Here is a 57,671-nt window from a genome sequence, read left to right on the forward strand (position 1 = left end):
GTACGCTGGCATCGTGGCGCCGCATCGCCAGAAGGGCGCCGTCAATGCCAAGCGCATGCTGCTCACCAACCTGCTTGTCGCCGTGCTGTGTCTGGGCGGCGTGACCGCGCACGTCACGCTTATCGACTACTACAACACCCTCGGCATCACCGTCTACACCTGGCGCCCGCTCGAGAGCTACTGGCGCGAGGGCTACATGCCCGCTTTCATTAGCGCAGCGCAGTCCATCAAGCCGCCCAAGCCCGCCGATTACTCCGTCGACGATGCCAAGGCCACGCTCAAAAAGTACGCCAAGGCCTACGACAAGTCCGACGCGGCCAAGAGCGACGAGCGCGCCGCCGCAAAGGACCAATTCGACAGCGAGAAGCCCACGGTCATCGCCATCATGAACGAGACGTTCTCGGATCTGTCGATCTACCAGAACATGCGCGCCGGCTACGAGGGCCCGCAGTATTTTAAGAGCCTGTCCAACTGCCTCAGCCGCGGCAAGCTCTACGTGAGCGCCTACGGCGGCGGCACCGCCAATACCGAGTTTGAGTTTATGACCGGCAACTCCATGGCAAGCCTGGGCTCGGGCGTGTACCCCTACACCATCTACAACATGGAAACGACCGGGAATCTGGCAGAGCAGTTCAAGTCGCTCGGATATTCCACCACGGCCATGCACCCCAACCACGCAACCAACTGGAACCGCGATAACGTCTACAAGGACTTTGGCTTTGACCAGTTCCTGTCCATCAACGACTTCCAGGGAGCCGACACCCTGCGCGGCATGGTGACCGACCAGGCTACCTACGACAAGATTCTTGAGCTGCTCGACCAGAACACCGATCCGCAGTTTATCTTCGACGTGACCATGCAGAACCACTCGGGCTACGATACGGGTCTGCTGCCGGTCGACAAGCAGATGCACCTGAACATCGACACGACCGACCTGGACGCCAAGACCATCGAGGACGGCACGCTCTCCGATGTCGACGAGTACGTCTCGTGCATTGAGCAGTCCGACCAGGCGCTGCGTTACTTCCTCAACGCCCTGAGCAAGCTCGACCGCAAGGTGGTCGTGGTGTTCTGGGGCGATCACCAGCCGTTCTTCCCGTCCAAGTTCAACGATAAGTGGTTTACCAGCGAGGACGACGCTACGCATCAGGAGCGCCTGTGGCAGACCGACTACATCATTTGGGCTAACTACGACGTTGCCGGCTGCGACCAGACGAGTGAGGTCGACGACCTGTCCACCAACTACCTGTCCACCCAGCTGATGCAGCTGATCGGCGCACCCCTCTCCGACTACCAGAAAGCGCACATGACGCTGCGCGAGTCGCTGCCCGCCATCAACTCCGTGGGCTACGAGGACGCTAGCCTGCGTTGGGCGCTCTCCTCCAACGTCACCGGCGACGACGCCGAGGCCGCGGCTGCCACCAAGGCGCGCGAGGATTACGCCAAGATGCAGTACTACGAGATGTTCCGCGACGGCAAGAACGTCTACACCGAGCACTTCCAGACCGAGGCCAACGAGACCGACCCCAACCTGGCACCGGGTACGACCAAGATCAAATAGCGACTAGCTGCGAGTTCATAACTGAAACGTCTGTCCGGGCGGAGGCATATAAGGTTCCCTGCTCGGACAGTCCTGCGCAAGACGGAGGCCACATTGAGTGGCCTCCTTTGCGTGCGGAACTCGCGATGAACCTTATATGCCTCCGCCCGGACAGACGCCCTGATGTTGGGGCGTGGCTTGTCTTGGGTGTATCGCCGAACATATATAAGTTGAAGGCCACGTTATGTGGCCTTCTTTGTTTGCGGAAAGTGTGTCCCGGAATTCTTGTCTGGAATGGGATGCAGTTTCCGCTTGGGACCCGATTGGGAAAGTGTGTCCCACTATTCAGCTGGATTCCAGGATGTATTTTCCGGTTGAGGCTCGTTGGGAAAGTGCGTCCCGGTCTGGGCGCTCAAACTGGGATGGATTTTCCGGATGAGGGCTTGACGGAAAATGTGTCCCGTTCCGGGCGCTAATTGTGGGATGCAGTTTCCGCTTGCGGAGTCTCCACTCAACAGAAAACCCGGGTGGCCTGTTTTTTGGCTACCCGGGTTTTTGGGTTGTCGATATGTTCGACTGGCTACTAGTGGGTCTTGCGGCGCTTGATCAGCATGATGAGGGCTATCACTACGAGCGTTGCTCCCGCTGCTGCTGCGGTGGCGACTAGGGCGAATGTTTGGTCGCCGGTGTTTGCGAGGTTCTTCGCTGTGGTCGTAGTCTTGACCTTGGTGTCGGTCTTAGCTCCGTTTTCGGACTTGGGCTTGTCCGGGTTCGTCGGGGTCTCAGGAGTCTCGGGATCCTTTGAGCCTTCGGAGTCGGTGGGGCCGGCAGTGTTTACCAGCGTATGGTCCAGGAACTTCTTGGCGCCCGCGCTTGCCTGCGAGAACAGGCGGCGTGTGCGGATCGGGGTGGCGTTCACCGTTGTGGGCGCCGTCTCCTTGGGCGCGATGTTCACCAGCGTGATGCCAGTGTCGAGGCCCACGTCGTTGTATCCCACGTGGCAGTAATACTGCGCACCGTCATCGTCTGCGGTCAGGTCAATCTCGAGCTTTGAGGCCGTTCCAGCCGCGAGGTTGCCATCGGCACCCACGAGCTTAAACTCTGTCTCGCCGCGGCCCTTGCGGTACCACATATAGGTCGGTGCCAGCCCTGTTTCGCTATCGTCGGCACCGAGTTGCTTCACATGGACAATCGCCGAGAGCGTCAGGTGACTTCCCGCCGTGCGCTCAACCGAAGAGTCGTATCCAAGATCCGACCCCTCCGCAGCAACCGCCGCAGGTCCGCTCACGGTCATCGTCATGCCATCGGGCATGGTCTTGACCGTGATGATTGCCGAGCGAATACCTGTTTCGGTCGTGGATCCATTCTTAACGGCGGCGATGGCGAATCGATACTCCGTATTGGGCTGCAGCCCATCCCACTTGAGCGAGGTCTGCGTGTTGTCGGCAATCTTCCAGCTATTGACGACCGCATCCGCCGCATTGCTCTGCAGCATGCCCACGCCGTAGCTAAAGCCACTCTTGTTTGCGAGCACATCGTCCCAGCTAAACGTAACGCTGATCGAATCGACGGCGTTTGCCGTAAAGCCCGTCACGGCCGGCGCGTCGGGCATCTCGACGTCCTTAACGTCATAGCCCACGATCCAGAACTGGTCGGTGTCCTTGGTGCCGAGCTTGTCGCCCGAGTCTGCCTCGAACTTGTCGACATCCACCGCGTTGACGCCCAGACGCCACACAAAACCGTACTTGCCCTGCGCGGCCTCGGGCAGGTTGTCGACGGTGCCGCCGTATTCGGTCGATTCACTCGAGGAGTTACCCGTAGTAAAGCCGGCGTTGGCACCAAAGCACAGGCCGCCAAACAACTCGTGCTTTGCGAGCTTCGCGCCCATGACAACGCTGCCGTTCAGCGTCAAGCCGAGCTCGAGCTCCTGCTCCTTGCCCTCCTCGACTTCGATGGTCTGCTCAATGCTCGCCCCCGACTGCGCGGCGGCGCCGTTAAACCCATCGTGCGTGTAGGCGCGCGTTACGCCAGGCTTGCCCAGGCCAAAGGAATCCCCAACGGGAGTCTCGCCGTTGAGCGTCGTTTGATAGGTTCCGGGTTCTCCCGACCGGTTGGTCAAAAAGTAGCTGAGCGGCGTCATATTGTGCTGTTTGGCAATGCGGTCATAGGCCTCGACATTAACGACCGAGGTCTGCGCGCCGAGCGACACGGGCGCCGCCATCACGCCCTTGCCACCAGTTTCCTCATTTTCGATCTCATACTCGTAATAGACCATCGGAATCGTGTAGAGCACGGCCTTGTCACCCTCGCCGGCATGCGACTCATAGCTTACGCTTGCGCTGACCGTGCGCTCGCTCCGGTAGTCATAGCATCCCTCGGCGGCAAAATCGACTGAAGCATTCATCGCGACCAGGGGCGGACCGGTCTGCACCTCGACGGCAACGCCCAACTCGGCGCCAATGGTATAGCCCTGGGATGTCCCCGTGCCCTTTTCCTCTCCGTATGACGTGCCGCCCAACACCAGATAGCCGTATGCCTGCTCCAGATCCTCAACATAGGGCGCATCCTGCAGCACGGCAAGCACGCGCGGGTTGGTATAGACCTTGTAGCGGTCCTTGTACGTGATCTTGACGCTGTCGTTGTCGACATCGGGCAGCGCGAGCGAGATAAATGTGCCGTAGGTAGTGCCGCGACGGTTGCTCTCGCTAATCACCTGCTCCTCGCCGCGGCGCACCTTTCCGTTCTCGTCGAGCGAAAAATGCGAGGCGGTCATCCAATAGTAGTCATCGTTCTTGCGCAGGTCCTCGTCGCGGTGCTTGCCCACCACGGCGATAAAGCTCTCGTTATAGCGGTCCGAACCCGAGACGCTGCCCGCCTTGACGTCGCTGATCCACACCTGTTCTATACCCTTGTGGTCATGCTTGTTGCTGCTGTTGTATTGCTGACCGCTCATGCTCATGGTTCCGACCATGGACCCCAAGCCCTGAGCCCCGCTCTGCGCCGTGTTGCAGGCAAAGTCGCGGAACACATCGCCGCCCACGAGCACCTCGTCAACCGCCAGCTGCTCGGACAGGCCGTCAAGGTTGGCAGTGGCAAGGGCAATAGGCGCCAAGGTGCACGGATAGCGCTTATCCTGAGCGCTATCCTTCCATGCGCTGTTGGGCACATGCATCAGCCCATAGGAGGCGAGGAGCCCGTCTCTGTATTCCTTACAATCGGAAAGCTTGAACTCGCCAGACTCCGAGTCAAAATACGCGTAGCGGTACAGCGCGCCGTACAGCCCCTTGCTGCCGTCAGAAGCGCCGTAATCAAAAGCGCTGCGTTGCCAGTCATAGCCCGCAAGAATAAGGCCCGTGACGGTTTCACCCGTCTTCTTTCCTTCTTCATCGTAGGCGGCAAACGTGCCGAACGTCGCATTCGCAGCGACCATGGTCTTGCCGTTCGCGGAGAGGGAGATTGCGCCCGCGTCGCCCAGAGCATCGACATGGACGAGCGCACCCTTGGATGCATCCCACGAAAACAGCTCGCAATGCGTCGACTTATCAATATTCTTCTTGCCGTAGGGTGCCGAGACCACGATGGCGAGGTCATCGCAAAAATCGCGATCGAGGTCGCCGGCCGCTAGCGAAACGACAGGAGCTGACTGAAGCTGCGTCCAGGAGTCGTTCCCGCCCTTGTTGTGCGTGGTGTAGTCCGCGGCGTTACCGGCATCGATCTTGACGACGCTTTGCTTCCAGTTGCCGCCCTCCAAGTCATACATGTCGACTACAGCCTTGCGCACGCCGTTCTCGTCGACATAGCAGCCCGCGTAGACAAAAAGCTCGTCGACGCCGTCGCCATCGACATCGCCCGCCTCGACATCAAAGACGGCGTCGTGCTCTTGCAGGTAACCGGCATCCAGGTACTTAAAACGGCCTTCGTGCATCATATTAGTGTTGACCGTCACCGGCAGGTGTGTGTCGAGAGTGCGCGTACGCCCGTTGCTAAACGAGTAGAGGACCAGCTCAACCTTTCCGGCGTATGACTTGCCGTCAATCGTCGTGGAGGAACTGTCGCCGTAGGCACGGAGCTCGGCAACGCGGCTCTTTTTGCCCGTGCTGGCGTCGCTGCAGAACTCAACACTCGTGGCGTGAATGCCCGAGAAACCGTTGTTGTCGTTGGCGAGTACTGTTGAGGACTCATTGTTGCTTAGGTACGACCAGGTGCCGCCACCGTAGTCGCTATGCTTGTAGAGATCGCTGTTCGTATCGAAGTTGTTGACGTTTTGCCAGAACTTTGCGGCGCCCCACACACTTCCATAGCCATCGGTGAGTTTGCTGCTGCCGCCAATGTCACCGCGCTCGACGTTCTCGAGCTTGTCGCGCAGAGTGTAGCGATTGCCATGGCTACCGTTAGCTGCCATATAGACCTCGCTGCGCGTGGCAAACGTCGTGGGGGTATCAGTGGAATAGGGGCCAACGGTATCGGCCGGAATGTCCTCGCTCGTGCCCAGACCCAGGGCTTGATAATCCTGCTCGGTCATATCGGTGATTGCGGGCGCGTCTGCCGCCTGGGCAACCTGGGGCGTGGCCGTGAAGCAGGCGACGCTCGTGGCGATCAACGCAGCAAGCGCCGCCGTCCCAACAAGCGGGATTTTCGACAGCCTACGGATACGGGGGTGTGGAACGTACATGAGGGACCTCGCTTTATTCGAGTGGAGTGGACTCATTTTTGCAAATGATACATCCGATGCCCGATATCACGTGTCTCATTTTCGCCAACGGCGTGTCTCATTTTTGAGAATCCGAGATGCCGCGGAAATCTTATCCCAGCTCAAAGGCCATTTCTGGGATGTATTTTCCGTCGAGTGCCTCAACGGGAAACTACGTCCCATTCCAAAGGCAAATTCCGGGACGCATTTTTCGAAAGCCTGCCCATCCGGAAAGCCCGTCCCACTTTGGACGCATCCGGGCACGGAACCATCGACCTATCAGGCCTCCCATCAATAAAGAGGCGTCCTCCCGGGCGTCGGGGCACGAAGTTCATCGCGAGTTCCGCACGCAAAGAAGGCCACTTAATGTGGCCTTCGTCTTGCGCAGGACTGTAGAGCAGGGAACTTCGTGCCCGCCGCCCGGGGGGGGCGTTGCGTTTAGAAGATGGATCCAATGTGCTCTCCATGCGAGCAGGACTGTAGAGCAGGAAGCCTAATATTCCGCCGCCGGGCGGGCGAAACATTTTAAAGATGAACCTAGCGTTTATTCCTTCGGGACAAGATCAGCGCAGCCATGAAAACGATAATCGCTAGCGTTAGCAGCGTCAAAAGCAGAGCGAGCGAGCTGTCGCCCGTCGCGGCCAAGCCAAACAGACTGGACTTTTTGGAGCCAGCGGGCTGCGCGGGAATTGTTTCGCCATCGTCCTCGGCGGTGATCTCCCAGCGAATGCTCTTGCTCGCGTCGGCAAGCTCGTTGCCCACCGACGTCGGGACACTTAGTTGCAGATTGAGCACCGTGCTGCCATCGCTCGTGAACGTGGCGACCTGCGTGGGATAGGCGAACACGCTGCCCGGCGTTCCCGTCTGGAGCCAACCGTCAGACGCATCGCCAGCCGACGCCGTTAAGGTAATGGGCGACAGCAGGTGTGCCGTCTCGTGATCGACAACGGCCCGCACAAACACGCGTACCTGGGACTTTACGCCCGTGGCACGAACCTCGATCTGCTGCTCGCGTGCATCGCCGGGCATTAGATCTTTAAAGGCGGGAAACAGATCGGGCTCCCCCGAGGAGCCCGTCGCCCCCGTTACCGTCAGCTGGCGCGCATTTCCGTCATAGGCAATCGCGGGAGTATCGGCAAACGCGCGGGCGGGAACGGCGAGCGCGACCACGCAGAGAATGGCCGCGACCATGCAACGCAAGGAGCGCGTAACGCCTTTGCGAATCGGGAACGCCATACTCACGCACCTCCATGCGGCGGCACCAGCACGCCATCATTGACCGTACAGTTCCATGCCTCGGTGACCGCATCGTCGGGCGTGGACTGAATCGCCTGAGTCGAAATGTCGACGACTAGGTTTTTACCATCTGCCTTCTTCTCGGACACGCTCTTGATGAGCACGCCCGTCTTGCCGAGCGGCGCAACAGGAGACGTCCAGTAGTAGAACCCGTCGCTCGCAAGAACCCAAGACGAAGGGCTGTTAGTGGCGGCGGCATCGCCTTTATCGCCCCACTCAATGGTGTAGTCGGTGCCGGCAACCGGCTCATCCCACAGGCGCGCGCCATCCTTATCCTGCCAGTAGATATCCACCGCAACACGCAGGTATGCCGGAGCCGAGCCCGTGTTTTTTACCGAGACATCCCTTTTCACGTTGTCCTTGAACGTCTCGTCCACCGAAGGCGCCACCGAGCCAAAGCCAAACTCGTTGACCAGCACGCCCGTAACCGAAAGCCACGCAAAGGTGCCGACGACGCCGGCCAAAAGGAGGACGCCGACAAGGAGGGCAACGATCCGCTTGCGCTTAGTCATCCTTGTCCTCCCTCCTCAGCGTGCCGTTTTCCCAAACATTCTTGGCACGCGAGCCGCCATCGACCCATTTGTCCTTCGCGCGCGTGTTGACGCACGTCACCACCGCATCGCCCGCGCTCGAAGCAGACGAAATCGTCAGCTCGGCAGATTTACCGGGCGCCTTGCCCGGCGTGCTCAGCTCGCCCTCGTAGCGCCATGCCCAAGCCGTATCTTCCTCGACGGTATAGAAACCCGACGGCGCGGCAAATTGCACGCTGCCGACATACCAGGTCTCACCGTTTTCCTGCTGCCGCTTATCGACCTTCACCTCGGCCACGCGCGTCTCGGGAGAGGCTCCCTCCGCCGTCTTCGTCACCTTAAAGCGGAACGTCTGTCCCATGGCACTAGCATCGGTGGTCTTTTTGACGATCGTCAGCGCATGAGTCTGGTCAAAGTTGAACACAGCATTGCCGTCGCCTTGCTCCCCTTCGCCCGTCGTCTTGGAATCCAGGCGGTTGGCCAAGTCGAACGAACCATTACCCGAGCCCAGGCTGTAGAGCGAGACAAGCTTGCCGTTTACGGGTTTCTCCGTCACGGATGCATTGGGGCCATAGCTCGCCTGCTTAACCGTGACAGTCAACTGCGTTCCCATAAACGGCTCGGCAAAGCAGACCTTAAAGGGTGCTTTGTCGGCGCTGTTGTCGACTGTGTTGGCGGCGTTGGGATCGAGCAGCCATTTAAGCTGCGCGGTGGTCATGGTTACGTGGTTCTCGGGGTCGGATGTATCCTTGGCGACCACGCGATACGTCACGGGATACAGGTCCATGTCGCCCTTAACCGGCTCGTCCTTAAACTCATCCCAAGACTTCGCAGTGCCATCGGCAGGCACATATCGCCACTCAAGGAAGAGTTCGCGCACGCCACCGCTAGTAGCCGTCTGTTCATCGAGCAGCGCGACGATCTTGGAGTGGGCGTCCGGGTCGTATGCCACGGACTTTTTCTCCGTCTCTGGATTGCCGTCGTTGTCATAGACCGGTTTTCCGCTCTCATCCATCTTGGGAACATCGACGTCGTGAACGAAACCCGCGCACGTCGCCCGCCCGTCGCCCGAGTCGACCGTCGCCGTAAAGATGACCGACCCGTCGACACCGTGATAGCGCACCTTATGCGGCGCGATCTTGTACACCGCGGTGTAGGTCACGCTCTTAAAAGGCTCATTGCCCTCAAGGGGATACTTCTCATCGTCAGTCATTAGGCTGTACTGCCCGTCATTGACATAGTCGCGCGACCAGCCGACAAAGTCGTACTTGGTGCCGTCTTTGTCAACAACCTCGGTTGCAGCTTTTACCTCCAGCGAAATCTGATCGCCAGAGTCGGTGCGCGAAAGGGAGCGCACGGAACCGGGGTTTTCCAGATTGCCATCGATATTCGATTGGACCTTGACTGCACTGGGGCGATAAACCGGATATAGTTCCATAGGTGCCTTGACCACGGTGTTTTTATTCACCATGGGAAGGCCGTCCGACCAAACGACATAGCCGCTGCCAACTGCCGGTTTGGTTTCCGTCCAGCCCGCGAACACGTTGTATGCATTCGTTGCGGCATCGATGTCGCCAATGTTATACGTTGGCAGCGGGATGCCGTCCTTAAGGCTGCCGAGAGAATCGCCCTGCTGAGCTACCTTACCGTCCACATCCTTGGCATTGAGATGGTACACGACCGCCAACGGCGAATAGTACGCCACGAATGTATAGGTCCCGCCGGGCTCCACCGGATAGGAATACGAGTTACCGCCGTTAGGTTCGATCTCCTTAACCTCGCCATTCGGAAGTTCGATTTCGACCTTATTCAGCTTGTATAGCTCACCGCCGGACTTGTATACCGTAGTTTCGATATCAGGGGTCACCGTTGCCGTAGCAGGATCGGTACCCGCGTTGATAACGGGAGCGATGTCGTGCTTATCGTACTTAGGCACATTGACCTTGTCCGTGCCATCAAAACCTGCGCGGTGCAGGTTGGTGGTGTACCTAACGTCGTACTTCGCGTACACCGGATAGGCATCCTGCCACTGGGTGACCTTAAAATCTGGTTTCACCAGATACGGTTCGGCCTTATCCGGGTCAGAAGTGGTGAAGGAATCGTCCTCGACATCGTAGATATACTTCCAGACGTCAGAACCCTTCTGGACCTCGGCGGTCGAAATCCAACCCAAGAACTTATATCTCGGATCCGGCTCGCCCTCAGAATTCAGCACAGCCATTTCAGTATCGGTTGGAGAAGACTCGAGGGTCAGATTAGGATCTGTAATTTGGTCGCTGTCCCCGCCGGAATTGTTATCAACCGTAACATCTGTATGGATGAATGGATACTTGTACGTGTACTGGGGATCCTTTTCGTCATTCTTCTTTTGGAGCAAATTACTCTCGTAGCGACGTGTCGTTTCCTTGTAGACCGTGCCATCTTTCTTATAAAAATCGACACGCGTCGTCACCATCGCACGCATGCGGTATTTCGAAGTGTAATTGATTGAAGCCTTTACGGTGTTCTTCTTTTCAGGAGTATTGAGATATGTCCATCGACCGCCGATTCTCTCAAGCGTCCAAAACTTCAAGCTATAACGATCGCTAGATGGCTTAAACGTGTACTGCAACGCATTAATAACCTTTTCCTCGTCAAACGTTCCAGAACCTGGGAAATCTGTATCCACAAGGACATTCTTTAGGGTATCCGCCCCCGTATCGTTTCTCACGTTATGCGAATATGCGCTCATTGGGGCCACGATTAGCGTATTGTTGTCGTAGTACCCCTCTGCGCACGAGCCCTCCTTATAGGCATTCTTATCGCCATGATTAACGTGCTTGGAACCCCAGTGCACCACGTTCTCTCGAACATAACTTGTGCCGACCTGATCGTTAAACGGTGTTTCGTACTCGTTCCATACAGAGCAAAGGAGTTCCGAGTTCGTGTATTCATCGTTCGCGTACGCGCGGACGTAATAATCCACACGGTACTCAAAGCGAGCGGTGTAGGTGTGCGGGACGGTCAGATCGACGCTGGCGGGAAGCTTATAGCTTGGGTCGCGGCTTACGCGCACCTCGACCTCGGACCCATCTGCATTCTGCTTGTTTTCATACCAGCCCAAGAAGCGATACCCTTCGGGCAGCTTGCCGTCCTCGGATATAGCTTTGCCGGATACGTCGAGCACCTGCACGGTATACGTGCTTGTGCCATCTTTTGCAGTCTCAACCTTAACGTTAGTTTTGCCCACACCGTCGCGCAGAGTCTTATTGTCGATTGCGTCCTGCTCATTGCCTTCGAACACCGTCATGATGTTCGACACGTAGTCGCTGTACACCGGATAGAAGTCGGTTGGACGGACAACGGTGATCTCGCTACCCGCAGGATAAAAAGCTCCCTGATTTTTAAGATCGGCTAACTGAGTCGAGGTGATGGCGGCATAGGCGCCATTCATGCTCTTATTGGCGTTCGGCTGCGTGGTCCATCCAATAAACGTCGCGGTTGTCGACAAGCTGCCACGATCCTCGGGGGCAGCTGGCGTCAAACCGACGCCATAGCGGTACCAATCCGTCGACTTGTCATGCGCGACACCGCTCCGGTAATCGAGCGTCTCGCCCTTAACGTTATAGAACAGCACCTGCGCCTCGTATGAAGCGATAAAGAGGTCATTGCCCTTGAAGCCCTCGCTCTTGGCATGGTCCTTGCCGTTGTCGGCAGTGTAGCTCGAGGACGCCTCGTGCTTCGTGTTCTTCTCGACACGCTTGCCGTCCTTAACAGCAGCAGCATCGGTCTTACCGTCAAACCAGCTGTTGTCTTGGTCAATGCGATTCACACGCACATCGGGCTCGCGGAACCAGCCCATAAAGCGGTAGCCGCCGTTCGCCTCGCTCAGCCCCGCGGGCTTTGCGGAGGTTTCCTGCCTGAACGTTACCGACGTATCGCCCTGAGCTAAGCCCTGTGCCGTTCCGGCCAGCACAGCGCTCACCGCAAAGGTATACGGATCCGTGGTCGCCTGATCAGTACCAAGTTTGGTCGCCTCGATTGTCGCGGTGCCCGCGCCGGGAAAATCAATCGTCGCCTTAACGCTCTGGCCGTGCACGGGGATATTCAGCTTGTAGTCCATCGCCCACTCATTGGTGTGCTGGCCACCCAGGGCATTGTCGTTATCAGTCGAGCGCATGGTACCGGCACAGAAATCGTAGTCGTGCTCTTCCCACAGCTCACGCGTGGTGTAGCGCTCGTCATCCCACGGACCGTAGCTGTCGCCCTTGGTGGTGCCGTCGCCGCCAAACGAAGGTATCTTTTTCTTAGCCGCAGTACCCTGGCTGCTGCCGCTTAGGCTCACGCTCGGCTTAAAGTAGCACTCGGCGACCGTGGCGTCGCCCTTGTTGGCGCGCGCAGCAATACCGCCCAGGTTCACATCGTTTTGGATGATGGGAATCACGGCGATGGGGTTGTACTGGCGCGAGCTCAAATCGCCGGCGAAATGGCTGCGAGTGATTTCATTACCGCTTTTAGACAAGATGCGGCCTGCAAGACCGCCCGTCCAAGCGCGCGTTACGGAGACAACGCCCACGTAAGAAGCAGCATAGCTATAGCATTTCGCCGTTGAAAAGCAGTCAATGACTTTAGCGCCTTCTGCCATGCAGCCCACAAAACCCGAGGCGTACACGTTGTTGCCGCCCAGGGCGCCAATGGCCACATCGTATTTATTGGTAACGTCGGTCATGCCCTTCTCGGCAATCGAGCCATCCTCGTTGCGCGTAGGCGTCACGCGGCAATACTCGATGGTCGAGTTCTTAACGTAGCCGGCAAACGCCGCCATATACAGGCCCTCGCCACCGATTGCCTGTACGCCCGAAGTCGTGTTGTTAACGGCGCGGCCACCACGGACCTCGCAGTTGTAGAGGGTGCAACCGTCGAGCTCGCCGGCAATCAGGCCCCCCTCAAAACCCGCATTGGTAATCACATTGAGCATGTTGTTGGCACACGTAACGTGCAGGGTGCTCTCCATGACCATGACGTTTTCGAAGTGAGTCTTAACCGCCTTGCCCACGATAATGCCGCCACGGAAGTCTGCCCAAATGTTAGCGTCCTTAACTAGGAAGTTCTTGATGGTGGCGCCATCGGTCTCGGCAAAAAAGCCCGTATCGCGCTCGGGATCCAACATATTGTTGGCGTAGTTAAGACCCGTCACGGTGTGGTTTTGGCCATCGAAGACGCCCCTAAAGGGATAGTCCTTGTTGCCAAAGGAGAGGTGCTTGACCGTATTCGCAACAATGGCGTTCATATCTTCATCGTTAAGAACGATATCGTTATCGAGATAGACGCGCCACTGCGACGTGTCGCGTTGACGCGACAGCGCGACGCACGCCAGGAAGTCGTTCCTGTTTGTGATATGGAATTCGGTCTGATCCTCGGCATGCGCTGCCGCCGGCAGCGCCATAACGCAGCAAAGGGCAATCGCCGCGACGGCAATCAGCCTGTTGAGCACACCTCGGTTCACGATCTTAATCTTCATGGGCTAGTTCGCCTCCGGCCAGCCCGCGACGTCAAGCACGTCGAGGACAGAATCGTTTGTCTGCTGGTTTTTGGCCTGCACGGCCTGAACGTCGATATCGAGTTTGAATGAGCCGCCGCGCGCGGCATCGTGGTAGTCGCCCACAAATCGCAGCGAGTCCATAAGGCTCTCCGTCATGACGCCGGGATCGAGCACACCCCCGCGTCCGGCAAGGCCGCGATAGTAAAACCACCCATCGCCACCATCGACCCACGGGGAGCCATCGCCCGCGCTCACGTTAAAGGCGACGTTGTCCGAGGCATCCGCGGTCGAGCCGTCAGACGCCACCGACGTCATGCGCAGACGTGCGCGAACATACTCGGGCTGTGCGCCGGCATTCTCCACGCGCACGATGCGGCTAATGTCAGAGCCCGTGGCCTTGGTGTCGGGATAGTCCCCGTGCTCGTTGGCCTCAAACGGAATCTCTTCGCCTTGCTCGTTTAGGGTGTATTCGCAGACTCGTACCTTCACGCTGCCAAACGATAGGACGTTGTTCGCCGGAACCATATCAACGGTAAAAGCCAGCGTGCCACACAGGCACGCCAGGGCCAACAGCGCAATCGCGGCAAGCGCCAAGGTGCGTTTCTGATTGTCGGAAAGATTGTTGAGCATTATGTTCGCCAATCGTCGATCAAAGGAGAACCGAGATCCCGACCCGAATATAGGGGTTGGGGAGCGGGTCGGGATCTCGGTGGAAGGGGGATTACTTCTTGGTCTTAGCCCAGGCCTTGGCCTGAGCAACAGCGTTGGCGGCAGGAGTAGCCTCCTCGCCCTTCTGGCCGTCGCCGAAGATGTAGGCGGAAACCGTCATCTTAGGAGTGGTGGCAACCATAGAGCCCTCCAAGGTGCTGGGGAACACAACCTTGCTAAAGAGCTCGCCGGTGTAGACATCATCGGAGGCATCCTTGGCTTTCAGAACGGCAGGAACGCCAGTCGTGGAGCCCTTGGCATACATGAACAGGCCGCTCAGATACTTGCCATCGGCGGACGTGGTCACCTCACCATCGACCGGCTTCCAGTTGTCGTTGAGGGTGAAGTACGGGGTGCTCGCGGGAGCGGCGGTGTCATTGACCATGGCGTTCTTCACATAGATAAACACGTAGGCGTCATCGGAGCCCTTCTTGACGCCGACGTTGGGGTTCTTATCGGCAGTTGCGCCGGGAACGATCTTGGAGTCGTCGACCCACTTGGTCTCGAACAGGTAGGCCTTGCCAGTGTTCGGATCATTGGGTTTCGGCTTCTCGGGATTGTCCGGATCAGGCTTGTTTTCCGGGTGGCCAAAGCTACCAACCGTAAACACGTTCTCCAGCGACTGCGTGGCCGTCAGCCATGCATAGGTGCCCACGCCGGCAGCCAGTACCAGCAGCAGCAAGGCGGCAATGATGCCGTAGCGCTTTTTCTTCTTGTTTTCCATCGTTCTCTTCCTTTCGAAAATCGACTTCCCCGGCAACGGCCCTTGCCGTTGCCGGCACCTCTCCCCTGCCGCTATGAACGCCGCCCCTTCGCATGCGCGCGGGCATGATTGCCCGCAGGCTCGTCGGGAACCATCCGATCGAGCACAATCGACGCCGCGACTAGCAGCGCCAGAACGGCCACCACAACAAGCAAACCGGGCATCGTCGTGCAATATGCATTAACGAAGCCCAGGTAAGGGACACAAAAAGAGACGACGCCGATCACGCGTGAAAAAGGCGTCTGCTCGGCGTCGTGCATGATGATTCCATCTGCATTTTTGTTTGCGATTCCCTGCGTGCTGATCGTCTGCGCCACAGGGTCGACCTCGTACACCTGGTGAGTCACCACAGCGCCGTCCGATCGGTAAAAAGTTGCACTGTCGCCCACGGCAATATTCGTTGGGTCAACCTGGTGAACAAACACCATGGAGCCGACGGGGAGCTCGGGTTCCATAGAGCCCGAGAGCACGGCGAAGGGCATGTAACCAAATGCACGGGGAGCGAAAGAAACGACGGCAAGGGCTATGACAAGCGCGAGCGCCATGCCACTAAGAAGTGAAATAAATCGTCTGAATCCGCGCGCTGCCAACGTGATTATTTCATCCCCATCGAGGCCATATTCGATCCCATCAAGGATTAGCCGCTTTTCTAAGACGTTTAATAGATGAGTTCGAAAAAGCCAATCTGAAATCTATTTCTAACAATCACCGTAGCTACTTCCGCGTTTTTATCAACGTCTTTCCGCCAAATGCTACTATTTTTGCCGTAAGTGGTTATTTGTCCCCGCACTTGTCTGCTTTATCCAACGCCTGCGGCTAACCCCTACACAACTTCTCAATAGAGGGTCTAATATTTTGTACGGCTCAGATATCGTACCCCCCCCCCCACATTAAATTTATACTGCATTTAGTATCGTTTATTTTCAACCCCCTTATTCATGCCTCTACGGCTACCCCGCGTAGCCCTCAGCCCATACCTTCTGGAAATCCCATCCATCCGGAAACCCCGTCCCACTCTGAATACATCCAGCGAACGCATGCGAGCGTGTTGTCCAGAACGGCCTCGTCATCGGGGTGATGGAAAATGTCACCCCAAACGCTTGCCACGGTTGCGCCCACAAGTGGCAAGAAAAAAGCCTCGAGAATATCGAGGCTTTCACATTTGTATTGCTTTGCACGAAGGACCGCGAACGGCGAAGCTACTCTCCCAGCACGGCCTTTTTGGCGGCTGCAGCCATGTAATCCAGATCATCCTTGGTGGGGTGATCCTTTGCGGCAACCCAGTTGTCGAGCAGCAACTTAGCGCGGGCGTTGTCGGGATCTTGCTCGAGCATGGCCTCGTAGCGCTGCTTGACCGCGGGGCCCATCTTGCCCTGGCACATCGCCCAGCCCACCAGCTCGGCATCATCGGCCAAATTGGAGGTCACACGATCGATAATCTGCTGGTAATAGCTCTGATCGGCACCAAAACCGCAAGTACCAAACAGAAAGACGCGCTTGCCGTGCAAGGCGGAGAGTAACGCCGCGACCGAAGGCGTGCATGCGCCCTTGTCGCACCAAAAACCGACGAGCACCGTATCGGCAGCGCAGGCACCCTGCGCCTCGAGCGCAACCTGATCTGCATCCGCATCGTCGCTCAGCGCGGCAGCGTGAATAAACTCGACGCCTGCAGCCTGCAGGGCACGCTTGATTGCGCCCGAAACCATCCTGGTATTACCGCTCTTGCTGTTAACCACCAAAGAGCACGTCATAGTCACGTTGCCTCGTATCCCCCAAAACTAAAGCCACTAATGCAATTTATTAGATGAATATCTTAGTACTAACGCGACAGATGTAAACCACCGTCTGTCGATTGATTAATTTGCCCCACGGACTTGCTCACTGGGCAAACTGGCTGCGGTAGAGCTCGGCATAGAAGCCGCTCGCCGCTATCAGCTCGTCGTGCGTGCCGCGCTCGATAATCTCGCCGTCGCGCATGACCAGAATGCAGTCGGCGTTGCGGATGGTGCTCAGGCGGTGCGCCACGACAAAGCTCGTGCGACCGGCCATGAGCTCGTCGAATGCCGCCTGCACCTGCAGCTCGGTGCGCGTATCGATGCTCGAGGTCGCCTCATCCAGCAGCAAGATAGCCGGGTCGGTGAGCATAACGCGCGCAATGCACAGCAGCTGCTTTTGGCCCTGGCTAAACGTACCGCCGTCCTCGCCAATCACCGTGTCGTAGCCGCCTGGCAGCTGCACGATAAACTTGTGCGCGTGCGCGCGCTTGGCGGCTTCGATAACCTGCTCGCGCGTGGCGCCTGGGCAACCGTAAGCAATGTTGTCCGCCACCGTGCCCTCGAACAGCCACGTATCCTGCAACACCATGCCAAAGGCGCGGCGTAGGCTCGCGCGCGTGTAGTCACGCGAAGACCGACCATCGACCATGATGCGGCCGGCATCGATATCGTAAAAACGCAGCAGCAGATTGATGAGCGTTGTCTTTCCGCAGCCCGTGGGACCGACCAGGGCAAAGCGCATGCCGGGCTTGGCCTCGATGCAGATATCCTGCAGCAGCTTGCGGTCGGGCACATAGCTAAAGTCCACATGCTCAAAGGTCACCTCACCCTGCGGGGCGGCAAGTTCCACGGCGTCCGATGCATCGGGCTCCTGCTCGCGTGCATCGAGCAGCGCGAACATGCGACGCGCCGAGGCGTACGCGGTCTGGATCTGCGTAATGACGTTGGTAACCTCGTTGAACGGCTTGGTGTACTGGTTGGCATAGGACAGGAAAATCTGCACGCCGCCCACCGTAAGCGCCGCCGGCACGCCCGTGATCACGCCCACGCAGCCGATCACAGCGACCACGGCATAGATGATGTTATTGATAAAGCGCGTGCCGGGGTTTGAAAGCGAGCCCATAAACTGTGCGCGCTCGCCTGCCGTATAGAGCTCGGCGTTGAGGGCGTCGAAGCACTGTTGAGCGTGCGGGCCGTAGGCGAAGGCGTCCACGAGCTTTTGCTCACCCACATACTCCTCGATATGACCGCCGAGTTGGCCCTGGATGCGCTGCTGTGCCGTAAAGCTTTTGTTAGAAAGCTTGGCAATAGCACCGGCTGCAAAAATGGAAAGCGGCGTGACGAGCACCACCACAAGTGTCATGGTCAGGTTGATGGAGAGCATAAACGCGAGCGAGCCAACGATGGTGATAACGCCGGTGAAAAGCTGGGTAAAGCCCTGCAGCAGACCGTCGCCCACCTGGTCGACGTCGTTGACCACACGGCTCATAAGGTCGCCGTGGGCATGGCTGTCGATAAAGCTGAGCGGCATGCGGCTGAGCTTGTCGCTTGCCTCCACGCGCATGTCGCGCACCGTCTCGTAGGACAGACGGTTGACGCAATAGCCCTGCAGCCACTGAAAGGCCGCAGCACCTACGACGACAATCGCGAGTTTGGTGACAAGCGGCAGCAGCGCATCGAAATCCACCTGCCCGGCGGCGACGATAAGATCGATGCCCTCGCCAATGAGGATGGGTGTGTAGAGCTGCAGAATCACCGAGACGGCGGCACTCACAAACGACGCCGTAAACGAGACGCGATGCGGGCGAACTAAGCCCAGCAAGCGGCGGGTCACCGCGCCGGCGGGATAGCGCTCGGGATCGCTGGGCTGGCGCGGACCGTCGCCCAGGTCGTTGAGGTTATCGTTGCCGGACACATTGGCCGTCATCGTGGCGACCGAACCGGAAGAAGTGTACGGATTCATTTAGCAACCCTCCTTTGCGCAGACGGATGCGGGGGCGGTCGGAGCGGACGCGGGCGTCGTGCTCCCCTGCTGGCCCTCGAGCTCCTCGCGGCACAGCTGCGACTGGCAAATCTCGCGATAGAGCTGGCAGGTCGCGTACAGCTCGTCATGCGTGCCCAGGCCCGCAACCGAGCCGTGGTCGAGTACGCAGATCATGTCGGCATCGCGAACGGTCGAGACACGTTGGCTCACGATGACGGTCGTGAGCGGCAGCCCACCCTCGGCGGCACCGCGCGCGCTGCGCTCGCGAATGGCATGGCGAAGCGCCGCGTCGGTCTTAAAGTCGAGCGCCGAGGCGGAGTCGTCCATGATCAGAACCCGCGGCGAGCCCACCAAGGCACGCGCGATAGTCAGGCGCTGGCGCTGGCCACCGCTAAAGTTCTTGCCGCCCGCCTCGACCGGGGCGTCGAGCCCCTGCGGCTTGTTGCGCACGAACTCGCTGGCCTGCGCCATATCGAGCGCCGCCCAGAGCTCCTCGTTGGTCGCCGACTCGTCACGCCAGGTCAGGTTGCTGCGGATAGTGCCGCTCACCAGCGATGCGCGTTGCGGAACGGTCGCGACCGCATGGCGCAGCTGGTCGAGTGGCCAAGCGCGCACGTCGGCGCCCATCACGCACACGCTGCCGGTGCTCGCATCGTACAGGCGCGGGATAAGCGAGACAAGCGTGGACTTACCACTGCCTGTACCGCCGATAATGCCGAGCGTTTTGCCCAGCGGCAGCTTCAGGGTCACATCGCTCACGGCATTTGCCGCGCCCGCGCCAAACGAAAAGCTCGCATGGTCAAAGCTCAGTGCGGGGACTGGAGCAGCACCACCCGCCAGTTCGCTCGGCTCGGGCAGCGCGACCAGCTGGTTGTCCTCGTCGGTGATGCTCGGCTCGCAGTTGAGCACCTCGTTGATACGCGAAGCGCTCGCACTCGCCTTGGTAAAGACCACGACCAGGTTGGCGACGTACACGATAGAGGTGAGCGTCTGCGTCATGTAGTTCACAAACGCCATGACCTGGCCCTGTGTGAGTTCGCCCACGTTGACCTGGATGCCGCCCACCCACAGGATGGCGCACACGCCCAGGTTCATCACAAGAAACGTTACGGGGTTGAGGACCGACGAGAGCTTGCCCACCGCGATGGCGGTATGGGCCTGATCATCGGCGGCTTGGGCAAAGCGCTCACGCTCGTGATCTTCGCGCACAAAGGCGCGAACCACGCGGGCGCCCGAAAGCCCCTCGCGGCAAATGAGCGCAATACGGTCGAGCTTTGCCTGCAGCTGCTTGTAATATGGAACGCAGCGCGCCATGACAAACCAAAACACCAAGCCGATGGCGGGCGTGCAAATCAAAAAGATGATGCCGAGCTTAAGGTCGATGGCGAGAGCCGCGCACATAGAACCCACCGCCAGGAAGGGCCAGCGAATGAGCATGCGCACGCCCAGCGCCACGGCAAGCTGCACCTGGTTGACGTCGTTGGTGATGCGCGTGATAAGCGACGGCGTGCCAAAGCGGTCGAGCTCGGCGTAGCTCAATTTATTGATGTGCTCGTAGAGCGCGCCGCGAATGTCGGTGCCCATGCCCTGCGAGGTGAGCGCCGCCATCTTTTGGCAGACGAGCGTAAACGAGATGCCGATCACGGCCATAGCGGCAAGTACCATGCCGTAGTGGATAACGGCGCTCACGTCGTGCGAGCCAATGCCCTTATCGATCATCTGGGCAATCACCAGCGGCGTCAGCAGGTCAAAGATCACTTCGATCAGCTTGCACGCAGGACCAATCACCATATACCGGCGAAACTTACCACCAAAACGCCTGAGCAGCTCAATCATGTATAGGCGCTCCCTATCATCATCTCTCTTCAATCTGATTCATGATAGTACGGCGAGCACTGGAGATGCGTAAGCAACTCGTTACAGATGTAAGGGCGACGCTCGCTAGCGCCCAAGGCATGTAGCAGCCGATGTTTTGGCAACGCCAGCGAGCGGCATAACGCCAGGGATTCAATTATCAGATAAATGTGACCCTTCAGGCGGTTTTGGTCGGCTACCCGCGAGTGCCGGCAGGGCGCTTGGTAGTCGCGCGATCCCGCAGGCGAAGCCGAGGACCAGCGAGACACCAAATACCTCGTCACCGGCCGGGCCATGTCGCGGCACCAAAAAGCGCCCGTGCGTTCGATGGATTCGGATGCCCGACAGAGGCTCCTTATGGCTGCTTCCTTCCGGACCTGACCAGATTCGGAACATGTCGTCATCCGAACCCATCGAACGCGCTAGGCGCTCGGTATATCTTACCTGCTCCTGCCCGATGGGGCAAGGTAGCTAATTTGGGACAGGGCCAAAAGACCACTTTTGAGTTGCGGTGGAATAGTTCCTGTTTTACGACCCAAGGCCAAAAACAGGAACTATTCCACCGCAACTTATTGAGACTTGCCCGGAAAGACTTAGATACGGGCGAGGTCGTAGGATCGAGCGGCCGCTTCGCCGGCGCAGATGAGGTTGGTTGTGGCTTCCTGGGGGTCGAGCGCCTGGTCGAGGGGCATGGGCTTGCGGCAGACCGGCAAAACCAGGTCGACGCCCTGCCCATACACCGCATCCAGGTTGTCAGCACGACCGCCCACGACGGCGACCACCGGCTTGCCACATCGCTTCGCACGACGGGCCACGCCCACCGGCGCCTTACCGGCGGCGGATTGCTCGTCCATATTGCCCTCGCCCGTTATGACCAGGTCGGCATCGCGCACGCGCTCGTCAAACCCAATCAGATCAAGCACCGTCTCCACGCCCGAGCATAGCTCCGCACCGAGCGCTAGCAGCGCGGCGCCCAGGCCGCCGGCGGCACCGGCACCGGGCACACCGAGCACCGAGCCAAATGTCCGTGCACCCTCGAGCACGCGCAACAGTCCCTGAGCCCGCGCCCCGATAATCGCCGCATCGAGCAGGCGGCCGTAACCGACCATCCAGCTGTCGTACTTGCGCAGCGCCTCAGCGTCATCCGTCGGCAGACCCTTCTGCCCACCGAACACTGTCAGCGCGCCGCGACGCCCCACGAGCGGATTCTCGACATCGGAAAGCACCACGACACGCGCGCCATTCAGCGCCCGAAGCGCCGGTACCAAATCGATACTCGCCACGTATTCAAGGCCCGCGAGACCGGGGGCGATATTGCAGCCACACTCATCGACAAGGTGGGCGCCCAACGCTTGCAGCATGCCGGCGCCGCCATCGTTGGTGGCACTGCCGCCCAAACCAATATAGATCGTCTTTACCCCGGCACGAACCGCACGGAGCATCAGCTCGCCCACGCCATAGGTTGTGGCCGCCAACGCCGACGATTCCGTGCAGGGCGAATACCCAATACCCGCCGCCTCGGCCATCTCAATTACAGCCGACTCGCGCTCGACATCCACCAGCATCCGGGCAAACACGCGGTCGCCCAAGGGGCCTGCAACCTCGCAGGTTGAGAGCTCGCCACCGCGCGCGGCGATGGCGTCGAGCGTTCCCTCGCCACCATCTGCCAGCGGCAATGCGGCCACCTGGGCATCGGGCCACACGCGGCGCACACCTTCGGCAACCGCCGACTCCGCCTGTGCACTCGAAACGCTGCCCTTAAAGGAATCAATCGCCAACAGCACACGGCGGGGCCGGCGACACGCGACACCAAAATCGACCGCCCCAACGGCAATATCTTCGGCACACGCGAGCGCCTCGGCATGAGCGGTATGCGCCTCAAGATCAGACCCACAGCCGCAGACAGCACCATCGGCGCCACGCAGCCCACTAAAATAGTCGCTCAACACCTCACGACACTCATCCGCCAGCACGCCGGCATGTACGTTAAACCGATGATTCAGGCGCGAATCGGCATTCAGGTCATACAGCGAACCCAAGGCGCCCGCCTTGGCATCGGTCGCGCCATACACGCAGCGCCCCACGCGCGCGTTGACCATAAGCCCCGCGCACATGCAGCAGGGTTCGAGCGTCACGTAGACCGTGCAATCGGAAAGGCGCCAGCGACCGAGCGACCGAGCGGCAGCGCACAGGGCCGCGAACTCTGCATGAGCCGAAGGGTCTTGGTCGAGCTCGCGGCGATTATGCGCCCTCGCGACAATCTCGCCGTCGCGCACTACTACGGCTCCGATGGGCACCTCGCCCACCGCAGCGGCGTCGCGCGCCTCCGCCAGCGCCTCGCGCATGAACTTCTCGTCGATTTCGGTGATCGTCATCGTTCGCCTTCCCTGTTGCAAATTCAAAACGATGCTATCATTACGACTCACGGAGAGATGGCAGAGCGGTTGAATGCGGCGGTCTTGAAAACCGTTGAGCGCGAGAGCGTTCCGGGGGTTCGAATCCCCCTCTCTCCGCCACTTCTAGTGATGCACCGGCGTCATGGTTCGCTCGAACAGCGCATCGACCACGTCGGCCATCTCGGGTCGACGCTCAAGATCGTGACCCGATTCCCACCAATTTGTGAACAGCCGAATAATGCCACCGGCGATAAACTCCGATGTCGTCTCGAGCGAAACGGGCGCCAAGGCATCTTCGGCAAGCGAGCTCATCACACGCTCGCGGACGGAACGCGCGATGCGGTCGCAAATCATGCCGGTCAGCATGCCCGACATACTGCTCGCCAAAAGGTTATCCATGAGCTGCTCATGCGCCAGAATCATATTCATGGCGTCGTCAAAGACCTCATGGCGAAGCGCCTGTACGTCCTCAAGCGCCTCCGCGTCCGCTGCGTCGGTCCGGTTTTGCGGCAGGCCCGTCATGAGTTCATCGATATAGAAGGCAAAGTAATCGTTTTTATCGCGAAAATGCTTATAGAACGTCGTGCGGCGAATCATGGCCCGGTCGCAGAGCATGGCAACCGTCAAATCCTCAAACCGATGCTCTTCCAAGAGCTCGGTAAAGGCATCAAACAGGGCACGATAGGTTTTCTTGATGCGAAGGTCCATCCGTATCGCCACCCTCAAGGTGTAGACAGCTTTCCTCAATTTGTCGCATATCTTACACCTGTACCACCCGTTCCATATTGGCGCCCCCTCCTTGGCGGAAACATAACGCTTACCGGAAAGTTCGGTATCGCCAAAGGTTGCGGGTATACTAGTAGCGTTACACCAACGGCAGCCGGCGCAAAACGCCGCTGCCATTCGAAACGGAGACATCATGCTTCCCGTCATCATCGGTATCGTCGTTGTCGTTGTGATCGTCAGCGCCATCGCCGGCATCTACAACAACATGGTCACCAAGCGCAATCGCATCGATAATGCTTGGCAGAACATCGACACGCAGCTGCAGCGCCGCAACGACCTGATCCCTAACCTGGTCGAGACCGTCAAGGGCTACGCCAAGCACGAGCAGGACACGCTCGCCGCCGTAGTCAACGCGCGCAACGCCGCCGTGAGCGCCACCACCCCCGAGGCCAAGATGGAAGCGGACAACGTGCTGACCGGTGCGCTGCGCCAGCTCTTTGCCGTCGCCGAGGCCTACCCCGACCTTAAGGCAAATACCAACTTTACGCAGCTCCAGTCCACGCTCGAGGACACCGAGAACAAGGTGAGCTACGCGCGCCAGAGCTACAACGATTGCGTGCTCAGCTACAACAACGCCATCCAGACGTTCCCGGCCGTTATCTTTGCCGGCATCTTCCAGTTTAAGGAGCGCCAGGGCTTCGAGGCCGCCGAGGCCGCCCGCCAGGCACCGACCGTCAAGTTCTAACAATCACGGCCGAGTCTTAAGCCAGCTCATCAACCCTTTGGGGCCCAAGGCACAAACCTTGGGCCCTTTTCTTATCCACGCACAACGCGCCCACGCACAACGCGCGGCCAATAGGCCGCGCACCATCTTTACTTCAGATCTATATTGCCCGTAACGGCAGCACCGAGGTAACGCAGGCCCGAGGGCAACCTGCCTTTCCGGCGCACTCCGCAGGACGAAAGAACCTCCGCCGCACGAAGTGCGCAGCGGAGGTTCTTTCATGTCCGAGGACGCGCCGGAAAGGCAGGTTGCCCTCGGGCCGGACATACAAGGCAGCTTACGCGACGGTGTAAACCCAGTTGTGCTTATCCTCGACAGCACCGGACTGGATACCAGTCAGGGTCTCGCGAAGCTTCTTCATCACGGGGCCGATCTCGGTGTAGCCAGCCGGGAAGGTCACGGTCTCATCGGCACCATAGACCTTGTTGTCGATCTCGCCCACCGGGGAGATGACGGCAGCGGTGCCGCACAGGCCGCACTCCACAAAGGTACCGGCCTTGACCTCGGCCCACTCGACGGGACGCTGATCGACGGTCATACCCAGATCCTCGGCAACCTGAACGAGCGAACGACGGGTGATGGAGGGCAGGATGGAGTCGGTGTGCGACTGAGGAACGACGAGGGTGCCATCCTCCTTCACGAACAGGACGTTGGCGCCACCGGTCTCCTCGACATAGGTGCGGGACTCGGAGTCGAGATACAGGTTCTCGGCATAACCCTCGCGGTGTGCTTCCATCGTGGGCTTGAGGGACATGGCGTAGTTCAGGCCGGCCTTGATGTTGCCGGTGCCATGCGGTGCGGCGCGGTCGTACTCGGAAACGCGCAGCTTAACGGGCTTAAGGCCGCCCTTAAAGTACGGACCGACCGGAGTCACGAGAATGCGGAACGTGTACTCAGGAGCGGGAGCCACGCCAATCACGTCACCGGAGCCGATCATAAACGGGCGCACGTACAGGGTCGCACCGGAGCCGAAGGGCGGAACCCAGGCGGCGTTGGCAGAAACGACCTGCTTGACGGCCTCAACAAACTTGTCCTTGGGGAACGGGGGCATCTCGAGGCGCTGGGCAGAGTTGTACATACGCTCGGCGTTCATATCGGGACGGAAGCAGACGATGCTGCCGTCCTCGGCGGTGTAGGCTTTCAGGCCCTCAAAGACCTCCTGGCAGTAATGGAAGATGCCGCCGCACTCGGAGACATGCAGGGTGTGGTCGGTGGTCAGGCCGCCCTCGTCCCACTCGCCGTCCTTCCAATGGGCCTCGTAGCTGTAATCGGTCTTCATGTAGCCAAAGCCGAGGCTACCCCAATCGATATCCTTCTTCTCGACAGTCATGTGTCGCTCCTTACATACACAGTTGCATACTCGCGAACTCGCACGCAAGGACCGAGGCCGACCGCGTCGCAACGTCGCACGCCCGGAGCGTAGAGCCGGACGGGACACGCGGACAACACCAAAGCCTATGGCACGTCGATTCGCATGCACGAGATTGTACTCCCCGCACGCGCCTGATAAAACGCTTTTCTTTAACTAAGTAAAGTATTTTCATTCAACCGAAGCTAAAGAGGCCCGCCACCGTAAGCAGTGGCGGGCCTCAACGACACAGTTTGTGCGCTGCCTCGAGCTATGCGTTCTTTTTGCCCAGCTTAGCCTTAACCAAGCCGACCACGGTCGGAATGATCGACACGGCGACGATGCCGATAATCAGCAGCTCAAAGTGCTCCTGCACAAAGGGAATGCCGCCAAAGAAGTAGCCCAGCAGCGTAAAGACCGTCGACCAGGTAATGCCGCCCAGCACGTTAAAGATAACGAAGTTGCGCCAGTGCATGCCGCCCATGCCGGCGATAAAGGGCACAAAGGTGCGGATAAACGGGAAGAAGCGACCCAGGAAGATGGCCAGGTGACCCCACTTGTCCAAGAAGTCCTCGGACTTTTTGATGCGCTCGGGCGTCATGGCCTTCACCTTGCCCGAAGCGATAATCTTTTTGCCAAAGAAATGGCCAATCATAAAGTTGCACTGATCGCCCAAGATGGCAGCAGACCATGCGACGGCCAACAGAGCCACGATGTTAAAGCCGCCGTTATGGGCAAAGAAACCCGAGGCGAACAGCAGTGAATCGCCGGGAAGGAACGGGAAGAATACCACGCCCGTCTCGATGAAGATGATCAGGAACACGCAGCCGTAGGCCATAAGCGGGCCGGCGGCAATCCAACTGGCGATCGCGGTGCGCGGATCCTTAAGCAGCTCGGCAATGAAATTGATGAAACCCATGAAGTAAAACCTCTCAGTTGTGGGCGCGGGCACGTCCAAGTTGACCAGTATACGGTTGCGGCACGAGCACGGGTCAAACCCCTCAAAAGTCTTACTTCATTACCAGCAAGTTTGCATAACTGACACCTGTCGCGCAATGCCGCCAAGATTGTCCTTCCTAATCCCTAGCGAATCGCTATACTTTATTGAATCGCATTGCCATGGCGCTAAGGGAGGGCGGCCGGTGAGCTTTATCAATACCATTCGCGAGGACATCAAAACCGTCCAAGCGCAAGACCCCGCTGCGCAAAACGGTCTGGTCATCTTCCTGTCCTACCCCGGCCTGCACGCCAAGTGGAACCATGTGCCCGAGCACTGGCTGTGGGAGCATGGACATCGCTCGCTCGCCCGTGTGCTCTCGCAAATCACCCGCCACATCACCGGCGTCGAGATTCATCCCGCTGCACAGATCGGCAAGCATTTCTTTATCGACCACGCCATGGGCGTCGTCATCGGCGAAACCACCATCGTGGGCGACAACTGCGTGCTCTACCAGGGCGTTACGCTCGGCGGCACCGGCAACGAAACCGGCAAGCGCCACCCCACCCTGGGCAACAACGTCACCGTGGGCACGGGCGCCAAGGTGCTCGGCAACATTCGCATCGGCAACAACGTCAAGATCGGCGGCAATTCGGTTGTCGTTAAGGACGTGCCCGACAACTGCACCGTCGTGGGCGTGCCAGGCCGCATCATCAAGCGCAACGGCTGCCGCGTGTTCGAGGAGAGCTTCGATGCCAAGCAGCATCGCGAGTACATGCCCGATGACGCCGCCGAGCAGTCCGCGCTCAACCGCCAAGGCATCACCGAGAATGCCCGCCGCGTCAAGGAACTCGAGCGAGAGGTGGCCGAGCTCAAAGCCCTCGTCACGAAGCTCATGGACGAACGCTAGAAGCGGATGGCTACCGACAACATTGACGTCAACGCAAAGGCGCGCCAGGGAATTCATCCCCGGCGCGCCTTATTTGTGATATGACAAAGGGGCTGCCCCTTTATCAAATTATGCGAACTGGCTCAGATAGAGGTCGGCGTAGGCACCCTCGGCAGCCAGCAGCTCCTTATGCGTACCCTGCTCGATAATGTTGCCATGATCCATGACCAAGATCAGGTCGGCATCCACAATTGTCGACAGGCGATGCGCGATCACAAAGCTCGTGCGCCCGCGCATAAGCGCATCCATGGCACGGCCGATGGCAAGCTCGGTACGCGTGTCCACGCTCGACGTCGCCTCGTCCAAGATGAGAATCGCCGGGTTGTTGAGCAGTACGCGCGCGATGGTCAGCAGCTGGCGCTGACCTTGGCTGATGCTTTCGGCATCGTTGGCCACGTGCGTGTCGTAGCCCTGTGGCATGGTGCGCACAAAGAAATCGACCTGCGCGGCACGGGCGGCGGCCACGACCTCCTCGCGCGTTGCCTCAGGGCAGCCATATGCGATGTTTTCGGCAATCGTGCCATCGAACAGCCAGGCGTCCTGCAGCACCATGCCAAACTGCTGCCGCAGCTCGCCGCGATCCATGCGGCTCGTATCCACGCCGTCGAGCGTAATACGCCCGCCGTCAATCTCGTAGAAGCGCATGAGCAGGTTGATGAGCGTGGTCTTGCCCGCGCCCGTGGTTCCCACCACGGCGATCTTCTGGCCCGGCTCGGCGGTGAACGACACGTCGCGCATAAGCAGCTTTTCGGGCGTGTAGCCAAAGCGCACATGCTCAAAGGCGACGCGGCCCTCCACGCGACCCGGTAGCTTGGCGGCCTCGCCCGGCTGCGGATCGGCCTCCATCTCGGGCTCATCGAGCAGGTCGAACACGCGCTCCGCACTCGCCAGCGCGCTCTGCAGCGAGTTGAAGGTAAACGACAGCTGCGTCATGGGCTCGGATGCCTCGTAGATAAACTGAAAGAACGCTTGGAACACGCCGACGGTCATGTGGCCGGCAACCAGCATGCTGCAGCCCACAATCGCAATCACGATCTGTGCCAAGCGGCCGATAAAGCGCACCGCGGGGCCGACGGCATTAATCATAAAGTCGGCCTTGGCACTCACGCGTGCCAGCTCGCCCGAGGCCTGGTGCACCTCGGCAGAACTCTGACGCTCGCGGTTAAACGCGCGAATCACCAGACGGCCCGAGTAGCCTTCCTCGACTGCACTCGTAATCTTGGACACCCACTCCTGGCGCTCGCCGGTTACGTCATGCGTGCGGCGCGAGACCACCTTGGTCACCAGCAGCGACAACGCCGTAAAGAACAAAAAGACCAGCGTAAGCGGCACACTGAACACAAACATCACGCCCACAGCGCCCACTACCGTACCAATCGACACCAGCAGCTGCAGCAAGCCGCGCTGCATGCTCTCGGACATCTTGTCCAAGTCATTGGTCGCGCGGCTGACGACCTCGCCGGGACGATGCGCGTCAAAATAGGCGAGCGGCAGACGATTGAGCTTTTGAGCGATGCGGTTACGCAGACGCAGGTTGAGGCGTTCGGCCACGCTCGACATCAAAAAGCTCTGGAGCGCGTAGAACGAGGCAGCGGCCGTCCAGATCATAAAGTAGATGAAGATGGTCCTGCCGCAGTTCTCCCAGGTGATGTTGAAGGTGGTGTCGTTGGCAAACGCCACCTGAATGTGGCCCCACAGCTCATCGATCACGCGGGCGCTATATGCCGGCGCAGCGGTGTTAAAGATGGCATAGAACACGATGCTCGCGAACACGATATAGAAGCGCCAATGGTCACCGGCATCCTCGCTCCACAGGCGGCGCACCGTCGCCCAGGTGTCGCGGGGTTTCTCGTCCTCGTCCTCGTCGTCCACATCGCGCATGCGCTCTGCCTCAGCGCGGGCGCGCTCGTCCTCGGCGCGTTCGTTTTCCTCGTAGAGCGCTTGGCGGCGAGCCTCGCGCTCGGCTGCAGCCTTGGCGGCCTCGTCCAGCTCGGGTGCTACGGCAGCCTGGTCGACCGTTTTATCGGCAGCGTCCGCAGCGGCAGTATCGACAACACCGCCCTGTTTCTCGAGCTCCTCGGTCATGCTACTCACCTCCCTTCATTTGCGATTTCGCGATGGCACGGTACACCTCGCAGGTTTCCATAAGCTCGCCATGCGTGCCCAGGCCCACGACCTCGCCGTCCTTGAGCACGACGATCTGGTCGGCGTGTAAAATCGTGGAGATGCGCTGCGCGATGATGAGCACCGCAGCGTCACGCGTCTCGTCTTGCAGCGCATGGCGCAGGGCGGCATCGGTCTTAAAGTCCAGGGCCGAGAAACTGTCATCGAAGATATATAGATCGGCATGCTTCATGAGCGCACGGGCGATGGCCAGACGCTGGCGCTGGCCGCCCGAAAAGTTCGTGCCGCCCTGCGCCACCGGGGTATCGAGCCCCTGCGGCTGATCGAGCACAAAGGTGCTCTGGGCAACCTGGAGCGCATGAAGCATGTCTGCCTCTGTCGCATCTTCGTTGCCAAAGCGCAGGTTGCTTGCCACGGTGCCCGAGAACAGCCACGCCTTCTGCGGCACGTAAGCGATATGCCCGCGAATCTCGTCTTGCGAAAGGTCGCGCAGATCAACGCCGCCCAGGCGAATGGCGCCCTTGGTGGCATCGTGGAAGCGCAGCAGGAGCTTGGCCACCGTCGACTTGCCCGAACCCGTCGAGCCGACGATCGCGGTCGTCTGACCGCGGCGACAGGTAAAGTTCAGATCGCGCAGTGTGTCCTCGTCGGCGTCGTCAAAACGAAACGACATATGGTCGAACACGGCGACCGCGCCTGTTCCGTCCTTTGAGTCGGACGTTCCCGCGTCGAGCGTACCCTCACCATCGACAATGCTCGGCTCGATTTCGAGCACCTGCTGCGCACGGTTGAGGCACGCCGCAGCGCGCGGAAGCGTCAGAATCACCATCTGCGCCATCATCACAAAGAACAGGATCAGGATCGCGTATTCCAACACGGCCGAGATGCTGCCGATTTGCATGGCATGGACGCCCACGCGGTTGCCGCCCACCCACAGCACCGCCACCTCGGCGATGTTCATCAAAAAGAAGCTGGAGCTGTCGAGGCCCACAAACAGGTGGTTGACCTTGATGGCATTGGCCGCGTAATCGCTAAACACCTCGTCCAGGCGCTGCTCCTCGTGGCGCTCCTTGTTAAATGCGCGGATGACGCGCACGCCCACGATGTTCTCGCGCAGCACCACGTTCATGCGGTCGATAAAGCTCTGCAGGCGCATAAAGATCGGCGCGGCGTTGGCAACGGTAAAGACCGCCGCCACCAGCACGATCGCAACGACCACGCCCAGCAGCGTGCCCATGGCGGGATCGATAAACCAGGCAAAGATGATGCCCGCCACGGCCAAGAACGGCACCGGCAGCACCAACTGAATCGTCTGAAGGATAGCCTGCTGAATCACGTTGATGTCGTTGAGTGAGCGCGTGATCATCGAACCCGTGCCAAAGCGCTCAAAGTCGCTGGCCGCGAGTTCGAGCGACTTGTCGTACACGGCATTGCGGATATCGCAGGCCACGTTGGCGGCCAGGCGCGCCGAAAGATAGCAGCCCAGCACCGTGCCGCCGCTGGCCATGCCGGTCGCGATAAGCATGTACAGGCCGTTGCGTAAAATATAGTCGACATCGCCCGTGGTAATACCGGTGTTGACCATGTTCGCCAGCATCGTGGGAACCAACAGCGTACCGACGTTATCTATCAGCACCGCAAACAGCGTCACCGCAATCAGCCCGCGATACGGCCTCATAAACCTCATCAAGAGTCGCACGTTTCCCCCTCTTCTTGTTTTTCCACTTGGCTCTCGGCGGCCATCTGCTGTTTAAACGCCTCGCACTCTTCGTTAAGAACATGGGAGAACTTGCCGACCAGGCGCATAATCTCACGCTGTTCCCAAGACTCGAGCGCGCCAAAAGCACGCTGCTCGGCTTTAACCGCCGGCAACGCATAGTGCTCGGCGAACCGCCGGCCCTCATCGGTCAAACAAACGACCTTATTCTTACGACTGCCCTCGGCAAACTCCAACGTCGCAAGCCCTCGCGCCCTAAGCGTCTTGATCGCCGAGTTAATGGTCTGCTTGCTATAGAACCATTCGCCTGTCAGACGGCTCACGGCGATACTACCGCCCGCCGTGCTGGTGTCGACGAGCATCCAATAGGCGCAGTCCGAAAGACCGCAGGTGCGCGAGAACTCCGAATAGATATGGTCGAGTCCGTTGAGCATCCGGTCGAAATCGACCAGCGTAACCGCACTATTCATCTATCCCACCATTCGATTGTCCGAGTTTTGACCAATTTGTATTTCTAGATTAGTCCGAGTTTTGACTATCGTCAATAAGCTCGATATATATGGTTGGCTCTACATTGCATATCGATAGAAAAAGACCGCCGGCGCGGGGGCGGCGCCGGCGGTCACGCGAGAATAGCGATGTATTTGCCCGTTAGGCAGCGACGGCCTCGTAGACCGTTGCGCCCGCAAAGCTGTCGTGCAGGCTCTTGCCGCAGATCCAAGGCAGCTCGACGACCTCGCAGACCGTGTTGACCAGCTCGGAGCAATCAGTAAAGTGGCCCTTATCGTTGAGGGTCTCGCAATCCTGAACACGCCAATAGCCATCGGTGTGCGTGATGTAGTACTCGTGATCGTTGATCGACACGAAAGCGCGCGTCTTGGAACGCAGCAGCTTCAGAAATCCTTCGAAGTCAGTCTCGACGACATCTCCAGCCTGGAACATGATAGTTACCTCCTGGCCCAGCGCCACCACAGCGCATTGATAAACGTTGGTACCCCTTTAGTAAAACCTTTATCAACGGATATGCGCCCATGTTTTAGGCAAGTGGTAAAAAACCGCAGGGTAGACGGGATAAAACGTTTAACCATCTCATTAGCTTCTCACATTCTTGCCGCAGTTTTATGCAAGCCGACTTTTCCGATTGGTGGCTATTGCTGTTTGGGGCCCTCTGCACGATTACGGCTACGGCACGACGGGTAAGAACGGAGCATCTGCAACGTCATCGCTAGGAGAACCCATGGAGACCATCGAAGCGCTCATCCATCGCCGTAGCTGCCGCAACTACAGCGATCGCCCCGTCGAGGCAGAAAAGCTCGCACGCATTATCGAGGCAGGCCAGTACGCGCCGAGCGGCATGGGACGTCAGCCGGTCACGTTTGTCGCCGTTACCGATCCCGCGACCGTCGAGCGTCTCTCGCAGCTCAACGCCCAAGTTATGGGCAGCGATGGCGATCCCTTCTACGGGGCCAAGACTGTTGTGGTAGTGCTCGTCGACCGCAGCGTGCCCACGCACCTGGAAGACGGCTCGCTCGCCATGGGCAACCTGCTTAACGCAGCCTATGCGCTGGGCGTCGATTCGTGTTGGATCCACCGCGCGCACGAGGTCTTTGACTCACCCGAGGGACTGGAACTGCTGGCCAAGTGGGGTCTGCCCGCCGACGGAAGCTTGCGCGGTGTGGGCAACTGCATTCTGGGCTACGCCGAGGACGCACTCCCCAAGGCCAAGCCTCGCCGCGACAACGTGGTGTATGTTCCGCCGTTCTAACGAACGGCGGACCCGTTGACGCTGCGCGAGCCGCATTCACGCCAATCTGACGTTCAATTTCGAGGGCGCGACCAAAAGGTCAGCGCCCTCTCATTTCACGTCACCTTGGCGCAAATGCGGCCCGCTCGCTGTTGGTGCCTGACATCGAGTGAGCCACTGTCTTGGGCAGCTAAAAAGCCCCGTCCCAAATTTGCTGCCCCACTCGCAACTTGTCTTGCCGATGGAGTTGTCGTCGTTTCGTTCGTGTGAGTCGTTTTGGCGCCGTCGTCTTGCTCGCCTTCGTCCTTTTGAGCATCGGCAATGGTGGCAGCAGCTGCGACCATACCGCGCTGGGGCGCCACACCCGTCTGGTCTCGTGCGCCTTCAACAAGCTCCGTGCCAACATGCGCGAGCTCGGGCGATTTGAACATCGTGCCCAGGCTCGCGCCGCCGCCGGCATAGCCAAGCGCCGCGAGCGCGATGACAATCACCGCAACAACGACCGCGATCGGAACGTAGCGATGCCAGCCTGCAGGATTGAGGCCGCTGCGGCGGGCAGCACCGCGGCTAATGTAGCCAAGCGTGCCATCGTGCTTGAGCTTTGAGCCCACCACGCGCCTTCGTCCCCATAACGAGGATTCGGCCTGCATGGCCAAGCGAGCGCTTGCCGAAGGATAGCCATATTTTGTGCGCTTGAACGAGCCGTCGAACCCCGAGGCGCTTTTGCCCCACGTCCGCGAAGTCGTACGTCGGCTGACCGGCGCCGCACTTCGCTTTGTTCGGTTCGGTTTTGAAGTCTCCGCCATACTCCCCCGCACGCCGTAACACAATCGAAACAATGCTTCTTTGGACTGTAGCACATGCGACGCACGCGGTCACGGCGCCTCGCTCAGCGGTCGTTGTCCTTCAGCAGGCGCCATAAAGTCGTGCGGCTTATACCGAGCACCTCTGCCGCACGTGTCCTGTTGCCGTGAAGGTGCTGCAGGACCAACCGCGCGATATCGCGCTCGGTATCGGCCAGTGGACGCAAGATATACAGATCGCTATCGAGCGTCGGGGCACCAAAGGTCGCGGTCTTGATAACGTCCTCCTGGGCGAGCACCTCTTTCGCCACGGCACGCTCCACCGTTCCCGCCCCCACTAATATATAGAGTCGTTCAGAGACTTCACGCAGCTGCAAGTAGTTGCGGGGCCAACGGTACGCATCGAGCGTCTCTACCGCGGCGGCGGACAACATGGGGGCACCCGTCTTAAACATATCTGCCAGATACTTCAGGTAGCACGCAGTCTTTTTCGACGCGCCGCCCTGCTCGGCAATCGCAGGCGCCACGCTCACTGCACATGCCAAGCGCTCGGTCACAAATGCAGCCTGGTCGCTTTCGCCACCACCCGGCATATCGTTTGCCGTCAACACCACATGGCAACGAGTTGCGAGCGCCGTGTCGATCATTGCGGACACGAGCTCGCGCAGGCGCTGGGGCCCAACGGCATGCCAGCCGCTCACGCATAGCGTCAGCCCCGTTTGGAATAGCGGCGATTCGGAACTTTTGAGCAGATGGCGCCAACCGCGATCCGTAAGCTCATCGAGCGCAATGGACACAAAGGGCTGATCGGCATAGGGCCCATCCAGGTACAGGCGTTTTGCAATCTGGTCCTGCCCCGCGCCCAGTTCACCCTCGAGCATAAGGGGCACCCCGCGTGCGTAGCTCTCCCGTACGGGGGCAGCGACCGCTGCCGCATCTTCGACGATGCCGTACGTGCTCGACTCGTAGCGAGCCTCGACTTCGTCGGCATTGAGCCACTCGATGCCCGCATGCGTCGCAGCGGCGCGCACCTCATGCGCCACGACTACCCAAAGCGCTCCGCGCTCCTTGGCCGTCGGGCGCACCGTCAAGCTCAACCGCACGCCCTCGTGGCCCATCACCAGGCGTGCCCCATCGCCCACGCGAGCGAGACGCTCGGAAACAAAAGCAGCGATATCCTGCTCGAGCGCCGCGTCACTCATAGTCGAGATTACAACGCCACCGCGCCCGTCGATTGCCAGCGCCGATGCTCCGGCTGCGGACAATGCCTCAATCAGAATCTGCAGCTTGGCATCGCTGTCCATGGTTCGCCCCGTCTCCAACCGCGGCCTCATCTGAGACCCGGCATCTCAAGTGTTTCAAAATTGAACGATAATGTTCACTAAACACTATAGGGCCTGCGGTGCCTTCTTGCGAGTATATGAATTGCCCCGCATCGCCATCCTGGCGGGGCGATAAGAGCTCTTCGGGACCTATCAACCTGCGGACAAGCCATACCCGCAAGAGCTCCTATCGCTCCACCGTGAGAATGCGCTCGCCAGCACGCAACACGCAAATCAGCTACTTCTCTACCAGATTCCCAGCACGTGCTGCATTCCCAAACTCATGCATGCAATGCCAATCCAGCAGCAAAAGCCCAACGCGATAGGCTTTCCGCCCTTTTTGACCAGCTCGACGATATCGGTATTAAAGCCAATAGCCGCCATGGCCATCACAATAAAGAACTTCGACAGCTCCTTGATGGGCGCCGTAATGGACGCGGGAAGCTGAAGCACCGTGGTGATCACGCTCGCCAGCACAAAGAACAGCACGAACATGGGAAACGCTCGTTTAAGCGAGAACGTGCTTTTGGCGTCGCCGCCGGCCTTGCGCGCCAGATGCATCTGCCAGCATGCGAGAACCAACGTAATGGGAATAATGGCCAGCGTCCTGGTGAGCTTAACCACCGTGGCGCTCTCGAGCACACTGGCGCCGGGATGCATGCTGTCCCAGGCGCTCGCCGCAGCCGTTACCGACGAGGTGTCGTTGATGGCGGTGCCGGCAAACAGGCCAAAGCCCTCGTTGGTCAGCCCGAGCATGCCGCCGAGTGTCGGAAACACGAGCGCCGCGATAACGTTAAACAGGAAGATGACCGAAATGGCTTGGGCAATCTCGCGATCGTCGGCATCGATGACGGGCGCGGTCGCAGCGATGGCCGAACCGCCGCAAATCGACGAGCCCACACCCACAAGCGTCGCAATCTTGCCCGGCACGTTCATAACGCGGCAGAGCACGAAGGCGATGACAAGCGAGGTCGAGATCGTCGCCACGATAATCGGCAGCGACTGGGCGCCCTTGGACAGAATCTGGGAGAGGTTCATGCCAAAGCCAAGCAGGATAACCGCGTATTGCAAGACTATTTTAGACGTATAGGTGACACCGGCGGCGAGCTGCTCGCGGCGATTCTTGGGAAAGACGAGCGCCAGGACCATGCCAAAGAGGATGGCAAATACCGGCCCGCCGACCACCTCAATCTGTTTGCCGAGCAACGTCGCGGGGATGGCGATAATCAGGCAGAACAAGACACCCTTCCAGCGCTCGCGTACGATATTTGCCAGTTGCATATGGGATTCCTTCTTTCTATTTCACGTTTGCGACGGCTTATGATACGGCAACATTGGGCACAGCTCTGCGCAAACAAAGACTAAGAAGCCGCAATAGTTCTTAGGCAACAGCCGAATTACCCACCGCGGAGAGCTGATTCGCGGCATAATTAACAGCTGATATATGAGTGTGATAGAACGGTTGTGAGGCACTATGGAAGAATCGATGCACGTCGGCGAGCAGGAAACGAGCCTACAGGACCAGTCCTACCACACCATTCGACGCAAAATCGTCTACCTGGACTACAAGCCGGGCGAAAAGCTAGGCGTCAAGCAGCTTTGCGACGACCTGGATATGGGGCGCACCCCTGTGCGCGAGGCACTGGTGCGCCTGGCGCAAGAGGGCCTGGTGCGCACCGTGCCCCAAAGCGGCACCTATGTCTCGCCCATCAACCTCACCTTTGCCGAGAGCGCCTGCTACATTCGCGAACACCTGGAAAAACAGGTGATTGTGGAGTGCTGCGCCCGTGCCACCTCGGCAGGCATCGAGCAGCTCGACCAAGCCATCGCGCTGCAGGAAAAGGCCATGGCCGAAGAGGATCGCATCGGATTCTTTTTAAGCGACAACCTCATGCACCGCATGATCTTTAGCATCGCGTGCCGCAGCACCGTGTGGTCGTGGCTCGAGGCGACCAATGCCGACCTGGAGCGCTTCCGCTGGCTGCGCGCCGCCACGCAGAGGCTCGACAATCAGGAGATTGTTAACGAGCACAAGCAAATCCGCCGCGCCATCGCCGGCCGCGACCCCATCGAGGCGAGCTTTTTGGTCAGCAAGCACCTGCATATGATGTTCCGCAACCAGACCGAGGTCCTGGACCAATATCCCAAGTACTTCGAGACCAGCAAGCTCCGCTAACCTGCCAAAAAGGGACAGGTTTATTTCGGCAGGTTTTATCTGGGCAAATGCAACAAGGCCCGGCTCCGCCGCAACGGAGCCGGGCCTTGTTGTTGGCGCGTTTCGACAACAGAGCACTCGATGTCAGTCGTCAACAGCGAGCGAGCCGCATTTGCGCCAAGGTGACGTGAAATGAGAGGGCGCTGACCTTCTGGTCGCGCCCTCGAAATTGAACGTCAGATTGGCGTGAATGCGGCTCGCGCAGCGTCGACCGGTCCGCCGTTCGGCAGAACGGCGGAACAACAATTACTCGACAGTAACGCTTTTCGCCAGGTTACGAGGTTGGTCAACGTCGCAACCGCGCAGGATGGCCACCTCGCGGGCGAGCAGCTGCAGCGGAACGCTCGCCGTGATGGGGCTGAACACGTCACGGATGGACGGCACGCGAATGATGCAGTCGGCAATCTTGTTGATTTCCTCGTCGCCCTCGGTAGCAACGACGATGACCTTGGCGCCGCGAGCCTTGCACTCCATGAGGTTCGACACCGTCTTATCGTACGTTGCGCTCTTGGTTGCCACCGCGATGACAGGGAAACCCGGATCGATCAGCGCGATGGGGCCGTGCTTCATCTCGCCGGCGGCATATGCCTCGGCATGCAGGTAGCTGACCTCCTTGAGCTTAAGCGCGCCCTCATAAGAAATGGCGGCGCCCATGCCGCGACCCACGAACAGCGCGGACTGCGCGTCCTTGCACACAAGCGCGGCCTCGTGCACGGCCTCGGTCTGCGTATCCAGGATCCACTGAATCTGCTCGGCCGTATCGGAAAGCTCGCGGAACAGCATGCGCGTCTGCTTGGTGGTCAAGCGGTACTTGACCTGCGCCAGCAGCAAGGCCAAAAGCGTGAGGCTCACGACCTGACCGATGAAGCTCTTAGTCGAGGCGACTGCAATCTCCTTGTTGGCCTTGGTGTAGATGACGCCGTCGCTTTCGCGCGCCACCGGGCTGCCCACCACGTTGGTGATGCCAAAGACCTTGGCGCCCTTGATGCGCGCATCGCGAATGGCGGCAAGGGTGTCGGCCGTCTCGCCCGATTGGGACACGGCCACGACGAGCGTCGTCGGCGTGATGATGGGGTTGCGGTAGCGGAACTCGCTAGCCGCCTCAACCTCGGTAGGAATACGAGCCCAGCCCTCAATAAGGTTCTTGGCGATGAGTCCGGCGTGGTAGCTGGTGCCGCAGGCAATCACATATACGCGGTCGATATCGTTGAGTTCCTCGAGCGAAAGGCCCAGCTCGTCGATATCGAGCTCACCGGCAGGGGTCATGCGGCCCACCAGCGTGTCGCGCACCACGCGCGGCTGCTCGTGAATCTCCTTGAGCATAAAGTCGGGATAACCGCCCTTTTCGGCCATGTCCAGGTCCCAGTCGATATGGGTGATTTTGGGCTCGATAACGTTGCCGGCCTCGTCGGTATACTCGACGCCCGCGGGCGTGAGCTTGGCAAACTGACCGTCTTCGAGCACCACGACATCGCGGGTGGCATCGATAAGCGCGATCACATCGGAGGCAACGTAGGAGCCGGTCTCGCCCACGCCGACCACAATCGGGGAGTCCTTGCGGGCAACAGCGATCACGCCAGGTTCGTCGGCGCACACGGCGGCCAGGCCATAGGCGCCCACCACGTGGGTGCAGGCCTCGCGCACGGAAGCCATCAGGTCGCGCGTCTCGGCATAGGCCTCTTCGATCAAGTGCGCGAAGACTTCGGTATCGGTCTCGCTCTTAAAGTGATGGCCGCGGCCCTCCAGCTCTTCGCGCAGCTCGGCGAAGTTCTCGATGATGCCGTTGTGGACGATGGCGATGCGACCATCGCAGCTGGTGTGGGGATGGGCGTTGACAACGGAAGGCTTGCCGTGAGTGGCCCAGCGGGTATGGCCGATACCGCAGGTAGCGTCGCTGTCGATATTGGAAAGCTCGCTCTCCAGGCCCGCAACCTTACCCACGCGGCGGATGACGTCGAGGTGAGCCGCGGCGCCCTCGCCCACCTCGAGCGCGACGCCCGAGGAGTCATAACCGCGATATTCCATACGCTTAAGGCCCGTGACCAGAATGTTCTTTGCAATATCAGAGCCGGTGTAGCCGACAATTCCGCACATAGGATAAATCCCTTCGCTCGCGTGACTGCAAAACGCCCACGCACGACGGGCGCTGAGACGTATAACGTCCGAGTATTGTACTCACACAAACGCAAGCTGATATACCAGAAGTGGTATCTTAAACTGGATACCACTCGATGCACACACCCTACCACCACAACGGTGACAGGCACCTTTGCGGTGGTTGGCACTCCCCTAGGGACGCAGGCGGCGCTCGAGCCGATTGCCCAGGGCCGTGAGTGCCATAACAATGACGTAGTAGACCACGGCCACCACTAAAAACGGTTCAAAGGCTCGATAGGTGAGCGCCTGCACGCTCTGGGCGGCGCGCATCATATCCATCAGGCCGATGGTTGCCACCAGCGAGGAGCTCTTGAGGACCGTGATCACTTCGTTGACCAGAGCAGGGGCAATCGAGCGCATCGCCTGCGGAACGATGATCTTGCGCATCATGGGAACATAGCGAAGCCCGATGGCCCGAGCGGCATCGTACTGCCCCCGGTCAACGCCCTCGATACCACCGCGCACCGTCTCGGACACCGTCGCTGAGCCGTTGAGCCCCAGTGTAATGGCACCGGCGGCAAACATCGAAATTTTGAAGCCCGTGAGCTGCGGCGTCGCAAAGTACGCCAAAAAAAGTAACACGATGAGCGGCACGCCGCGAAAGATAGAGGTGTAGAAGTTGAGCACCGCACGCAATGGGCGACAGGGCAAAACCTTGAGCACGGCAATGAGAAAGCCCAGGACGAGTGCTATGGCCAGCGCGGCGGCCGTCACCTGACAGGTCACGACCAGGCCGCTCATAAACATCGGTATATATGGTTCTAGCAGTTCAAACTTCATCAGCATGCCCTTGGCGCGCGCCTCACCGGCTCGCTATTTTCCGGCAACCGTCGACGTACCGGAAGCGGAATAGTCGCCGTTCCACATGAAGTCGGCGCCCACATACTGCTTGATGCAGTCATCGATGGTGCCGTCCTCGAGCATCTCGCCGATGCATTCGTCAAGCGCCGCGACAAATCCGGCACCCTTCTTGGCCATCAGGCGGTACACGCCCACGTGATCGCTCGTCTCGGAGCGATCGAGCAGGCCCAGCACCAGGCCCTCATTCGCATCGCGCATGGACTGGCCCTCGGCGCCGTCACACAGGTAGGCATCGATGCGCCCGGCGAGCACCTCTTGCAGGCACTGGTCGCCACCGTCGTACGTGTGAATATCAGCATCGGGCATGACCTTGGCGATGAACTTGTTCTGCACGGTACCGGTGGTGCAGGCGATAGACTTGCCGGCGAGGTCCTCAACGCGCTTGACGGGATCGCCGCCGAGCGTGAGAACGCCCACAAGCGGCTGATAGTAGCCGCGCGTGAAGTCATAGGTCTGCTCGCGCTCTTCGTTGGAGCTCATCGCCATGGTAAAGGCCTTGTCATCGCTCTGCACCGATGCAAGCGTGGCGGCAAAGTCCTGCGGCTCAAAGTCGTAAGAAAAGCCCAAGCGCGAGGCCATCTCGTCAGCGATAGCGATGTCCAGGCCGACAACCTTCTGCTTGCCGTCCGACTGCGTCTCCAGATAGCGATAGGGCGCAAAGGCATCGTCGCCCACAAAGGTGAGCTTAGTGCCCTTGATATCGTCGCCTGTAACCGCGGCAGAACCAGCGGCAGAGCCCTTGTCGGCGCCACTGCCAGCGCAACCGCTCGCCGTAACCATTGCGGTACCGGCGATTAAACCCAGGAAATCACGACGAGAAACAGCGCGAGTCATACCAAAGCCTTTCAATCTACGTTCAAAACGGCTTCCATTGTAGACACTCCACCGTTTAACGCGCAGCCCAGCCGCGCCAAAACCACCACAAAGGGGACAGGCACCTTTGTGGTGGTTCGGGTGTCTGACAACAAGCTCCGCCGAAACGTCTCAATCTGTAACATCTGGGGCGCCGAAAGAGGGCTTGCTGTTACAGATCGAGATTTTCCGCCCGGCCCCGGCGATCTGCCTCAATCTGTAACAGGTAGGTCTTGCTTTGTCGTCCAGATGTTACAGATCGAGACAATTGAAGGGCCAGGCAACGCGACCACCGCAAAGGAGGCAGCGCGCTGCGCCACCCTTGCGGTGGTGTGGTCTGGGCTTCGGTGTTTGCCCAGATAAAACCTGCCAAAATAAACCTGCCCCCAATTGACAGGCTTTGACACCCTCGGGACGGGCGATGCTACAATCTGACTCGTACTTGAAACGTATCAAAGGGGCCGCTATGGCAAAGGTAAAAATCAGCGACGTCGCGCGCGAGGCAGGAGTCTCGCTGGGCACGGTATCCAACGCGCTCAACCACCCCGAAAAGCTGCGCCCCGAGACCCTCAAGCTCATCAACGAGACCATCAATCGCCTTGGCTACCTGCCCAACCAAAGTGCTCGTCAGCTCGCGGGCGGCGCCACCAAGTCCTTTGGCCTGGTCCTCCCCCGTCTCGACCATGGCTTCTCGCTCCAAATTGCCAGCGGCGCCCATAACGAGGCCCGCAAGCACGGCTATGACCTGCTCATCGCCAACGCCGATAACGACGACATCCTCGAGGACCACTACCTGCGCTATTTTATGGGCACGCAGATGTCCGGCGTCATGGTTCAGCCTATGGCGTCCCCCGATTGGCACCCCGCAATGACCAAGATGCCCGTGCCGATCGTCCATCTGGACATCCACTGCTCCGAACCCGGTTACTACGTGGCCGCCGACAACGAGGCGCAAGGGCGCATTATCGCCGAGCTCGCCATCACCCGCGGCGCGCGCCATATCACCGTTGTGGGCAGAGCGGCATTTATGCAGCTCACCCTGCGCGTACTTGGCATTCATAAGGCCCTCGTCCTGCATCCCGATATCAAAATTGAGGTCATTGACGCCGGAGAATGGAATACCGCTGCCGATGGTTACAGCATCGGCGCTCAGATTGCCGAGCGCTCTACCGGCGAGCGTCCCGATTTTGTCATCGGCCTTACCGATGTATTGGCCTCGGGCGTTATCTCGGCGTTGACCGACAAAGGCATCTCCGTCCCCGAACAGGTTCGCGTGGCCGGCTGCGACGGCAACCCGCTTGCATGGAGCGGGTCGGTCCCCCTCACCACGGTGGCACCCCCGGGCTACGAGATTGGCCGCAAGGGTGTCCAGCTGCTCATGGAGCAAATCGAGAACAAGGCGCCGGCAAAAACCAAGCACATCCGCATTGGTTCCGCAGCGAGAACCGTTACTGCGGTCACAGCCGCCGAGGACATCAACCGTCAGGAACTCGTGCGGCCGTTCCTCTTGGAGCGCGCCAGTACCCAGGCGAGCAGCCAAGCCGAAGTCACGGCCATCAACCTCGGTGCGTATCTATAGCACGTCGGCCAGTATGCCAAAACGCCGCTTAAGCAAAAGAGGCCCGACCATTGCCGGACCCCCTTTGCTTAAGCGCAAAGACGGCCAATTGCTCGTTTCAGCTCCGCAATTGTCTAGCGCACGGCCTTGACCGCCGCCGTCAGATCGAACAACGTATCGAGCACGGCCTCGCAGCCATCCACCACGTCCTGCGGCAGCGGCACGATATCGGGAACGGCAAAGACATGGCAACCGGCCGTGATACCCGAGACGCAGCCGTTGCGCGAATCCTCGACCACGGCACATTCCTCGGGGGCAAAGCCCGCGCGATCGCAGGCGAGCAGATACATCTCAGGGTCGGGCTTGCCGTGCACGACGTCCTCGCCGCAGGTCACCGTTTCAAACTTGTCAAAGAGGCCGACCATCTTAAGGTTGCGCTCGGCCGTAACGAGGCGCGACGACGTTGCAAGGCCCACGTGATAGCCCGCAGTCAGCAGCTCGTCTATGCACTCGGCGGCGCCGGCCTTTAGTTCCAGTTCGGTCTTGACCATCTCGTCGCGAATCTCCTTGTGGCGACGATAGATCGCCTCGGTGGTTTCGTGGCTGCCATAATGCCTATCGAGGATGTCCATAACATCGGGCAGCGTGCGGCCGATAAACTGATGGATCAGCGCTTCATCAATCGCGAGCCCCAGCTCAGCGGCGCCTGCCTTCCAGGCCTTAATCCCCAAACGCTCGGTATCGACCAGCGTTCCATCCATGTCAAAAATAACAGCCTTGATCATATCGGTCCCCCATCGACTCTCGCTGTCGCGTTGCTGTAACTCTACCGCATTTGGCAACTTGTATATAACGTATATACCATATTGCACTTTCGTTACATAGGTAGAAGTCTTATGGCAAGTAACGCATTAGGATTATAGTTTTCGATTGAGCACTCAACGATAAGGAACGTTTCATGATTTTAGACACCACGGCACCCGCAGAGGAGCTTCAAGACAAGCTATCGGCGCTCGAACAGCTGCTTTTGGCATACGGGCGCGTGGCTATCGGGTTTTCCGGTGGCGTCGACAGCAGCTTTTTGGCCGCCGTATGCGCCCGCATCATGCCTACCAATACCCTCCTCGTCCATCTCACCACGCCGCTCATCGGCACGCCCGAACAGGCCTCGTTTGAGCGGTCCGTTGATGGACAAGCCAATGAAGGGGCGCATTTTAAGCTCCCCGTGCTCAATCTTTCGGTCGATCAGCTGCAGCTCCCCCAAGTAGCCTGCAACGATGCCAATCGCTGCTACCACTGCAAGCACGCCGGCTTTACCGCCATCGTCAACCACGCCAAGTCGCTCGGCTTTCCCACCGTCATCGATGGCAGCAATGCAAGCGATCGCGGTGACTACCGCCCCGGCATGCGTGCGGCAGAAGAGCTCGGCGTACGCTCACCCCTTATGGAGGTCGGCTTTACCAAGGACGAAGAGCGCGAGCTGCTGCGCGCATGGGGCTATCCCGTTTGGAACCTACCGGCGGGAGCATGTCTTGCCACCCGCGTCCCCACGGGCGAGGAGCTTACGCGCGATAAAGTCGATTTAATCCGCGCCTGCGAGGATTACCTGCACGATCTTGATCTGGCACAGGTACGCGCGCGTTTGATCTGCGGCTGCATGCATATCGAGGCCGCACCCGCAGATGTCGCCAAGATCGCTGCCCTCGGTGGCAACGCCGTCGATGCCGAGGGCAAAACCCCGCTGCCCGCCGTTATCGAGTCCGCGCTGCGCGAGCTGGGCTGCGGCCATATCTTCCCCGAGGTCACCCCCTACATCCACGGCAACATGAATCTTTAGGTTACGCCGTTTTACAAACGGCGTAACTGCTCGGCGCTGCGCGGGCTCCGGGCACGGCAATCTGACGTTCAACTTCACGGGCGCGACCAAAAGGTCAGCGCCCGCTTGTTTCACGTCACCTTACCGCACCCGGAGCCCGCTCGCTCGCACATGCTCAACCTGGACTGCGTTAACTGACCTACCAAAAAGGGACAGGTTTATTATGGTAGGTTTTATCTGGGGAAACGCAAGCAGGGCCGCGACACCCATATGGCGTCGCGGCCCTTTTCCTTGGAGAAGAATCGATTGATTGAACGGGATGACCGTTCTAGTCTTCGAGTCCGCTATTGATGAGCTCCGCAATCTCAACGGAATCGATGCTCGCGCGAGACGGTGGCATGCCCGATCGTCACTTGGTTGGCAGATATAAACCCCGTGGGAATCTTCCTTACAACACGGACCTGACCGCAGCCTCGATACCGTCGGCGTCCAAACCGTACTTGTGCAGCAAATCGACCGCAGGGCCGGACTCGCCGTACACATCGCGCACGCCGACGCGTCGCATCGGCACCGGATGCTGCTCCGCGAGCACCGAGGCCACGGCCTCGCCAAGACCGCCGATAATCGAATGTTCCTCGGCGGTGACCACGCGACCGGTCTTCTTGGCGCTGGCAACCACCAAACGCTCATCGAGCGGTTTGATCGTATGCATGTTGATGACCTCGGCATCGATGCCATCGGCAGCGAGCGCCTCGGCTGCCTCAAGTGCCTCGGCGACCATGAGGCCGCATGCGACGATAGTCACATCGGACCCCTCGCGCACGACCACGCCACGGCCAATCTTGAACTCATAGTCCTCGCGGTCGTTGATGACCGGTGTTGCCAGACGGCCGAAGCGCATGTAGACCGGCCCCTCAAATTCATACGCAGCGCGCACGCAAGCACGAGCCTCGATGTCATCGGCGGGAACGATCACCGTCATACCCGGAATCGTGCGCATGAGCGCGATGTCCTCGCAGCACTGATGCGTAGCGCCGTCTTCACCGACCGAGATGCCCGCATGCGTGGCGCCGATTTTGACGTTGAGGTGCGGGTAGCCAATGGAATTGCGGACCTGCTCGTAGGCGCGACCGGCGGCAAACATGGCAAAGGTGCTCGCAAAAGCAACGCGGCCCGTGGTCGCAATGCCGGCGGCAAGCCCCATCAAGTTGCTCTCGGCAATGCCGGCGTCGTAGAAGCGCTCAGGGTGCGCAGCCTTAAACTTGCCGGTCTGCGTGGCGGCGGCCAAGTCGGCATCGAGAACCACAAAGTCATCGCGCTCATTGCCCAGCTCGACAAGTGCCTCGCCATAGCTAACGCGCGTAGCGACTTTCTTGACGTCTGCCATTAGAGCTCCTCCCCTGCTGCTGCGAGCTCGGCCATGGCCTGCTCAAACTGTTCATCGTTGGGCGCCTTGCCGTGCCAGCCCACCTGGTTTTCCATAAAGGAGACGCCCTTGCCCTTCACCGTCTCGGCGATAACGGCCACAGGTGAGGCGCTCACTTTGCGAGCCTCGGCAAAGGCGGCGGCAATCTGCGCCATGTCGTTACCGTCGGCGAGCTCGATCACATGCCACTTAAAGGCGCGGAACTTGTCGGCAAGTGGCATAGCCGAGTTAACTTCGTCGATACTACCGTCAATTTGCAGGCCATTGTGATCGACGATAGCGACGAGGTTATCCAAGTCGTGGTTGCCGGCGAACATGGCCGCCTCCCACACCTGGCCCTCCTCGCACTCGCCGTCGCCCAACAGCGTGTAGACGCGGTAGCTGTCACCCCAGTGCTTTGCGGCGAGCGCCATTCCAACCGCGGCGGAGATACCCTGACCGAGCGACCCGGTAGACATGTCGACGCCCGGCGTGTCATTCATATTGGGATGGCCCTGCAGGCGGCTGCCGATATGACGGAGCGTCTCGAGCTCCTCCTTGGGAAAGAACCCGCGCTCGGCGAGCACGGCATAGAGTGCCGGAGCGCAGTGTCCCTTGGAGAGCACAAAGCGATCGCGCTCGGCGCGGCTCGGATTCGCCGGGTCGACATCCATTTCCTCAAAGTAGAGGTAGGTCATGATGTCGGCGGCGCCAAGCGATCCGCCCGGATGCCCCGACTTGGCGGCGTGAACCGCAGTCACGACACCCTTCCTGACCTCATTGGCGACCTTCGCCAGCTCCTGGTTGGTCATACGAATTCCTCTCTTGAGAACAACCCCGGCACTGGATGATGCGATGTCGGGGCAATTCACTCGTTTAAGCCCGCGCGACGACCTTTTCCCAGCCATCCTCGAAGGAGGCGAGACCTTGATCGGTCAGCGGGTGGTGCAGCCACTTCTTGAGCGCGGCCATAGGCACGGTCGCGATGTCGGCGGAGTCAACGTCTTCCTGCGTCAGCTCCTTCTCGATACCCAGGCCGCCCTGGCCTCAACCTTGTGCTCAATGCCACAGGCGGCGCATTCAATTTGAATCGTCTTCTGAGCCATATACGTGTGGGCGATACCCACGGTACAGACGGCACCGCCTGCGATCCTCATTTTTCAGATGGCGTGCCAGACGGAAATTTCACCCTAAAACACAAAAGCCCCAAGTCAACAAAAGCTAGGAGCCTTTGCCAACTTGGGGCATTACGAGTCGCCGCCGTACAGGCAACGACGACCCTTACTCCTTCTGCCATCAACCGATATGGACGAATCGGCTTGTCCGGTTACGGCAGGATGTGGAATCCAAGCGTTTCGATATCACGCGCGAAACCCTTAACGGTGTCGAGCGAATACTCCATGAGGTCCTTACCGACGTTCTTGCGCTTGGCCAGGATGCCGTTGGGAACGGTAATGATCTGGCATCCCACGGACTCGGCCTGATAGATATTCAGCAGCTCGCGGGTAGATGCCCAGAGCACCTCACACTGCGGCTTTGCCGCGGCCTTTTTGACAGACTCAGCCATCAACGGCAGCGGATCAACGCCGGTATCGGCAATACGGCCGGCAAAGATAGAGATGATAGACGGCGTCTCAGCGGAGACAGCGTCCACAAACTCATCGACCTGCTCGGGAGTAAAGATCGTCGTAACGTTTACCTTAATGCCGTCAGCGGAAAGACGTTTAACGAGCGCCGCGGTCGACTCACCCTTGGTATTGAGTGCGGGAATCTTGACATACACATTGTCAGCCCAAGTCGCAATCTCGCGAGCCTCGGCCTCCATGCCCGCCTCATCGTCCGCAAAGACCTCAAACGAAACCGAGACATCGGTGATGTGCTCGAGCACGGTCTTGGCGAACTCGCGATAATCGGTCACGCCACCCGCCTTCATAAGCGATGGGTTAGTCGTAAAGCCCTGAACGTTACCGTTCTCGGCCATGTCGAGCATGCCCTCGAGATTGGCACCGTCGGCAAATACCTTGATTGCCATAATGTACTCCTTACATACATGATGATATAGAAATGTACGGACTGAATTGTTTGTCAAAAGCGCCGCCGCATCAGAGTGGAACGGAGAGCCCCTTAATCGAGTTCGATCTCGAGGCGGTAGAGGTCGGCGCGGTAGAACGACTCCACATACTCACGGGGCACATTCTGCTGGTCATGAGAAACCCTCGTAATGTTGAGCAGCGGAGCACCAACGCTGATGCCCAATAGCTCGGCCTGCTCGTCGGTAGCAACGCAAGCTCCAATCTTTTGGCTCACACGGCTCCAGCGAATATCGCACGAGTTATTGAGATAAGCGCGAAGCGATTCCTTGGAAAAGTCGCGCTCCGCAATATGCGGGACATAGCCGTCTTCGTAATAAATCGTCTCCAGATAGAACGGACGATCGCCCGACACGCGCACACGGCGAAGGCAGAAGGCCTTTGTGCCCTCAGCCAAGCCCAGCTCGCGGGCAACGTGCTGGGGCATGGTTACAACGCCAGACTCAATCAAACGTTTTTGCGGCACTGCAAACTCGTCCACATTCTTTTTAATATAGCTCGAGACACGCTTAGGCGAGCTAAGTGGCACGTTGGCAATAACCTCGGATCCGCGGCCGCGCTTCTTCTCAATCAAGCCATTATTAGAAAGCAGCTCCATCGCTTTGCGCGCCGTTGCACGCGAAACGTCATAGCGCTTCATAAGATCGCTTTCGGAGGGAATGTAGTCGCCAATCTTGTAGGCACCGCTCGTAATTTCCTGGAACAGGATATCGTACAGCTGAGAGTACAGCTGTTCCTTGCCGCTAAAATCGAGCTCAGACGTTTCGGTCATCATCCCTCCCCTATCTGGAACAGTTCTCTAAATCCTTGACATCAGGCGCTGTCTTTTAATAGATGTTATCTGCAAAATCTCAAAAGACACACATCGATAACCCTGCCCGCGCATATTTCATTCCAGCCGAGCATACTTCACCAACTCACCGCTAGCTTGGGGCATTCCTTATGCAAAGAATGCCCCAAGCTACCTCTAGCGCGCGCCGAAAAGCTTGCGCGGGCTGGCACTCGCGCCGATACGATCGGCACCGGCGCCCGACATAAGCGCAAGATCTTCTTTCGTGCGTACGCCGCCCGATGCCTTGACCTTTACACGGCCGCCCAACTCTTGAGCAAACAGATAGACATCCTCAACCTGGGCACCAGCCGTACCAAAGCCCGTAGACGTCTTAATAAAGTCTGCGCCGGCAGCCTCGACGGCATGACAGATCGGCTTTTTGGTTTCCTGCGCCAAATAGCACGTTTCGACAATGACCTTGAGCGTCGCATTGGGCACGGCCTCGCGCACGGCTCGAATATCGTCCTCGATGGCCTGGTAATCGCGGGCTTTGACCATGCCCTGGTCAATCACCATGTCGATTTCGGAGGCACCGTTGGCGTAGGCATCGGCCGCTTCGACCGCTTTCGCAGCGCTCGTCATATAGCCAAGCGGGAAAGCGATGACCGTGGTGAGCACAAGGTCGGGATAGGCCTTGTGAGCACGGGCGATATACGAAGGCGGGATGCATGCGCTGGCACAACCGTACTCGAATGCCTCGGCACAAATGGCATCAATCTGGTCCCAGGTCGCCGTCGGCTTAAGCAATGTGTAGTCAATGCGCGAGCAGAGGTCCTCATCAGTAAACTCTGCCCCCGCCTTGGCGGCAATGGCGGCAACCGACGAAGGATCGTCCAGATACTCATCGACCTTGGCCAAAAAGCCCGGATAGTCAACGGTATCGACATTGGTCACGTCAAGCTCAATGGTATGACCCAGCTCAAACGTATCATAGCCGCGGTTTTTGATGCGGTCGACAAGGATATCCAAATCGACCAGGTCGTCGCCCTTGCTACGATCTTCGAGCACATCGCCCTTGTGATAATGCGTCACAATGTGCGCAAGATGACGCGTCGGCTTAAGATCGCGAGCACGGTAGCGCTTGCTGATCATAACGGGATCGGCGACAAGACGAATCGTGAGCACACGGTAGCCGTGCTTGTCCGCCAGCTCAGCGAGCCTGTCGTGCTGCTTGGCGGAGAACGGATAATCGCACATAATCTGCGGCCCGTCCGCCATGGCGACATCGAGGCGACGGAACCACTCCTGAAGAGCGTTCGCATCAACCTGAGCCTTTTCCTCGGCATTGTTAAAGCCGTACGTATCCCAATACTCTTCCTTAACGTCATCAAGCGAGACGCTCAAAAAGCTCTCGGACGTATGGCGAGCCTTGATGCGATCTGCCAAATCGGTTTTGCCCGTAGCCGGAGGTCCGGCAAGCAAAATCAGCGTCTTTTCCATGCTGGGAAACCCTTCTTACTACCCGATTATTTGCCACGAAGCTGGTCTTTAGAGATAGCAAGCATCTCGGTAACCTTGTCCATGTAATACTTGATAGCCTCATCGTCTTTCGCTTCGGCGGCAGCCGCACGCTTCTTGTTGTACAGCTTGACCAGTGCTGCAGACGCCTTGCCCATCGTGCGATTGACTTCCAGGCTTTGCTCGTATGCCTCAACGGCCTCGTCGACCATGTTGGCATCGGCATAAAGCTTGCCAATCTCGTTTAGAACGTTTGCGGCAGCGACGCCCTCCTTGCCCTCGAGCTCGGAACGCTTTGCCTTAACGGCGTCGAGAACGGCATCTCGATCGAGAACGGGTGCGGTCTCGGCTGCAGCGGAGGCCACCTTCTCCTTTTTCTTGCCAAATCCAAACAAACCCATTGGAAACCTCCACTAGCAGTAATAAACGAAAGGGGTTGTTCCCCTGCCGGGGACCAGGCACAGGAACAACCCCCTTAAAGAAAGACTTGGACCTTCGTCAGGCGCTACAAGAATCCCTATGCGATACCAAAGACGCTGAGGATGGACTTGATGGCCATGAAGAAGAAGCCGGTGACGACGGTGTCGACGTCGGTGCAGGTCATGTTCACGAAGCCAATCTGAGCGAGCATCGGGGACAGGAGCGCAGGCAGGATCATGATGAAGATGCCGTGGAAGATGCAGCCGATGATGGCGCCGCGACGACCGTCGATGGCGTTACCGAAGACACCAGCAGTGCCGCCAGCGAAGAAGTTGGACATAACGCCGGGGATGACGAGGGTGCCCATGAAGCCGGTGATAGCCATGCCGATCAGCGAGCCAAGCGTGGTGAACACAAAGCCGAAGATAACGGCGTTAGGGGCATAGGTGAACAGGACAGGGCAGTCCAGAGCGGGGCGCGCATCGGGGACGAGCTTCATCGAGATGCCCTGGAAGGCGGGGACGAGCTCGGCGAGCAGCAGGCGGACGCCGGCGAGCAGGACGTACAGACCAACGACGAACTGCATGGCCTGGAGGAAAGCGTAGACCATGAAGTTGGTGGCGCCGCAGTAGTCAGCAGCAGCAGCGGGACCAGCGAAAGCAGCGACGACCAGGTAGAAAACGATCATGACCAGGCCGACAGCAGCGTAGGTATCCTGGAGGAAGGACAGGGACTGCGGAATCTCGAGATCCTCGGTGGACTTGGACTCCTTGCCGCCAGCGAGCTTCTTGGTGATGCTTGCGATAAGGGCGGTGAACATATAGCCGAAGGTGCAGAAGTGACCCAGGGCGATGTCATCGGACTCGGTAATCTTGCGGACAACGGGCTGAGCGAAGGCAGGCATGAGGGTAGCGAAGGCGCCACCGACGATGGAGCTGACGACGATCAGGGGGATACCGCGCAGACCGCAGAAGAAGGCGAAGACGACGCAGAGCGTGGACTCCCACAGAAGGGCCTGACCAGTCAGGAACACATACTTAAACTTGGTGAAACGAGCGAGAATGATGTTCACCACGAAGATGCCAGCGAGGCAGATGGCGATCTCGGAGCCAAGGCCGAGGTCGGTCATTGCCTGACCGTTGATGCCCTCGATGGAAGCGACGACGGCGGTCATGCCGTTGAAGCCGAAGGCGGAGTTGAACATATCGCCAAAGTAGGCAAGAGAGCCCTGCATGACGCTCGAGCCGGCAGCCAGAACAAGGAAGCCGAGCATCGTCTTAAACGTGCCGAGCAACACGTCGTTGGCCGACTTCTTCTGAAGCACAAGGCCCAGGCAGGCGACGAGACCGATAACAACGGCGGCCTGCGTCAGGATGTTATTGATAATAAACTCAAGAACAGCCATGTTGTACACCCCTTTTTCTCATGTACATTTCTATCAATCTAGGCGAAGAGACCCTTACTCCAGGACGCCCATCTCCTTGAGCACCGGGGTCAGCTTTTCCTCGATTTCCTTCTTATCGACAAGACGCTTGAGGAACACGCAGGGAAGACCGGTGTTGTAGCTTTCGATCTGCGTCTTGAAGTTCTCGGCAGCGACGATCATGTCGAAGCCCTTAGAGGCGCCCGCGGCGCTGGAAACGCTGTCGTGGTCCATCTTGCACTGGACCCCGAGCTTCTTCATGACCTGCTCAATAGCCATCTGGCAGGCAAAGCTGCTTCCAAGACCATTGCCGCAGCAGCACAAAATCTTGACCATGTTCATTTCCTTTCCTTTGGGGGCACGTGCCCCACCTCGGGGTAGATGCGGGCAAACACATAGGCTCGCCCGCACCAAGCGACACTGTTTTACGCCGCCGCACCCGTAAATGCCTGATAAATCTCGTCGGCATCATCAGAAGCGACGATCTGCGCAATCTTGTCCTCATCCATAAAGATGCCAGCAAGTACCTGCATAGCCTCGATATGAGAATTAGAATCCTCGGCCGCAAGTGCGACCAAAAGGCGAACATCAAAGCTGTCTTCCGAAAACTTAACGGGCTTCTTCAGGACCGTCACGGCAAGCTGACCTTTAATGCAACCGTCCTCGGGGCGGCCGTGAATCAGCGCGACGTCTTCGGTGAGCACATAGTAGGGACCCATCTCGTTGGTGGCGCGGATAATCTCATCCGCATAGCGATCCTCGACGTAGCCGCCCTCGTTGAGCGGAGCGATGGCGAGCCTGATCGCGTCCTGCCAGGAATCGACAGAATCGACAAGGCGAACGTTTTCGCGCTTGAGCATCTCCGTAATCTGCATCGATGCGCCTCGTCCCTAAGCGACGATATTCTTGAACAGGCTGATGCGGTGCTCGACAACCTCTTCGACGGCCTTCTGAGCAGGCATAACCATGTTGCGGTTGGAGGCGTTCTCCTTGAGCTCGTCATAGCACTGCTTGGAGGTCTTGTTCCAATTGACGAGCAGATCGGTGCCAACGTTGAACTTGCGGATACCCAGGTCGATGACGTGACGAACATCCTCGTCCTTAACACCGGTGCCACCATGGATGACCAGGGGGAAGCCGTTCACGGCATCGCGAATCTTCTCGAGCTGATCGAAGGAGATGTTGGTCTTGGACTTGTACTGGCCATGGTTGGTACCGATAGCGACGGCAAGGGCATCGATGCCGGTCTTCTCGATGAACTCGACGGCCTGCTCGGGATCGGTGTAGCGCACGTCGGCATCGGCGACGGCGACGCCATCCTCGGTACCGCCGACGGTGCCGAGCTCGGCCTCAACGGAAGCGCCGTGGGCCTGAGCCATCTCGACGATGCGCTTGGTACCAAGGATGTTCTCCTTGAAGGGAAGCGCGGAGCCGTCAAACATTACCGAGCTATAGCCGGCCTCGAGAGCCTTGCGGATCTCGTCGAAGTTCTTGGCGTGGTCGAGGTGGAGAACAACGTTGACGCCGTACTCCTCGGCCATGGACTTGCACACAGCAACCAGGTTGCGATGACCAACGTAGCTAGCAGTGCCCTCGGAGGTCTGGATGATCACGGGGGTGTGCAGGCGAGCCGCGACGCGAATAATCGACGGGCACATCTCGAGGTTATGGGTGTTAAAAGCACCAACGGCCATGTTGAGCTGGTTGGCCTCTGCCAGGACTTCGCGCAAGGTTACGTACATAGTGTTTGCCTCCTGTTGTCTCCACTGGATGTATCAAGTGGCGACCGCACAGGGGGTGCCGGCCGCCGTCCTTGATCTACAATTAGATTATCACAAACGTCCGTATATTCGGTTGTCCGAATGATATTTCGTTTGATATGCTCCGCATTGACCGTTCACCTTGATTATCAACTTTATCCGAACACCTCCCACATTCATCCGCACATGTGCGGATGAATGTGGGAACCCGATACCCTGAGGGCCGGGCCGGCCGGCCCCGGGAGATCGGAGGACGGCATGTCCGGAAAGAAGAAAAGGGACTCCGCAAGGGCGGTCCCGAGGGCCTACGGAAGGCTCACGAGGCACGAGCGGGACACGGTCCAGAGGATGCTGGAGCGCAGGGCGTCGTGCAGGGAGATCGCGAGGGAGCTGGGCAGGTCGCCCTCGACGGTGAGCGCCGAGGTGGCGTCGCACAGGTTCGTGACGGCGCCGAAGGCCAGGCGCGGCGAGCGCGTGGACGCCTCCGCCGACCTGTCGGCGGCCTGCCCGCGCCTGGCGGCGTGGCCGCGATGCTGCAACGGCTGCGGGCGGTACCGCGCGATCGGCTGCAAGCGCCGCCCCCACGTCTTCTACGAGGCCCGGGCCGCGCAGCTGTGCGCCGACTCGGTCCTCGTCTCGTCCAGGCGCGGGATAGACGCCGACGAGCCCGCCGCGGCCGAGGCGCTCGCCCACATTCGCGACGGCCTGCGCCGCGGCCTGTCGCCCGAGCAGCTGTCGGCCCGGAACGGCGGGCCCGTGGACCTGTCGCCCTCGACGATCTACCGCTGGGTCTCGGCGGGCTACGACGGCATGACCAACATGGAGCTCAGGCGCAAGGTCGGCTACAGGCCGAGGAAGCGCGCCGCCGGCCGGGCGGCCACGCGCCACTCCGCCCGCAGGTCGCATGCCGCGTTCCTCGCCCTCGGGGAGGACGCGTGCGCCGCGGCCTGGGAGATGGACACCGTCGAGGGCGCCCGGGAGGACTCCGCCTGCCTGCTCACGCTGCTGCACCGCCCCAGCAGGCTGCAGCTCGCGCTGCCGCTGGCGGAGAAGACCGCCGGGCGCGTCGCGGCCGCCCTGGGCGATATCAGGGAGGTCCTCGGCGCCGACGGGACGCGCCGCGTGTTCCGCGCCGTCCTCACCGACAACGGCGCCGAGTTCTCCGACGAGGCTGCGATCGCGGCGCTGCTCGGCGAGGGGCCGGGCGAGACGAGGCTGTTCTACTGCGACCCGAGGCGCAGCGACCAGAAGGGCGCCTGCGAGCGAAACCACGTCGAGATAAGGAAGCTGCTGCCCAAGGGCTCCGGGCTCAGGTTCGACCGGCTCGCCCCGGCGGACCTGGCGCTGGCCATGTCGCACGTGAACTCCGAGCCCCGCGGCGCGCTCGGCTTCTCGACGCCCGCGCGCGCCTTCAGGGCGATGCTCGGGGAGGACGCGGCGGCGCTGCTGGACGCCTACGGCGTGGAGGAGGTGCCCATCGGCGAACTCGACCTGACGCCGAGGCTCATCGAGAGGGCGCGCGCAGAGAGGGGCGATGCCCCGCTGGCCTAGCCTAGAGGAAAAACGGAATAGACGGACCGACCGTCCGGCTGAGTCTGGGAAGAGGTGCCGGGCGGCGGGCGGAGCATGGCCACCGGACCCATCGAAACACATCTCCACCGTTCCTTCAACTGGGAAAACGGCGCCCCCGGGGCCCGTGAGGGGCCGCGGGGGCGTTCGGCTAGCTGCGGGAACGGCCTATCCGCTCAATGTGTTCGGCTGAGATCGGAAATCAACCCATTGACCGTTCACCTGAATTTTTCGACCGTTTACCCGTAAAAATAGGGCGCCCGCAACCCATGCGGACGCCCTTGTCTGTCAGCCGCTCTCAACCAAAACGGAGTGCAAGCTCAACTGGCTCGACCCCACCTCAATCTAGCCATACGTCAAATATGAGGCAGATGAATCAGTAGCGTCTATCCCAAATCTTGAGTATTTGTTCGGCAGAACGGCCCCTGCCGGCTCCTGCTAGACTGGTAGATTCCCAACCGTCCATCCAGGAGCCTCAATGTCGCGCAAGTCCACCTACAAGCAAGTACTTTCCATCGGCACCGCCGTGGTGCTGGGGTTTGCGCTGTTTACGGGATCACTCGACGGAGCGCCCAAGCTGCTGTCGCCGCAAAGCGATGAGCAGGCGGCGGCTCTGGCCGAAAAACAAAACGAGAGTCCCAGCCGCACCGACGACGAGGCGGGCCTGGTCGCTCGGCTCGAATCGGGAACGGCGAGCTCCCCGGACCCTCAAAACGGCCAGGACCCTGACGATGGTTCCGATTCCGCCGCGACCGACACCGATGACGACGTTTCCGCGGACAGTGCCGCCACCCCCATCGACGAGGTCGAAAATCCCGACCTCAACCGCGCCCGCGGTGTTTATCTCAGCAGCATTCCCGACTACGCCGGCAACCCCTACGTTGCCCTTCGCACCGACAGCACGCACCCGCTCGGCACACCGTCATTCACACTCGATGAATACGAACGCGCTGCAGAAGAGGGCTGCTTTAAGAAATTCTCCAAGCTCGACAGTATGGGCCGCACTCGCAAAGCGCTCGCCTGCGTGGGCCCCGAATCGCTCGGTCAAGGCAAGCGCGGCGATATCTCGCGTATCCATCCTGCCGGTTGGCACCAGCAGCGCTACGACTTTATTCCAGGCCAGAGCCTCTACAACCGCTGCCACCTCATCGCCTGGTCGCTCTGCGGCGAAAACGCCAACCGCAAAAATCTCCTCACCGGCACGCGCTATCTCAACGAGACGGGCATGCTGCCGTTTGAAGAACAGATTCTTAACTACATCCGCGACACTGGCAATCATGTGCTCTACCGCGTCACGCCCGTGTACAACGAAGAGGAACTCGTCTGTCGTGGCGTTCGTCTGGAAGCACAATCGGTCGAAGACCACGGTAAGACCCTCTGCTTCCACGTGTACTGCTACAACCTGCAGCCGCACGTGCAGATCGACTACGCCACCGGCCGCAACCAGACCTCGGGAGTTTAGGGCCGACCAAGCTGCCCGTAACCCAAAAAATGATCCGTTTTCCTCCGTCCCCAAGGAATCAGAACCACCCTTAAAAAGGGTGGTTTGCTCTTAGGGTATAACCCACGGGCCCCGGGCTCGCGTCTAAAGGCGCGGGCCCGGACTTCGTCCAGGCCTAGTGCATCTTGACCCGTGGCGCGCCGGTCGAACCGGCAGGATCACCTCCTCTTGAAGGGGTCCTCGTACTCCTTCACGCTCAGCTTGTCCAGCGCGATGTCGTGGGACTCCTGCTCCCTGATGTAC

At 59.4% G+C, this 57,671-nt stretch carries 45 protein-coding genes, 1 tRNA gene, 1 other RNA gene and 1 pseudogene (2 of these 48 cut by a window edge); 10 read left to right on the plus strand and 38 right to left on the minus strand.

Translation table 11 applies throughout. The features are described from left to right. Positions 1-1,561, plus strand: the 3' portion of a protein-coding gene (locus ACKUUJ_RS08995) for an LTA synthase family protein (protein ID WP_409065344.1). 740 nt of this gene lie to the left of the window's left edge; the window shows 1,561 of its 2,301 coding nt (coding positions 741-2,301); its start codon lies off the left edge, out of view; its stop codon occupies positions 1,559-1,561. A 562-nt stretch (positions 1,562-2,123) separates the two neighbouring features. On the opposite strand, the gene ACKUUJ_RS09000 is transcribed toward ACKUUJ_RS08995, so the two are convergent. From ACKUUJ_RS09000 to tadA, 12 genes are all read right to left on the minus strand, one after another. Further along, complete coding sequence (locus tag ACKUUJ_RS09000; RefSeq protein ID WP_409065345.1) at positions 2,124-6,212, minus strand: fibronectin type III domain-containing protein; 4,089 nt, start codon at positions 6,210-6,212, stop codon at positions 2,124-2,126. A gap of 555 nt (positions 6,213-6,767) precedes the next feature. Continuing rightward, the gene (locus ACKUUJ_RS09005) at positions 6,768-7,466 is read right to left on the minus strand and encodes a hypothetical protein (protein ID WP_409065346.1); all 699 of its coding nucleotides are present in this window, start codon (positions 7,464-7,466) and stop codon (positions 6,768-6,770) included. 2 nt (positions 7,467-7,468) lie between these two features. Further along, positions 7,469-8,038: a hypothetical protein gene (locus tag ACKUUJ_RS09010; RefSeq protein WP_409065347.1), complete on the minus strand. Its 570-nt coding sequence runs from the start codon at positions 8,036-8,038 to the stop codon at positions 7,469-7,471. Beyond that, positions 8,031-13,556 (minus strand): hypothetical protein, encoded by a 5,526-nt coding sequence (locus ACKUUJ_RS09015; RefSeq protein ID WP_409065348.1) that lies wholly within the window; start codon positions 13,554-13,556, stop codon positions 8,031-8,033. Before ACKUUJ_RS09015 ends, ACKUUJ_RS09010 begins: the two co-directional genes overlap by 8 nt. 3 nt (positions 13,557-13,559) lie before the next feature. Then, positions 13,560-14,207 (minus strand): hypothetical protein, encoded by a 648-nt coding sequence (locus ACKUUJ_RS09020; protein ID WP_409065349.1) that lies wholly within the window; start codon positions 14,205-14,207, stop codon positions 13,560-13,562. Positions 14,208-14,298: 91 nt separating this feature from the next. Beyond that, positions 14,299-15,009, minus strand: a complete 711-nt coding sequence (locus tag ACKUUJ_RS09025) for a SipW-dependent-type signal peptide-containing protein (protein WP_409065350.1) — start codon at positions 15,007-15,009, stop codon at positions 14,299-14,301. Positions 15,010-15,080: 71 nt separating this feature from the next. Then, positions 15,081-15,638, minus strand: coding sequence for a signal peptidase I (locus tag ACKUUJ_RS09030; protein WP_409065351.1), 558 nt, complete (start codon positions 15,636-15,638; stop codon positions 15,081-15,083). Positions 15,639-16,247: 609 nt separating this feature from the next. Then, entirely contained in the window at positions 16,248-16,799 is a 552-nt protein-coding gene (bilS, locus tag ACKUUJ_RS09035; RefSeq protein WP_409065352.1) for a flavodoxin family protein BilS, read from the minus strand. Positions 16,800-16,926: 127 nt separating this feature from the next. Then, positions 16,927-18,786, minus strand: coding sequence for an ABC transporter ATP-binding protein (locus ACKUUJ_RS09040; protein ID WP_409065353.1), 1,860 nt, complete (start codon positions 18,784-18,786; stop codon positions 16,927-16,929). Further along, the gene (locus tag ACKUUJ_RS09045; protein WP_409065354.1) at positions 18,787-20,643 is read right to left on the minus strand and encodes an ABC transporter ATP-binding protein; all 1,857 of its coding nucleotides are present in this window, start codon (positions 20,641-20,643) and stop codon (positions 18,787-18,789) included. A gap of 339 nt (positions 20,644-20,982) precedes the next feature. Further along, positions 20,983-21,078: signal recognition particle sRNA small type (gene ffs, locus ACKUUJ_RS09050), an RNA gene on the minus strand. Positions 21,079-21,254: 176 nt separating this feature from the next. Further along, positions 21,255-23,036 (minus strand): tRNA adenosine(34) deaminase TadA, encoded by a 1,782-nt coding sequence (gene tadA, locus ACKUUJ_RS09055; protein WP_409065355.1) that lies wholly within the window; start codon positions 23,034-23,036, stop codon positions 21,255-21,257. 51 nt (positions 23,037-23,087) lie between these two features. On the opposite strand from tadA, the gene ACKUUJ_RS09060 reads away from it, so the two are divergent. Continuing rightward, positions 23,088-23,177 (plus strand) — tRNA-Ser (locus ACKUUJ_RS09060). A 3-nt stretch (positions 23,178-23,180) separates the two neighbouring features. On the opposite strand, the gene ACKUUJ_RS09065 is transcribed toward ACKUUJ_RS09060, so the two are convergent. Next, positions 23,181-23,765, minus strand: a complete 585-nt coding sequence (locus ACKUUJ_RS09065) for a TetR/AcrR family transcriptional regulator (protein ID WP_409065356.1) — start codon at positions 23,763-23,765, stop codon at positions 23,181-23,183. A gap of 211 nt (positions 23,766-23,976) precedes the next feature. Here ACKUUJ_RS09065 and ACKUUJ_RS09070 point away from each other — a divergent pair, with 211 nt between their 5' ends. Next, entirely contained in the window at positions 23,977-24,528 is a 552-nt protein-coding gene (locus tag ACKUUJ_RS09070; protein ID WP_409065357.1) for a LemA family protein, read from the plus strand. 316 nt (positions 24,529-24,844) lie between these two features. Here the strand turns inward: ACKUUJ_RS09070 and ACKUUJ_RS09075 are convergent, their stop codons facing one another. Continuing rightward, positions 24,845-25,897, minus strand: coding sequence for a branched-chain amino acid aminotransferase (locus ACKUUJ_RS09075; RefSeq protein WP_022093821.1), 1,053 nt, complete (start codon positions 25,895-25,897; stop codon positions 24,845-24,847). A 289-nt stretch (positions 25,898-26,186) separates the two neighbouring features. Next, a complete protein-coding gene (locus ACKUUJ_RS09080) occupies positions 26,187-26,834 on the minus strand; it encodes a DedA family protein (protein WP_118237543.1) in 648 nt (215 codons plus the stop codon). Between the two features lie 223 nt (positions 26,835-27,057). Here ACKUUJ_RS09080 and cysE point away from each other — a divergent pair, with 223 nt between their 5' ends. Beyond that, on the plus strand, positions 27,058-27,762 hold the full coding sequence (gene cysE / locus ACKUUJ_RS09085; protein WP_271740462.1) for a serine O-acetyltransferase: 705 nt from the start codon (positions 27,058-27,060) through the stop codon (positions 27,760-27,762). 108 nt (positions 27,763-27,870) lie between these two features. On the opposite strand, the gene ACKUUJ_RS09090 is transcribed toward cysE, so the two are convergent. The 4 genes from ACKUUJ_RS09090 to ACKUUJ_RS09105 all read right to left on the minus strand — a co-directional run bounded on the left by ACKUUJ_RS09090 (position 27,871) and on the right by ACKUUJ_RS09105 (position 32,584). Beyond that, a complete protein-coding gene (locus ACKUUJ_RS09090) occupies positions 27,871-29,886 on the minus strand; it encodes an ABC transporter ATP-binding protein (protein ID WP_409065358.1) in 2,016 nt (671 codons plus the stop codon). 1 nt (position 29,887) lies between these two features. Beyond that, the gene (locus tag ACKUUJ_RS09095) at positions 29,888-31,612 is read right to left on the minus strand and encodes an ABC transporter ATP-binding protein (RefSeq protein WP_409065359.1); all 1,725 of its coding nucleotides are present in this window, start codon (positions 31,610-31,612) and stop codon (positions 29,888-29,890) included. Continuing rightward, positions 31,612-32,112, minus strand: a complete 501-nt coding sequence (locus tag ACKUUJ_RS09100; RefSeq protein WP_409065360.1) for a MarR family winged helix-turn-helix transcriptional regulator — start codon at positions 32,110-32,112, stop codon at positions 31,612-31,614. The genes ACKUUJ_RS09095 and ACKUUJ_RS09100 overlap by 1 nt, the downstream gene beginning before the upstream one ends. Before the next feature lie 181 nt (positions 32,113-32,293). Beyond that, complete coding sequence (locus tag ACKUUJ_RS09105) at positions 32,294-32,584, minus strand: CDP-alcohol phosphatidyltransferase (RefSeq protein WP_250787203.1); 291 nt, start codon at positions 32,582-32,584, stop codon at positions 32,294-32,296. Positions 32,585-32,879: 295 nt separating this feature from the next. Between ACKUUJ_RS09105 and ACKUUJ_RS09110 the strand changes: the two genes are divergently transcribed. After that, positions 32,880-33,407: a nitroreductase family protein gene (locus tag ACKUUJ_RS09110; protein ID WP_409065361.1), complete on the plus strand. Its 528-nt coding sequence runs from the start codon at positions 32,880-32,882 to the stop codon at positions 33,405-33,407. 95 nt (positions 33,408-33,502) lie between these two features. Here the strand turns inward: ACKUUJ_RS09110 and ACKUUJ_RS09115 are convergent, their stop codons facing one another. The 3 genes from ACKUUJ_RS09115 to ACKUUJ_RS09125 form a co-directional block, all read right to left on the minus strand. Further along, positions 33,503-33,997: a hypothetical protein gene (locus tag ACKUUJ_RS09115; RefSeq protein WP_409065362.1), complete on the minus strand. Its 495-nt coding sequence runs from the start codon at positions 33,995-33,997 to the stop codon at positions 33,503-33,505. A 278-nt stretch (positions 33,998-34,275) separates the two neighbouring features. Beyond that, the gene (locus ACKUUJ_RS09120; RefSeq protein WP_409065363.1) at positions 34,276-35,493 is read right to left on the minus strand and encodes a helix-turn-helix domain-containing protein; all 1,218 of its coding nucleotides are present in this window, start codon (positions 35,491-35,493) and stop codon (positions 34,276-34,278) included. 264 nt (positions 35,494-35,757) lie between these two features. After that, complete coding sequence (locus tag ACKUUJ_RS09125; protein ID WP_409065364.1) at positions 35,758-36,792, minus strand: YeiH family protein; 1,035 nt, start codon at positions 36,790-36,792, stop codon at positions 35,758-35,760. 193 nt (positions 36,793-36,985) lie between these two features. Between ACKUUJ_RS09125 and ACKUUJ_RS09130 the strand changes: the two genes are divergently transcribed. Then, complete coding sequence (locus ACKUUJ_RS09130; protein WP_409065365.1) at positions 36,986-37,687, plus strand: GntR family transcriptional regulator; 702 nt, start codon at positions 36,986-36,988, stop codon at positions 37,685-37,687. A gap of 285 nt (positions 37,688-37,972) precedes the next feature. Here ACKUUJ_RS09130 and glmS read toward each other — a convergent pair whose 3' ends face one another. From glmS to ACKUUJ_RS09145, 3 genes are all read right to left on the minus strand, one after another. Beyond that, entirely contained in the window at positions 37,973-39,820 is a 1,848-nt protein-coding gene (gene glmS / locus ACKUUJ_RS09135) for a glutamine--fructose-6-phosphate transaminase (isomerizing) (RefSeq protein WP_409065366.1), read from the minus strand. 195 nt (positions 39,821-40,015) lie between these two features. After that, the gene (locus ACKUUJ_RS09140; protein ID WP_409065367.1) at positions 40,016-40,663 is read right to left on the minus strand and encodes an amino acid ABC transporter permease; all 648 of its coding nucleotides are present in this window, start codon (positions 40,661-40,663) and stop codon (positions 40,016-40,018) included. Between the two features lie 33 nt (positions 40,664-40,696). Then, positions 40,697-41,578, minus strand: a complete 882-nt coding sequence (locus ACKUUJ_RS09145) for a substrate-binding periplasmic protein (protein WP_409065368.1) — start codon at positions 41,576-41,578, stop codon at positions 40,697-40,699. A 484-nt stretch (positions 41,579-42,062) separates the two neighbouring features. Between ACKUUJ_RS09145 and ACKUUJ_RS09150 the strand changes: the two genes are divergently transcribed. Continuing rightward, positions 42,063-43,175 carry a LacI family DNA-binding transcriptional regulator gene (locus ACKUUJ_RS09150; RefSeq protein ID WP_409065369.1) on the plus strand — a complete coding sequence of 371 codons (1,113 nt, stop codon included), beginning with the start codon at positions 42,063-42,065 and terminating at the stop codon, positions 43,173-43,175. A 113-nt stretch (positions 43,176-43,288) separates the two neighbouring features. On the opposite strand, the gene ACKUUJ_RS09155 is transcribed toward ACKUUJ_RS09150, so the two are convergent. After that, positions 43,289-43,939, minus strand: coding sequence for an HAD family hydrolase (locus ACKUUJ_RS09155; RefSeq protein ID WP_409065370.1), 651 nt, complete (start codon positions 43,937-43,939; stop codon positions 43,289-43,291). Between the two features lie 173 nt (positions 43,940-44,112). Here ACKUUJ_RS09155 and ACKUUJ_RS09160 point away from each other — a divergent pair, with 173 nt between their 5' ends. Then, on the plus strand, positions 44,113-44,991 hold the full coding sequence (locus ACKUUJ_RS09160; RefSeq protein ID WP_409065371.1) for a hypothetical protein: 879 nt from the start codon (positions 44,113-44,115) through the stop codon (positions 44,989-44,991). 427 nt (positions 44,992-45,418) lie between these two features. Here the strand turns inward: ACKUUJ_RS09160 and ACKUUJ_RS09165 are convergent, their stop codons facing one another. The 11 genes and pseudogenes from ACKUUJ_RS09165 to ACKUUJ_RS09215 form a co-directional block, all read right to left on the minus strand. Further along, positions 45,419-46,357 carry a transketolase family protein gene (locus tag ACKUUJ_RS09165; protein WP_117757860.1) on the minus strand — a complete coding sequence of 313 codons (939 nt, stop codon included), beginning with the start codon at positions 46,355-46,357 and terminating at the stop codon, positions 45,419-45,421. After that, positions 46,357-47,187: a transketolase gene (locus ACKUUJ_RS09170; protein ID WP_329739108.1), complete on the minus strand. Its 831-nt coding sequence runs from the start codon at positions 47,185-47,187 to the stop codon at positions 46,357-46,359. The genes ACKUUJ_RS09165 and ACKUUJ_RS09170 overlap by 1 nt, the downstream gene beginning before the upstream one ends. Before the next feature lie 64 nt (positions 47,188-47,251). After that, positions 47,252-47,371, minus strand: a pseudogene (locus ACKUUJ_RS09175) (fructose-6-phosphate aldolase); the annotation flags it as partial. Positions 47,372-47,702: 331 nt separating this feature from the next. Then, complete coding sequence (locus ACKUUJ_RS09180; protein ID WP_117734851.1) at positions 47,703-48,407, minus strand: transaldolase; 705 nt, start codon at positions 48,405-48,407, stop codon at positions 47,703-47,705. Positions 48,408-48,499: 92 nt separating this feature from the next. Further along, complete coding sequence (locus ACKUUJ_RS09185) at positions 48,500-49,237, minus strand: GntR family transcriptional regulator (RefSeq protein ID WP_409065372.1); 738 nt, start codon at positions 49,235-49,237, stop codon at positions 48,500-48,502. A gap of 195 nt (positions 49,238-49,432) precedes the next feature. Then, positions 49,433-50,737 carry a deoxyribose-phosphate aldolase gene (gene deoC, locus ACKUUJ_RS09190; RefSeq protein WP_409065373.1) on the minus strand — a complete coding sequence of 435 codons (1,305 nt, stop codon included), beginning with the start codon at positions 50,735-50,737 and terminating at the stop codon, positions 49,433-49,435. 26 nt (positions 50,738-50,763) lie between these two features. Then, the gene (locus ACKUUJ_RS09195) at positions 50,764-51,156 is read right to left on the minus strand and encodes a hypothetical protein (RefSeq protein WP_329739112.1); all 393 of its coding nucleotides are present in this window, start codon (positions 51,154-51,156) and stop codon (positions 50,764-50,766) included. A gap of 116 nt (positions 51,157-51,272) precedes the next feature. Further along, positions 51,273-52,580 (minus strand): PTS ascorbate transporter subunit IIC, encoded by a 1,308-nt coding sequence (locus tag ACKUUJ_RS09200; RefSeq protein ID WP_409065374.1) that lies wholly within the window; start codon positions 52,578-52,580, stop codon positions 51,273-51,275. A 54-nt stretch (positions 52,581-52,634) separates the two neighbouring features. Next, on the minus strand, positions 52,635-52,934 hold the full coding sequence (locus ACKUUJ_RS09205) for a PTS sugar transporter subunit IIB (RefSeq protein ID WP_117734930.1): 300 nt from the start codon (positions 52,932-52,934) through the stop codon (positions 52,635-52,637). 89 nt (positions 52,935-53,023) lie between these two features. Continuing rightward, entirely contained in the window at positions 53,024-53,473 is a 450-nt protein-coding gene (locus ACKUUJ_RS09210) for a PTS sugar transporter subunit IIA (protein ID WP_409065375.1), read from the minus strand. Positions 53,474-53,488: 15 nt separating this feature from the next. Continuing rightward, positions 53,489-54,340, minus strand: coding sequence for a class II fructose-bisphosphate aldolase (locus tag ACKUUJ_RS09215; RefSeq protein WP_118094350.1), 852 nt, complete (start codon positions 54,338-54,340; stop codon positions 53,489-53,491). 276 nt (positions 54,341-54,616) lie between these two features. Between ACKUUJ_RS09215 and ACKUUJ_RS09220 the strand changes: the two genes are divergently transcribed. Both ACKUUJ_RS09220 and ACKUUJ_RS09225 read left to right on the plus strand, forming a co-directional pair. Then, on the plus strand, positions 54,617-55,909 hold the full coding sequence (locus ACKUUJ_RS09220; RefSeq protein WP_409065101.1) for an IS30 family transposase: 1,293 nt from the start codon (positions 54,617-54,619) through the stop codon (positions 55,907-55,909). A gap of 496 nt (positions 55,910-56,405) precedes the next feature. Then, complete coding sequence (locus ACKUUJ_RS09225; protein ID WP_409065376.1) at positions 56,406-57,389, plus strand: DNA/RNA non-specific endonuclease; 984 nt, start codon at positions 56,406-56,408, stop codon at positions 57,387-57,389. 197 nt (positions 57,390-57,586) lie between these two features. On the opposite strand, the gene tnpA is transcribed toward ACKUUJ_RS09225, so the two are convergent. Beyond that, positions 57,587-57,671: the 3' portion of an IS200/IS605 family transposase gene (gene tnpA / locus ACKUUJ_RS09230; protein WP_055250296.1), read on the minus strand. Its footprint extends 374 nt past the window's final position; 85 of the gene's 459 nt are visible here — the last part of the coding sequence; its start codon lies off the right edge, out of view; it ends in the stop codon at positions 57,587-57,589.

It is taken from the genome of Collinsella sp. wc0583 (genome assembly GCF_046116915.1).
Taxonomy (GTDB): domain Bacteria; phylum Actinomycetota; class Coriobacteriia; order Coriobacteriales; family Coriobacteriaceae; genus Collinsella.

Coding starts and splice junctions, on each gene's coding strand:
- ACKUUJ_RS09000 (WP_409065345.1), bottom strand. CDS start 6,212: ATGTACGTTCCACACCCCCGTATCCGTAGGCTGTCGAAAATCCCGCTT.
- ACKUUJ_RS09180 (WP_117734851.1), bottom strand. CDS start 48,407: ATGGCAATCAAGGTATTTGCCGACGGTGCCAATCTCGAGGGCATGCTC.
- bilS (WP_409065352.1), bottom strand. CDS start 16,799: ATGACGTGCTCTTTGGTGGTTAACAGCAAGAGCGGTAATACCAGGATG.
- ACKUUJ_RS09010 (WP_409065347.1), bottom strand. CDS start 8,038: ATGACTAAGCGCAAGCGGATCGTTGCCCTCCTTGTCGGCGTCCTCCTT.
- ACKUUJ_RS09110 (WP_409065361.1), top strand. CDS start 32,880: ATGGAGACCATCGAAGCGCTCATCCATCGCCGTAGCTGCCGCAACTAC.
- ACKUUJ_RS09185 (WP_409065372.1), bottom strand. CDS start 49,237: ATGACCGAAACGTCTGAGCTCGATTTTAGCGGCAAGGAACAGCTGTAC.
- ACKUUJ_RS09020 (WP_409065349.1), bottom strand. CDS start 14,207: ATGCTCAACAATCTTTCCGACAATCAGAAACGCACCTTGGCGCTTGCC.
- ACKUUJ_RS09215 (WP_118094350.1), bottom strand. CDS start 54,340: ATGTACGTAACCTTGCGCGAAGTCCTGGCAGAGGCCAACCAGCTCAAC.
- ACKUUJ_RS09150 (WP_409065369.1), top strand. CDS start 42,063: ATGGCAAAGGTAAAAATCAGCGACGTCGCGCGCGAGGCAGGAGTCTCG.
- ACKUUJ_RS09025 (WP_409065350.1), bottom strand. CDS start 15,009: ATGGAAAACAAGAAGAAAAAGCGCTACGGCATCATTGCCGCCTTGCTG.
- deoC (WP_409065373.1), bottom strand. CDS start 50,737: ATGGAAAAGACGCTGATTTTGCTTGCCGGACCTCCGGCTACGGGCAAA.
- ACKUUJ_RS09220 (WP_409065101.1), top strand. CDS start 54,617: ATGTCCGGAAAGAAGAAAAGGGACTCCGCAAGGGCGGTCCCGAGGGCC.
- ACKUUJ_RS09130 (WP_409065365.1), top strand. CDS start 36,986: ATGGAAGAATCGATGCACGTCGGCGAGCAGGAAACGAGCCTACAGGAC.
- glmS (WP_409065366.1), bottom strand. CDS start 39,820: ATGTGCGGAATTGTCGGCTACACCGGCTCTGATATTGCAAAGAACATT.
- ACKUUJ_RS09125 (WP_409065364.1), bottom strand. CDS start 36,792: ATGCAACTGGCAAATATCGTACGCGAGCGCTGGAAGGGTGTCTTGTTC.
- ACKUUJ_RS09080 (WP_118237543.1), bottom strand. CDS start 26,834: ATGGGTTTCATCAATTTCATTGCCGAGCTGCTTAAGGATCCGCGCACC.
- ACKUUJ_RS09090 (WP_409065358.1), bottom strand. CDS start 29,886: ATGACCGAGGAGCTCGAGAAACAGGGCGGTGTTGTCGATACTGCCGCT.
- ACKUUJ_RS09165 (WP_117757860.1), bottom strand. CDS start 46,357: ATGGCAGACGTCAAGAAAGTCGCTACGCGCGTTAGCTATGGCGAGGCA.
- ACKUUJ_RS09170 (WP_329739108.1), bottom strand. CDS start 47,187: ATGACCAACCAGGAGCTGGCGAAGGTCGCCAATGAGGTCAGGAAGGGT.
- ACKUUJ_RS09160 (WP_409065371.1), top strand. CDS start 44,113: ATGATTTTAGACACCACGGCACCCGCAGAGGAGCTTCAAGACAAGCTA.
- ACKUUJ_RS09105 (WP_250787203.1), bottom strand. CDS start 32,584: ATGTTCCAGGCTGGAGATGTCGTCGAGACTGACTTCGAAGGATTTCTG.
- ACKUUJ_RS09045 (WP_409065354.1), bottom strand. CDS start 20,643: ATGATTGAGCTGCTCAGGCGTTTTGGTGGTAAGTTTCGCCGGTATATG.
- ACKUUJ_RS09015 (WP_409065348.1), bottom strand. CDS start 13,556: ATGAAGATTAAGATCGTGAACCGAGGTGTGCTCAACAGGCTGATTGCC.
- ACKUUJ_RS09200 (WP_409065374.1), bottom strand. CDS start 52,580: ATGGCTGTTCTTGAGTTTATTATCAATAACATCCTGACGCAGGCCGCC.
- ACKUUJ_RS09040 (WP_409065353.1), bottom strand. CDS start 18,786: ATGAATCCGTACACTTCTTCCGGTTCGGTCGCCACGATGACGGCCAAT.
- ACKUUJ_RS09140 (WP_409065367.1), bottom strand. CDS start 40,663: ATGAAGTTTGAACTGCTAGAACCATATATACCGATGTTTATGAGCGGC.
- ACKUUJ_RS09070 (WP_409065357.1), top strand. CDS start 23,977: ATGCTTCCCGTCATCATCGGTATCGTCGTTGTCGTTGTGATCGTCAGC.
- tadA (WP_409065355.1), bottom strand. CDS start 23,036: ATGACGATCACCGAAATCGACGAGAAGTTCATGCGCGAGGCGCTGGCG.
- ACKUUJ_RS09155 (WP_409065370.1), bottom strand. CDS start 43,939: ATGATCAAGGCTGTTATTTTTGACATGGATGGAACGCTGGTCGATACC.
- ACKUUJ_RS09195 (WP_329739112.1), bottom strand. CDS start 51,156: ATGGGTTTGTTTGGATTTGGCAAGAAAAAGGAGAAGGTGGCCTCCGCT.
- ACKUUJ_RS09095 (WP_409065359.1), bottom strand. CDS start 31,612: ATGAGGTTTATGAGGCCGTATCGCGGGCTGATTGCGGTGACGCTGTTT.
- ACKUUJ_RS09065 (WP_409065356.1), bottom strand. CDS start 23,765: ATGGACCTTCGCATCAAGAAAACCTATCGTGCCCTGTTTGATGCCTTT.
- ACKUUJ_RS09205 (WP_117734930.1), bottom strand. CDS start 52,934: ATGGTCAAGATTTTGTGCTGCTGCGGCAATGGTCTTGGAAGCAGCTTT.
- ACKUUJ_RS09120 (WP_409065363.1), bottom strand. CDS start 35,493: ATGGACAGCGATGCCAAGCTGCAGATTCTGATTGAGGCATTGTCCGCA.
- ACKUUJ_RS09225 (WP_409065376.1), top strand. CDS start 56,406: ATGTCGCGCAAGTCCACCTACAAGCAAGTACTTTCCATCGGCACCGCC.
- ACKUUJ_RS09210 (WP_409065375.1), bottom strand. CDS start 53,473: ATGCAGATTACGGAGATGCTCAAGCGCGAAAACGTTCGCCTTGTCGAT.
- ACKUUJ_RS09145 (WP_409065368.1), bottom strand. CDS start 41,578: ATGACTCGCGCTGTTTCTCGTCGTGATTTCCTGGGTTTAATCGCCGGT.
- ACKUUJ_RS09005 (WP_409065346.1), bottom strand. CDS start 7,466: ATGGCGTTCCCGATTCGCAAAGGCGTTACGCGCTCCTTGCGTTGCATG.
- ACKUUJ_RS09100 (WP_409065360.1), bottom strand. CDS start 32,112: ATGAATAGTGCGGTTACGCTGGTCGATTTCGACCGGATGCTCAACGGA.
- ACKUUJ_RS09075 (WP_022093821.1), bottom strand. CDS start 25,897: ATGACTGTCGAGAAGAAGGATATCGATTGGGGTAGCCTCGGCTTTGGC.